This window comes from Dyadobacter crusticola DSM 16708 (assembly GCF_000701505.1).
In the GTDB taxonomy this organism is placed as follows: Bacteria; Bacteroidota; Bacteroidia; order Cytophagales; family Spirosomataceae; genus Dyadobacter; species Dyadobacter crusticola.
Window position 1 is genome coordinate 311,659 of the sequence record NZ_JNJB01000007.1, and the last position, 57,671, is coordinate 369,329.

General features: G+C 46.7%; 48 protein-coding genes (2 of these 48 only partly in view). 30 read left to right on the top strand and 18 right to left on the bottom strand.

Annotated elements, in window-relative coordinates; all coding sequences use genetic code 11:
* Positions 1–910: the start of an FG-GAP-like repeat-containing protein gene (locus tag Q369_RS0111810; protein ID WP_035333341.1), read on the bottom strand. The gene continues 3,110 nt to the left of window position 1, outside the view; 910 of the gene's 4,020 nt are visible here — the first part of the coding sequence; its start codon is at positions 908–910; its stop codon lies beyond the left edge, outside the window.
* A gap of 170 nt (positions 911–1,080) precedes the next feature.
* Here Q369_RS0111810 and Q369_RS0111815 point away from each other — a divergent pair, with 170 nt between their 5' ends.
* Positions 1,081–1,344: a hypothetical protein gene (locus Q369_RS0111815; protein WP_031528016.1), complete on the top strand. Its 264-nt coding sequence runs from the start codon at positions 1,081–1,083 to the stop codon at positions 1,342–1,344.
* Here the strand turns inward: Q369_RS0111815 and Q369_RS0111820 are convergent.
* From Q369_RS0111820 to Q369_RS0111830, 3 genes are read right to left on the bottom strand one after another with little or no spacing between them, the layout of a single operon-like run.
* The gene (locus Q369_RS0111820; protein ID WP_031528017.1) at positions 1,341–1,616 is read right to left on the bottom strand and encodes a hypothetical protein; all 276 of its coding nucleotides are present in this window, start codon (positions 1,614–1,616) and stop codon (positions 1,341–1,343) included. The genes Q369_RS0111815 and Q369_RS0111820 overlap by 4 nt on opposite strands.
* 52 nt (positions 1,617–1,668) lie before the next feature.
* Complete coding sequence (locus Q369_RS0111825; RefSeq protein ID WP_031528018.1) at positions 1,669–2,190, bottom strand: YceI family protein; 522 nt, start codon at positions 2,188–2,190, stop codon at positions 1,669–1,671.
* Between the two features lie 2 nt (positions 2,191–2,192).
* A complete protein-coding gene (locus Q369_RS0111830) occupies positions 2,193–3,200 on the bottom strand; it encodes a helix-turn-helix transcriptional regulator (RefSeq protein WP_031528019.1) in 1,008 nt (335 codons plus the stop codon).
* Positions 3,201–3,390: 190 nt separating this feature from the next.
* Between Q369_RS0111830 and Q369_RS0111835 the strand changes: the two genes are divergently transcribed.
* Complete coding sequence (locus tag Q369_RS0111835; RefSeq protein ID WP_031528020.1) at positions 3,391–4,266, top strand: c-type cytochrome; 876 nt, start codon at positions 3,391–3,393, stop codon at positions 4,264–4,266.
* 40 nt (positions 4,267–4,306) lie between these two features.
* On the opposite strand, the gene Q369_RS0111840 is transcribed toward Q369_RS0111835, so the two are convergent.
* Positions 4,307–5,146 (bottom strand): sulfurtransferase, encoded by an 840-nt coding sequence (locus Q369_RS0111840; protein WP_031528021.1) that lies wholly within the window; start codon positions 5,144–5,146, stop codon positions 4,307–4,309.
* Between the two features lie 143 nt (positions 5,147–5,289).
* Here Q369_RS0111840 and Q369_RS0111845 point away from each other — a divergent pair, with 143 nt between their 5' ends.
* Entirely contained in the window at positions 5,290–6,090 is an 801-nt protein-coding gene (locus tag Q369_RS0111845; protein ID WP_031528022.1) for a GNAT family N-acetyltransferase, read from the top strand.
* Here the strand turns inward: Q369_RS0111845 and Q369_RS0111850 are convergent, their stop codons facing one another.
* Complete coding sequence (locus Q369_RS0111850) at positions 6,091–6,834, bottom strand: thioredoxin family protein (protein ID WP_084165725.1); 744 nt, start codon at positions 6,832–6,834, stop codon at positions 6,091–6,093. It abuts the gene before it with no gap.
* A gap of 140 nt (positions 6,835–6,974) precedes the next feature.
* Here Q369_RS0111850 and Q369_RS0111855 point away from each other — a divergent pair, with 140 nt between their 5' ends.
* Entirely contained in the window at positions 6,975–8,231 is a 1,257-nt protein-coding gene (locus tag Q369_RS0111855; RefSeq protein WP_031528024.1) for a putative DNA modification/repair radical SAM protein, read from the top strand.
* Positions 8,231–9,001: a TIGR03915 family putative DNA repair protein gene (locus Q369_RS0111860; protein ID WP_031528025.1), complete on the top strand. Its 771-nt coding sequence runs from the start codon at positions 8,231–8,233 to the stop codon at positions 8,999–9,001. The genes Q369_RS0111855 and Q369_RS0111860 overlap by 1 nt, the downstream gene beginning before the upstream one ends.
* On the opposite strand, the gene Q369_RS0111865 is transcribed toward Q369_RS0111860, so the two are convergent.
* The gene (locus tag Q369_RS0111865) at positions 9,002–10,822 is read right to left on the bottom strand and encodes a M61 family metallopeptidase (protein ID WP_031528026.1); all 1,821 of its coding nucleotides are present in this window, start codon (positions 10,820–10,822) and stop codon (positions 9,002–9,004) included. It abuts the gene before it with no gap.
* Between the two features lie 139 nt (positions 10,823–10,961).
* Here Q369_RS0111865 and Q369_RS0111870 point away from each other — a divergent pair, with 139 nt between their 5' ends.
* Positions 10,962–11,651, top strand: a complete 690-nt coding sequence (locus tag Q369_RS0111870; RefSeq protein WP_374754350.1) for a 3-keto-disaccharide hydrolase — start codon at positions 10,962–10,964, stop codon at positions 11,649–11,651.
* Positions 11,651–12,163, top strand: a complete 513-nt coding sequence (gene lspA / locus Q369_RS0111875; RefSeq protein ID WP_031528028.1) for a signal peptidase II — start codon at positions 11,651–11,653, stop codon at positions 12,161–12,163. The genes Q369_RS0111870 and lspA overlap by 1 nt, the downstream gene beginning before the upstream one ends.
* 194 nt (positions 12,164–12,357) lie before the next feature.
* Here lspA and Q369_RS0111880 read toward each other — a convergent pair whose 3' ends face one another.
* Together Q369_RS0111880 and Q369_RS0111885 are read right to left on the bottom strand one after the other, a co-directional pair.
* Positions 12,358–14,625: an aconitate hydratase gene (locus Q369_RS0111880; protein WP_031528029.1), complete on the bottom strand. Its 2,268-nt coding sequence runs from the start codon at positions 14,623–14,625 to the stop codon at positions 12,358–12,360.
* A 55-nt stretch (positions 14,626–14,680) separates the two neighbouring features.
* Positions 14,681–17,452: a bifunctional aconitate hydratase 2/2-methylisocitrate dehydratase gene (locus Q369_RS0111885; RefSeq protein WP_031528030.1), complete on the bottom strand. Its 2,772-nt coding sequence runs from the start codon at positions 17,450–17,452 to the stop codon at positions 14,681–14,683.
* Between the two features lie 328 nt (positions 17,453–17,780).
* Here Q369_RS0111885 and topA point away from each other — a divergent pair, with 328 nt between their 5' ends.
* The 4 genes from topA to Q369_RS0111905 all read left to right on the top strand — a co-directional run bounded on the left by topA (position 17,781) and on the right by Q369_RS0111905 (position 23,066).
* On the top strand, positions 17,781–20,225 hold the full coding sequence (topA, locus tag Q369_RS0111890; protein ID WP_031528031.1) for a type I DNA topoisomerase: 2,445 nt from the start codon (positions 17,781–17,783) through the stop codon (positions 20,223–20,225).
* Between the two features lie 75 nt (positions 20,226–20,300).
* On the top strand, positions 20,301–20,993 hold the full coding sequence (locus tag Q369_RS0111895; protein ID WP_031528032.1) for an SIR2 family NAD-dependent protein deacylase: 693 nt from the start codon (positions 20,301–20,303) through the stop codon (positions 20,991–20,993).
* Positions 20,994–20,996: 3 nt separating this feature from the next.
* Entirely contained in the window at positions 20,997–21,878 is an 882-nt protein-coding gene (locus Q369_RS0111900) for a bifunctional 5,10-methylenetetrahydrofolate dehydrogenase/5,10-methenyltetrahydrofolate cyclohydrolase (RefSeq protein ID WP_031528033.1), read from the top strand.
* A gap of 132 nt (positions 21,879–22,010) precedes the next feature.
* Entirely contained in the window at positions 22,011–23,066 is a 1,056-nt protein-coding gene (locus Q369_RS0111905) for a helix-turn-helix transcriptional regulator (RefSeq protein ID WP_031528034.1), read from the top strand.
* A 7-nt stretch (positions 23,067–23,073) separates the two neighbouring features.
* On the opposite strand, the gene Q369_RS0111910 is transcribed toward Q369_RS0111905, so the two are convergent.
* The gene (locus Q369_RS0111910; protein ID WP_031528035.1) at positions 23,074–23,853 is read right to left on the bottom strand and encodes a hypothetical protein; all 780 of its coding nucleotides are present in this window, start codon (positions 23,851–23,853) and stop codon (positions 23,074–23,076) included.
* Entirely contained in the window at positions 23,854–24,906 is a 1,053-nt protein-coding gene (locus tag Q369_RS0111915; RefSeq protein WP_031528036.1) for an AMP-binding protein, read from the bottom strand.
* Positions 24,907–25,024: 118 nt separating this feature from the next.
* Here Q369_RS0111915 and menB point away from each other — a divergent pair, with 118 nt between their 5' ends.
* The 18 genes from menB to Q369_RS0112005 all read left to right on the top strand — a co-directional run bounded on the left by menB (position 25,025) and on the right by Q369_RS0112005 (position 43,673).
* Positions 25,025–25,849: a 1,4-dihydroxy-2-naphthoyl-CoA synthase gene (gene menB, locus Q369_RS0111920; protein ID WP_031528037.1), complete on the top strand. Its 825-nt coding sequence runs from the start codon at positions 25,025–25,027 to the stop codon at positions 25,847–25,849.
* Between the two features lie 42 nt (positions 25,850–25,891).
* Positions 25,892–26,305 (top strand): EVE domain-containing protein, encoded by a 414-nt coding sequence (locus Q369_RS0111925; protein ID WP_031528038.1) that lies wholly within the window; start codon positions 25,892–25,894, stop codon positions 26,303–26,305.
* The gene (locus tag Q369_RS0111930; RefSeq protein ID WP_229206815.1) at positions 26,292–27,866 is read left to right on the top strand and encodes a hypothetical protein; all 1,575 of its coding nucleotides are present in this window, start codon (positions 26,292–26,294) and stop codon (positions 27,864–27,866) included. Before Q369_RS0111925 ends, Q369_RS0111930 begins: the two co-directional genes overlap by 14 nt.
* A 320-nt stretch (positions 27,867–28,186) precedes the next feature.
* Positions 28,187–29,074, top strand: coding sequence for a class I SAM-dependent methyltransferase (locus Q369_RS0111935; RefSeq protein WP_031528040.1), 888 nt, complete (start codon positions 28,187–28,189; stop codon positions 29,072–29,074).
* Positions 29,075–29,148: 74 nt separating this feature from the next.
* Positions 29,149–30,348: a tetratricopeptide repeat protein gene (locus tag Q369_RS0111940; RefSeq protein ID WP_031528041.1), complete on the top strand. Its 1,200-nt coding sequence runs from the start codon at positions 29,149–29,151 to the stop codon at positions 30,346–30,348.
* A gap of 60 nt (positions 30,349–30,408) precedes the next feature.
* Entirely contained in the window at positions 30,409–32,352 is a 1,944-nt protein-coding gene (thrS, locus tag Q369_RS0111945; RefSeq protein ID WP_031528042.1) for a threonine--tRNA ligase, read from the top strand.
* Positions 32,353–32,464: 112 nt separating this feature from the next.
* Entirely contained in the window at positions 32,465–33,022 is a 558-nt protein-coding gene (gene infC / locus Q369_RS0111950; RefSeq protein ID WP_051664034.1) for a translation initiation factor IF-3, read from the top strand.
* A 135-nt stretch (positions 33,023–33,157) separates the two neighbouring features.
* On the top strand, positions 33,158–33,355 hold the full coding sequence (rpmI, locus tag Q369_RS0111955) for a 50S ribosomal protein L35 (RefSeq protein ID WP_031528044.1): 198 nt from the start codon (positions 33,158–33,160) through the stop codon (positions 33,353–33,355).
* 105 nt (positions 33,356–33,460) lie between these two features.
* Entirely contained in the window at positions 33,461–33,805 is a 345-nt protein-coding gene (gene rplT, locus Q369_RS0111960; RefSeq protein ID WP_035333345.1) for a 50S ribosomal protein L20, read from the top strand.
* Between the two features lie 154 nt (positions 33,806–33,959).
* On the top strand, positions 33,960–36,500 hold the full coding sequence (locus Q369_RS0111965) for a phosphocholine-specific phospholipase C (protein ID WP_031528046.1): 2,541 nt from the start codon (positions 33,960–33,962) through the stop codon (positions 36,498–36,500).
* A gap of 163 nt (positions 36,501–36,663) precedes the next feature.
* Positions 36,664–38,580 carry a molecular chaperone DnaK gene (gene dnaK / locus Q369_RS0111970; protein ID WP_031528047.1) on the top strand — a complete coding sequence of 639 codons (1,917 nt, stop codon included), beginning with the start codon at positions 36,664–36,666 and terminating at the stop codon, positions 38,578–38,580.
* Positions 38,581–38,766: 186 nt separating this feature from the next.
* Positions 38,767–38,982 carry a hypothetical protein gene (locus Q369_RS0111975; RefSeq protein ID WP_031528048.1) on the top strand — a complete coding sequence of 72 codons (216 nt, stop codon included), beginning with the start codon at positions 38,767–38,769 and terminating at the stop codon, positions 38,980–38,982.
* Positions 38,979–39,803 (top strand): glucose 1-dehydrogenase, encoded by an 825-nt coding sequence (locus Q369_RS0111980; RefSeq protein ID WP_031528049.1) that lies wholly within the window; start codon positions 38,979–38,981, stop codon positions 39,801–39,803. The genes Q369_RS0111975 and Q369_RS0111980 overlap by 4 nt, the downstream gene beginning before the upstream one ends.
* A 309-nt stretch (positions 39,804–40,112) precedes the next feature.
* Entirely contained in the window at positions 40,113–40,769 is a 657-nt protein-coding gene (locus tag Q369_RS0111985; protein ID WP_169739250.1) for a Spi family protease inhibitor, read from the top strand.
* A complete protein-coding gene (locus tag Q369_RS29470) occupies positions 40,766–41,434 on the top strand; it encodes a C10 family peptidase (RefSeq protein ID WP_229206816.1) in 669 nt (222 codons plus the stop codon). The genes Q369_RS0111985 and Q369_RS29470 overlap by 4 nt, the downstream gene beginning before the upstream one ends.
* Before the next feature lie 12 nt (positions 41,435–41,446).
* Positions 41,447–41,971 (top strand): hypothetical protein, encoded by a 525-nt coding sequence (locus Q369_RS0111995; protein ID WP_031528052.1) that lies wholly within the window; start codon positions 41,447–41,449, stop codon positions 41,969–41,971.
* Positions 41,972–42,664: 693 nt separating this feature from the next.
* The gene (locus tag Q369_RS27665; protein WP_157488160.1) at positions 42,665–43,123 is read left to right on the top strand and encodes a hypothetical protein; all 459 of its coding nucleotides are present in this window, start codon (positions 42,665–42,667) and stop codon (positions 43,121–43,123) included.
* Positions 43,124–43,304: 181 nt separating this feature from the next.
* On the top strand, positions 43,305–43,673 hold the full coding sequence (locus Q369_RS0112005) for a VanZ family protein (protein ID WP_051664035.1): 369 nt from the start codon (positions 43,305–43,307) through the stop codon (positions 43,671–43,673).
* Here the strand turns inward: Q369_RS0112005 and pgi are convergent.
* The 3 genes from pgi to Q369_RS0112020 all read right to left on the bottom strand — a co-directional run bounded on the left by pgi (position 43,652) and on the right by Q369_RS0112020 (position 47,481).
* Positions 43,652–45,301, bottom strand: a complete 1,650-nt coding sequence (gene pgi / locus Q369_RS0112010) for a glucose-6-phosphate isomerase (RefSeq protein ID WP_031528055.1) — start codon at positions 45,299–45,301, stop codon at positions 43,652–43,654. The two genes, Q369_RS0112005 and pgi, sit on opposite strands and share 22 nt — an antisense overlap.
* A gap of 82 nt (positions 45,302–45,383) precedes the next feature.
* On the bottom strand, positions 45,384–46,223 hold the full coding sequence (locus tag Q369_RS0112015) for a sugar phosphate isomerase/epimerase family protein (protein WP_031528056.1): 840 nt from the start codon (positions 46,221–46,223) through the stop codon (positions 45,384–45,386).
* 64 nt (positions 46,224–46,287) lie between these two features.
* Positions 46,288–47,481 (bottom strand): DUF5009 domain-containing protein, encoded by a 1,194-nt coding sequence (locus Q369_RS0112020; protein WP_031528057.1) that lies wholly within the window; start codon positions 47,479–47,481, stop codon positions 46,288–46,290.
* Between the two features lie 220 nt (positions 47,482–47,701).
* On the opposite strand from Q369_RS0112020, the gene Q369_RS0112025 reads away from it, so the two are divergent.
* Positions 47,702–49,516, top strand: coding sequence for a glycosyltransferase family protein (locus tag Q369_RS0112025; protein ID WP_035333387.1), 1,815 nt, complete (start codon positions 47,702–47,704; stop codon positions 49,514–49,516).
* Positions 49,517–49,528: 12 nt separating this feature from the next.
* On the opposite strand, the gene Q369_RS0112030 is transcribed toward Q369_RS0112025, so the two are convergent.
* The 4 genes in view from Q369_RS0112030 to Q369_RS0112045 are tightly spaced (at most 38 nt apart) and all read right to left on the bottom strand, a layout consistent with a single transcriptional unit that may run on beyond the window.
* Positions 49,529–50,710, bottom strand: coding sequence for a PP2C family protein-serine/threonine phosphatase (locus tag Q369_RS0112030; RefSeq protein ID WP_031528059.1), 1,182 nt, complete (start codon positions 50,708–50,710; stop codon positions 49,529–49,531).
* A gap of 32 nt (positions 50,711–50,742) precedes the next feature.
* Positions 50,743–51,573 carry a sensor histidine kinase gene (locus Q369_RS0112035; protein ID WP_031528060.1) on the bottom strand — a complete coding sequence of 277 codons (831 nt, stop codon included), beginning with the start codon at positions 51,571–51,573 and terminating at the stop codon, positions 50,743–50,745.
* A gap of 38 nt (positions 51,574–51,611) precedes the next feature.
* Positions 51,612–55,331, bottom strand: a complete 3,720-nt coding sequence (locus Q369_RS0112040) for a sensor histidine kinase (protein ID WP_031528061.1) — start codon at positions 55,329–55,331, stop codon at positions 51,612–51,614.
* Positions 55,332–55,358: 27 nt separating this feature from the next.
* Positions 55,359–57,671: the 3' portion of a HEAT repeat domain-containing protein gene (locus tag Q369_RS0112045; protein ID WP_031528062.1), read on the bottom strand. The gene runs 531 nt beyond the window's last position; only the last 2,313 of its 2,844 coding nucleotides appear in the window; its start codon lies off the right edge, out of view; the stop codon is at positions 55,359–55,361.

Consider the following 57,671-nt stretch of genomic DNA (forward strand, 5'->3'; position numbering starts at 1 on the left):
ACGCAGCACCTTCGTCCACCTGGCCATTATCATACTTGGAGGCGGCCACGATCACGTCACTGTACCCGTCGCCATTTACATCACCTGCGCTGGCAACAGAACCGCCCAGCCACGCGTGTGCCTGGTTTACCTCCGGGACAAGGATAGCATTGGCCGGGTTACCATTGGCTATGATCGGGTCGATCGTCACGGGGAATGTGGCGCCTTTTACATCCACCGAAATCGTGATAAGCTCATTCTCACCGGACATTCCGGCCGCGAGCATATTCCCATCTGCATCCCAGCATTTAAGGTCTTTGTAGGTTAAAATACTCCATGATGCGCCTTTCGGCGATAACTCCAGCTCGTTGTTTCCAAGGTCTCTCAAGGCTGCACCTTCTACGGCAAGCTTCACTTCCAGCTGCTCACTTCCTTCCGCCGGTTTGCCGATGATAAAGTTTTGCCTGATACCCGCCTCGCTGTTTACATACTGCTCAACAACAGCGTCATACCTGATTTCAGCCCTATTTTCTTCAAGCACAAACCTCGGACTTTGTTCTTCTGTTCTTATCAATTTATGATCAACAAATATTCCCTTGTTGATCATCCTGAACCTGAAATTATGGTCAACAGAATCTTTCCTGTTGCAAACTGTCAGCATGCCTGGCTCATAATAAGCGCGAAGGTTATGCTGCCGGTTCGGACTTTGATAAACATCTTTTTTGGCATCATAGCTGATGTGGTACTCGCGCCTGGAAAGGCTTTCCTGGATGCTGCCCAATGCGGCAGCGGGTATATCCGGGGACTTTGGTTTTTCGAAGGAGATTGTCTTTTCGGAGGATTGCAGACTTTTCACCATCGGGAGAGACAACCCTGCAAATAGCGATACTCCTGCCATTACAAGCAGGTAAATTTTGTAGCTGTGTTTCATGGTACGGACGGTTTTTTAAGATCAGAAAACCACATTAGGTTGATCAAATCTTATCACCGTTACAACAACAGCCAAAAGCGATTACCAAAAGGCAAGTACACAATGAGCAGAAGGTGCTTCTACCCATTGGTCTGGTTTTTTCCACCAGAATTTAAAACAAAAGCAAAAAAATGAACGAACCGCTTAACAGAAGAGACCTGGAAGAAAAAATCTTGTCCAAAAGACAGCAAATCGAATTCGAGGCAAATAATCTGAGATATGAAAGGGATATTTCTTCTGATAACCGGGAGAACCCGGATGTTATGGAGGAGTCTAAAAATTTTGACGACCCGGCAGAAAATGCCGTGGAATCCGCTGATTTGAAGGCATTAAGATCTGCCGAGAGCGATTTGACCGAGCTGTTGAAACAGCTGAAGGAGCTAGATGAAAATTAGAGAGACTGTACCCGGTTTTCCAACTCGCGCTTTGTGTGCATCAACGTAGAAACTACCTCGTTCCAGTTGCCGTGGTTTACCGCAAATGGATCATAGTTGACTGGCAGCCGACCGATTACGTTGAAAGATTCGCCTGATTTTAAGCGAATTCTGGAATTTAATCCCACCAGGTTAAATGCGTCAAGCACTTCGTGCGCAGTGGCGTAAGAGTATGATTTTGTTGTGCTGAAAACCAGCGATCCATCTTTGTAATGACACTCAATATTTTTCATGGCTTGTAAGTTATGCTTTAAACTGCTGAGGAAAATATCGTACCAATCTAAGTCACCGTGGTATTACAGGTACAGAAACTTCCACAATTGTTGAGTCTGATTCTTTTCCATTTACCTTTCCTATCCCGAAATCTCCCCGGTTTACCTTGAAAGTCCCGTAGAAGCCAGGCTGCTCAGACTTGAAAATGAATGGGATAGCAATACGTTTGACGATTCCGCGGACTGTCAGGTCGCCTTCAACTACATATCCGCTGTCGGTTGCAAAAACTTTTTCGGAAGCGAACCTGATCGTAGGAAACTGCTCCGCGTCAAACCACTTTTCGCTTTTTGCGTGCTTATTTTTCAACTCAATTCCTGTGTCTATGGAGTTTACATCCACAGTCACGTCAAACTTCGCACTTTCGGGACTTGCCGGATCGAAACTAATGTGGCCGGAAAGTTGATTGAACTTACCGCGCGCGTATTTTCCATCAAACCTGATCGTATATCCCTCCGCGATTTGCCAGTCTTTGAAGATCAGAAAAGTGAATGAGCAAAACGCCAGCAGTATCAGCAGCACACTTATGTTTTTCATTTTTAATAATAGATTGCATTTGACACTTTTTTCAGCTGTAAGCCTGAAGGGCTTACTCCTTTGTATTTTTTGAATGCTGTAGAGAAATGGTGTGCGTGCTCGTATCCCAGCTTCGCCGCAACTTCCTCCACACTATATCCCGAATCCAGCAATAACCTCTCAGCGTACTCCATTCTCAGCTTACGCAAATACCCGAATACCGTATCGCCGAACATCTCTTTAAAGCCCTTTTTCAGCTTAAATTCATTCAGCAAACAAATCCGGCTCAGCTGAGAAAGCGACAACTCACTTAGAAAGTGGCTGTCCAGGTATTGTTTCAGTGTTTGCAATTTGTCAATCTCATCCATGCGCAAACCGTTGCTCTGACTGGCCGGCCCACGAAATTGCCCGATCTGCATTGCAAGTACTTCTAATAATTTGGATTGGATCAACAGCCCGCGCATGGGAGTGCGAACATGGGAATCGCAAACATCACTGATCAGATCCATCATGCGTGGGGTAATATCGCGCGTCCCTTCCACTGCTGCAAACGCTCTGGTATGCCTCAGATTATCCTGGATTTTTTCACTCCAATAATCATCACAGCCGATGGAATGAATGAAGAAGTCCTTTTCGATACTCAGGTGGAACATTCTCAGCGAAGATTTGGGCGCTATCCTGTTTGTCAACCCGCCTTCCGGGGCGTAAACCAGATTATGCTTGCCCGGACGCATATTGAGCTCCCTTTTGATTCCTGAAAAACGCGTATCCAGATTGCCTGACAGGTGAAAATTGATGTTGATGGTGTCAGAAGATGCCTTATCAGCTAACTCTACCAGCTCTTCGCTTGACCACCGAATGTCCATCAAATGCATATGCGGGAACAAGTCGCTCCTGAATTGCAATGCGCCTACGCGGGGGTAGTAGCAATTGATAAAGTGATTTGAATCACCAGCTGCAGAGGTACGCTCTACCGACTGTGGCTTTGGAAAGTTGTTCAGTTCGAAGATATCGTAGGAATTGATTACCATATCGGTGAGATTTACAATGCTGCATTTCATGACTATTTGCCTGCAAATCTATTTTTTTACGTGAAGAGGTATTTCAAAAGTTACTAAACGGATCGAGTAAAAATCCGTTTTGCGTAGTTCTGAATCCGCTTTGCGTAGCCCTCTCAACCACTTAGCAATGGATCTTTGCCGAAAACTAATTAGCAAAGCCATGACTTTAAGAATTCTGAAATGGGTTGGGATTTCAATGGGTGTAATCCTGTTCCTACTAGCCAGCGTGTATACCTATATCGCGGTAAGTATGAATAACCGGATTGAGCAGACTTACCACTTCAAAGATGAACCGCTCCGCATTCCGACTGATAGCGTGGCCCTCGCACGTGGCCGGCATTTGGTTGCGATCAAAGGCTGCCAGGATTGTCACGGGGCCGATTTAGGAGGTAAGGTCATGAACGATGATGCTCCTCTCGGACAGCTGGTGGCCAGCAATCTCACGAAAGGGGCGGGCGGTTTGCGACACGATTATAGCGAGGCCGATTGGTTCACTGCGCTGCGGCACGGTGTAGGCCAAGACGGGAAGCCGCTCATTTTCATGCCTTCACACGAAACAACGTTGCTTTCGGAGGAAGATATGTCTGCGCTGATTGCCTATTGTGATCAGGTACCTCCTGTGAACAGATCTTTACCGGAGAATGCACTGGGCCCGGTTGCGCTGGTGATGAGCTTTATGGGGAAAATGCCGCTGTTGTCGGTTGAGAAGATCGATCATCAGAAGCCGATGGTCGTGCGAGTGGACTCTGTCGAGGGCATTGCATTGGGTAAGTACCTGGCTGTTTCCTGCTCAGGCTGCCACCGGCCTGATATGAAAGGCGGGGAACCGTTGGCGCCTGGGTTTCCGCCGGTCCCCGACATTACCAGTGCCGGAAATGTCGGCAGATGGTCTGATAAGCAGTTTATTACGACGCTCACAACAGGCAAAACGCCGGAAGGGCATGTTTTGAAAAACGAAGATATGCCCTGGAAAATGACTGCACAGTATACACAGACTGAGCTGGCGTCACTTTATAAGTACCTCCGCTCCATTTAAAAGAAAACGCCGGACAAAGATTGATTTGTCCGGCGTTTTGTCAATTATTACCAAATGCAATTGGCTTATCATTTCGCGACCATTCGCTCCACGAACCTACGTAGAGCGCGGCACCTTCTAATCCTGCTTCTGCCAGGGCCAATAAGGTGTGGCACGCAGTTACGCCTGAACCACAATGTACTACCACCTGCTCTGGGCGACGGTTACCGAGCGCTTCTGCGTATTTAGCAGCGAGTTCTTCTACCGGTTTGAACTCTCCGTTTTCGTTCAGATTGCTCGTATACGGAATGTTAACTGCGCCGGGAATGTGCCCTGCAACCAGGTCAATGGGCTCACTCTCACCAATATACCTGTAATGTTCCCGTACATCGATCACCATGAAAGACGGATCCGTCGAAATCTCCGATATATAATCTATATCTACCGTTGGTAGCTGCCATTCTTCCAATGGGTAACTTGTCGCTTCCGGCTGTGCCGGCACTTCGCTGGTCATAGGCAGCCCTGCCGTTTTCAGTGCATTCAGACCGCCGCTTACTACATAAACTTCCTTGTGCCCTGCGGCTTTGAGCATCCACCAAAGGCGCGCAGCGGCATTTGCGCCATTCTTATCATCATAAATAACCACAGTATGCTCATGCGAAATGCCCAGTCTGCCAAGCAAAGCGGCAAATTGGCCGGGCTCCGGCAGCGGGTGCCTCCCTCCTCGCGCAGCATCTTCGCTTTTTTCCGACAAGTCCGTTTCCAGATTGATAAGCAATGCATTTACAAGATGTTCGGCCTGGTACCTTTCGGGAGCATCGGCTCCTCCCCTGGCATCGATCAGGGTCACTGCCTCTTTCGATAGCATCGATTTTAAATCGTCAGCTTTTATGATGTTCATAACAGATTCTTTTAAGCTCAGTAAATAAAGTGGATTTTATTCAAAAAAGTCTAAAAGCGCCGTTAAAGAAAAACTGAGCTTGTTTTTTGCATTCGAAACAGATTTTTAAAGATGTTTGCCAAATCAAGCGACTAATTTGCAAAATGACAATTTCTGATTTCTTGCTGGCAGACCTCCCTCAGCTGCCGGATTTGCAGCCACCTGACTGGGGCGATCTTGGTCCACGGTTCCATTATTTTGTTGACTCTCCACATTGTTCCCCATTGAAAATCACGGAAAACAATGAAATTGTGGCGATTGGTACAACCATGCGTCACTTCGATTCGGTTTGGCTTGCGTGCATTATCGTTCACCCGAACCACCGGAATAAAGGGTTAGGGAAGCTGATCACGCAAACGCTGATCAAATTGGTAGACCAAAAACGTTTCACCACCATTTACCTCGACGCCACGGAGTACGGATATCCGGTTTACACAAAACTGGGATTTACGCTGGAAACCTGTTACGGGCACTTTGTACGTGAAGGCGACTCTCCCATTGAAAATATATCCGAAAATATAATTCCATTCACCAGCGAGTTCAGCCACCAGCTATTCCACGTCGACCGTGAGGTAAGTAAAGAAGACAGATCGGGTATTATCAGTGACTTCCTGCATTCAGCAATGGTGTACGTTGACAACGGCCGCGTACTTGGCTACTATATTCCCGGTTGGGGCGACAGCCCGATTATTGCATTGGATAACGAAGCAGGCATTGAACTGATGAAAATGCGTTTTCAAACAGAGGAAAAATCAATGCTGCCGGAAGACAATCTATTGGGGATAAAGACACTGGAACAACATAATTATACGCAATACCGGTTTTCAAGAAGAATGTACCTGGGCAAAGCGCGTGAATGGAAAGCAGATAAGATCTTTAACCGGATCAGCGGGCAGCTGGGCTGATTATCTCAGAACCAGATCGCTGATCTTTGAGAATTCAGTGTGCGGCGCCATGGCACGGATAATGCCTTTTTTATCAACAAGGATGAAATATGGCGTCTCACTGATCTTGTAGCGGTGATTAAATCCAAAAGAGTCAGGTACCGGAACGAAGCCGCAGTTTCGTTTCGGGATCGCCTGAATACATTCTTCCTCAGTATTCAGCGTGGTACCTAGTGATACAATGTCAATTCCTTTCTTTTTATTCTCGTCAACGAAATCAGAGATCACTTTCGTTGCTGCCAGGGAGTAAAGCGGCTTTTCATATTTGACCCAAAAACCGAGCAGAATATACTTTCCCCGCAGCTTTTCGGAATTATACTCTTTACCATCCAAGCCCCTCATAATGAATGGGGAAATGGGCTCTCCTACCTCGGGCATCAGGTCAGGATTGTTCATCACCGAACCATCTTCCTGCACATAAATCTGGCTTTTCTTGATCAGCTCGAAAGAAGAAGGTTTTCCATATTTATCAAAGATCGGGAGTGTTTTATACATTCCCGGATTTCTTTTCAGCTTCTCATCGTACTCTGCGTAGGAGATGCGCTTACCCGTCGCGTGGTCGATAATCACCGTCTCGCGGTTCATCACGAATTGCTGGCTTACCTTACCGTTGTAACGCGTGACTTTGGGTTCCTGCGCGTGGCTTAAACCTCCAACTAATAAAGAAAAAAAGAGTGTAAATGTAAAAGGAGCTTTGCCGAACATGAAGAACGTTCTTGTATTACTTGATTTAATCAGTATCAAAACTTTGATATTATCAGAAACAATTCCGATATTTATACTGTTCTTATAACTGCCGAACCCACCTCAATATTTTAGATTAGAATAAATTATTGACTGAATTTATGTACGAGAGGATCCGAGAGAAGCTGGGAATTTTGGCAGATGCTGCAAAATATGATGTATCCTGTTCATCGAGTGGTAGTAACAGGAAGAATGAAAACAAAGGCCTGGGCGATGCAGAGGGAAGTGGGATTTGTCACACTTACACTGAAGACGGCCGCTGTGTTTCTTTGCTCAAAATACTGTTGACAAACCATTGCATTTTCGATTGTGCTTTCTGTGTTTCCCGGCGGAGCAATGATATAAAACGCGCTGCATTCACTGTCGAGGAAGTCGTTGAGCTTACAATTAACTTCTACCGCAGAAATTACATTGAGGGACTTTTCCTGAGTTCGGGCATTTTTAAAAATGCGGAATATACAATGGAAAGGCTGGTCCGCATTGTCAAAAAGTTGAGGACAGAGGAGCGGTTTAATGGATATATTCACTTGAAAACGATTCCCGGAGCGAGCGAAGAGTTGTTGAGGGAAGCAGGAATGTATGCAGACCGGATGAGCATTAATCTAGAAATGCCTACTGAAACCGGGCTGAAAATCCTGGCACCTGAGAAATCGCATGAAGAAGTGAAGAAGCCGCTAGGTTACATTCAGAAAAGTATAGCACAATTCTCAGACGAAAAAGCGCTGATTAAGAGTGTACCGAAGTTTGTGCCCGCCGGGCAGAGCACGCAGATTGTGATTGGCGCTACGCCGGATACAGACAAGGAGATTATGCACACTGCCAATGCATTTTACAAGAATTTTTCGCTGAAACGGGTTTACTATTCCGGCTACATTCCGATCAGCAATGACAGTCGATTGCCCGTTATCGGCTCACAACCTCCATTAATTCGTGAAAACAGGCTTTATCAGGCGGACTGGCTGATGCGATCTTATGGTTTCAATGTGCAGGAGATCGTAAATGATGCCCACCCAAACCTGGACGTTGACATTGATCCCAAGCTCAGCTGGGCATTGCGGCATTTGGAACAGTTTCCGGTCGATGTAAATACGGCTGATTACCAAATGATTCTGCGCGTGCCGGGTATTGGGGTTACATCTGCATTGAAGATCGTACAAGCCAGGAAGTTTGGCCGGCTTTACCGTGACCACTTGAAAAAAATAGGAATATCCTTTAACAAGGCGAAGCATTTTATAAGGTTTGCCGATAGTCCAATGCAGCTGAACGACTACGAAGCAGGACATATTAAAGGGATTATTTTATCCGAAAGTCATAGTAAGTACCAGAAAACGGCGCATAACCAGCTTTCCCTTTTTTAATGGATACTTTCGTTTTTGACGGTACGCTGGAAGGTTTGCTGACTGCCGTTTTTGATTGTTACCAGAAAAAAGCGGGGAATGTAAAGTTGGTGAGTGAACAAAGTTTCCATCCAGACGTTTTTCAGCAGCATTTTACGGTAATTAGCGAGGAGGATAAGGCAAGACGGGTGTGGGCGGGTTTGCGTAACAAGCTCGGTAAAGAGTGGCTGCTCAATTTTTACAGAACCTTTCTTTCTGAACAGCCCGACGCATTTCAGCATCTGCTGATTTTCGCCCGGTATATCATTGACAATCCGCAGGGTGCAGAGGAAAATTACGGGCATCCGTCGGTGCTGGCAGTCTCGCAATGGGCGCGGAAAGTACATCGTGAGAAACACCGGATGGAGGCTTTTATCCGCTTTCAGAAAACCTCGGACGAAATCTTCTACTCGCACATTGAGCCTGACTTTAATGTACTCCCGCTTTTAATTACCCATTTCAAAAACAGGTATGCGGATCAGAAATGGATTATTTACGATCTGAAAAGAAAATACGGTCTTTTCTATGATCTTGAAAAAGTGGAAGAAATTGTGTTTGACTTCAAAGAAGAAATGTCGCCGAGCTTGAATGCATTGCCGGCACAGCTGCTAAATGAGAAAGAGGAGCTTTATACAATTCTCTGGAAGGATTATTTCAAGAATGTAAACATTCCGGCACGCAAGAATATGAAGCTCCACATTCGTCACGTGCCGAAAAGATACTGGAAGTATTTGTCTGAAAAACAGCCGTAACTACCGGTTCTTGCTGGTTAGCCAGGCGCTTCTGAATTGCTGCATTTCGGGAGTAACCGGCTTGCCAACTGTTTCATTGAGAACCACAAGCAATCTCGGGTTTTCAGCCAGCGTAATTTCTGTCAGCTTTGTTTCTTCGCGATGTTTGTATTCTATGTTGAGCTTGTCGCCAGGCTTATGTGCTTTAAGGATATTGTTCAGTTCATTTTGGGAGCCAATCGTCTTTCCTTCTATTTTAACAATTTGATCGTCAATATCCAAACCTGCGGCGTAGATAGGCGATCCGATCAAGGTGTTATTGGTAATCGTGAGTTCAGTACCTTCTTTATAACGCACATCGCCGATCCACGCGAGTCCTTCCGACTGCTTTTTCAACGTCAAACCCGCCTTCGCCAGTAGCGGCGCATAGTCAAATGATTCGTGTCCATTGACATACCTCCGGAAAAAGTCTGCGGCAAACCGCTGATCTTTTGAATACGCGGCAAGCACAGCTTCAAGATCCGAGACTGTGTAAGGTATCTCCGGTTTCCCGTGCTTGGTCCATACCATTTTCATAAAATCGTCCAGGTTCAATCCTTTGTACCGCAGCTCCAGATCAAGCGCCAGTGCGACGGACGCGCCGTAAGGATAATAGGAAGTGTAAAAGTTCGGATAATTGGTTTTGTCAACTGCTACACCTGCATCCACAAAAACGGCCATGCAGCTTGCTTCTACGGGAGAAATCCGCTTTGCACCTGCCGTATTTTCCTTGGTATTTACCAGAAAAGTAAGTGTCTGGCAATAATCAATCAATGGATCGAAACCGGCGCGGGCAAGGATCAGATCGCCGTAGTATTGCGTAAATCCCTCTGCAAACCAGAGCTCGAAGCTCATATTAATCTTCTCGAAATTGAATGGTTCCAGCGTCTTTGGCCGGATTCGCTCTACATTCCAGGTATGGAAAAACTCGTGGGAAAACACGCCTAGCAGGTTATCCGATCCGTTGAAAGCCACCGGAATGCTGATCATCGTACTGTTCCGGTGCTCCATTCCGTCACCTCTCACATAGGGATTGATGCTGGCCAGAAAAGTGTATTCCGGTGAATCGAAGACGGGGAATTCACCGAAAATGGTCTTTGCCTCTTGCGTTATCTTCTTCACCTTATCGGCAAAACTACTTGCCAGTGAGTCACTTGCATTGGCTTCGAGCGCCAGTCTGAACTTGGATTGTTTGCCTCCTGCATTGTCTAGCGTCCATTCTTTCCAGATCAGCTTGCCAATCTTTGTAGGTGAATCCATGAAATACTGCAGACCCAGTGCCGTAAATGTATTGGCCTCTTTACCTTTTAATAACTGGGTTGCGATGGTCCATTTGGAAGTCTCAGGCAAATTGAACCTGACCTCAATAGGTGCATTTTGCAGCTCTTTGACCCACATGAATGTAGCCGGCATATTCAGGTGCACGCTTGACGGATCCAGTCCGGCGTAAGTTCCGTCCGCATGATTGGCGTACAAGGTATATTCCACCCTGGCAAAGCCGCTGATTCCTGAAACCTTGTAAACATCGCCTTCCATACGCTGAACTGGCAATGCTTTGCCGGACTTATCAGTTGCTTTCACATCGTATACATTCTTCCCATACTCGTGGGTGGCATACCGGCCCGGCGACGACCTGCTCATTCTGAAAGTCAGCTCTTTCTGGGCTACATCCGAAACGCTGAGCTTGATATTGGCTTCGTGGTGAACCAGATTTGGGAATGAGACATCATAAGAAAGTTTTTGCGAAAAAGCATTCCACGCGATGACCTGCAAGGCCAGAAGAGAAAGTAATTTTTTATTCATAGATCAGAAAGTTGCTTTAACAAAGACCTTCAATTTATACCATAACTTCCATATTTTGCAATCTCCTGAATGCATTCAGATTTTAATTAGTTATTTTTTCCATCTCAATTCTAATTAAACCTAAAAACATCCTGAAATGATGAAAATTCTGCTGGCGCCGGCTCTTGCCTTATCCTTTTTGATTTCACAAAACAGTTATAGCCAGTCCAAAGCATTGTTTAACGGAAAAGATCTGAAAGGATGGCACGTGGACGTTCCGGAGATGGATAAAAACCCAAATGTAAAATCGCCTTTTCTGATCAGGAATGGAAACCTGGTAAGCCTGGGAACGCCGGGCGGACATTTGATTACAGACGATCAGTATGAAAATTTTCGTTTCACCTATCAATACCGCTTTGTAGGCAAGCCTGGTAACTGCGGCGCGCTGGTATTTGTATCAAAGCCGCGCGATTTGTACGATATGTTCCCGAAATCCATTGAAATCCAGATGATGCATGAAAATGCAGGAGATTTTTGGTGCATTCAGGAAGATATTACCGTTCCCGACATGGAGAAGCGCCGTGGTCCAAAAGAGAAGTGGGGCGTGAATGGTGATAAACTCCGCCGCATTCCCAACCTGACCGACGGAACCGAAAAGCCACTGGGAGAATGGAATACAATGCGGATTGAATGTGTCAAAAATTCAATAAAGGTGTGGCTCAATGGGGTAATGGTGAATTATGGATTCAATGCCACAGCACAAAAAGGCCAGATCGCGCTGCAATCCGAAGGTGCGGAGGTTGAATTCAAGGACGTGAAGGTCACGCCCATTAAAACATTGTCAAAATAATGTCGAGATTCAATACGAACAGGGTTTTTAGAAATACGATCATCTTAGTGATTCTGATCGCCAACATCGGCTGCGACCAGATTTCTAAGCAAGTGATCCGCAAGAATGTGGGTTTTTACGAAACGCGGCGCGTAATCAAAGACTATTTTGTAATCACCTATGTAGAAAATTCGGGCGCATTCCTGAGTATCGGGAGCAACTTGCCGGCTGCTATCAAGCTGGTCGTGCTTTCGATAATTCCATTGATTGCATTACTGTTCGGCGTCTTTTACATTTTGACAAAGAGAAACCTGACCCTGCTGAGTGGGCTGGCACTAAGCTTTGCGATCGGAGGCGGCATCGGCAATATCTACGACCGGATGATTCACGGTTCGGTAACAGATTTCATGCATATTAACCTGGGCTTCGTACAAACTGGGATATTCAACATGGCGGACGTTTCCATTATGACAGGGATGTTTATCTTTTTATATCAATCGTATAGCAGGCAGAAAGAGAGGATGTGGGGCTAGTTTTTTTACTTCGGCTGTCGGCTGTCGGCTCTGGGGATTAGCTGTTAGCTGTTAGCTGTTAGCTTTCGAAGTACATATGCATCACGCAGAATCACAAAAAGCCGATTGCCGAAAGCCGACGGCCGAAGTAAAAAAAGCGAAAAAGTCGCGCAGGATACCTGCGCGACTTTTTCGCTTTTTTGGAACAATCTCCCTTATGCCCCTACCGACTTACGAATGATATTCAATGCAGAACCTGCTTTAAACCATTCGATCTGTTGCTCGTTGTAAGTGTGGTTCACCGGGAATTCGTCCGCGGTACCATCATTATGATGCAATACGATTGTCAGTGGCTGACCTTCTGCGAACGTTTCCAATCCCAGGATGTCAATGGTATCGTCTTCCTGGATCTTGTCGTAATCCGTATTGTTCGCGAAAGTTAACGCGAGCATACCTTGTTTTTTAAGGTTAGTTTCGTGGATACGGGCAAATGATTTTGTCAAAATCGCGCGTACGCCAAGGAAACGCGGCTCCATTGCAGCGTGCTCCCGGGATGAACCTTCTCCATAGTTCTCATCACCAACAACAATCGTTCCGATTCCGTGCGCTTTATAGTCACGCTGAACTGCGGGTACTTCGCTGTATTGGTTATTCAGCTGATTTTTAACCGTGTTGGTTTTCTCATTAAAATAGTTAACCGCACCGATCAGCATGTTATTTGAGATATTGTCGAGGTGACCGCGGTATTTCAACCAGGGGCCCGCCATTGAAATATGGTCAGTTGTACACTTACCTTTCGCTTTAATCAGCAATTTCAATCCTTTCAGATCTGTCCCTTCCCATTCAGGGAACGGAGCGAGTAACTGCAAACGGTCAGACGTTGGACTTACCAGCACTTGTACCTGGCTTGGGTCCTCTGCGGGTGCTTGATAACCAGCATCTTCAACTGCATATCCTCTTAATGGAAGTTCCAGTCCGCTCGGTTCGTCAAGCATTACTTCTTCTCCATCTGTATTTACCAGTTTATCGGTACGAGGGTCAAATGTAAGACGACCTGCGATCGACATGGCAGTTACGATTTCAGGCGATGCTACGAAAGAGTGTGTATTGGGGTTCCCATCGGCACGCTTCGAGAAGTTCCTGTTGAAAGAGGTGATGATCGAGTTTTTCTCCCCTTTTTCAGCACCGTGGCGCGCCCATTGTCCAATACAAGGTCCGCAGGCGTTTGCAAGAACCACACCGCCGATCTGCGCGAATGTATCCAGGTAACCATCGCGATCCACCGTATAGCGAACCAGCTCAGAACCTGGTGTAATGGTATATTCGGAACTTACTTTCAGCTTCTTGTCGACAGCCTGTTGCGCAAGTGAAGCTGCGCGGCTCACATCTTCGTAAGAAGAGTTGGTGCAGGATCCGATCAGTCCAACTGAAAGAACCTCAGGCCAGCCATTTTCCTTCACCGCAGTTGCGAATTTAGAAAGCGGCCACGCCAAATCAGGCGTAAATGGTCCATTGATATGCGGTTCCAGCGTAGAAAGGTCAAGCTCTATCAGCTGATCGTAGTAAGCAGCGGGATTTGCATAAACATCATCATCAGAACGCAAATGCTGTTGAACTGCATCCGCAGCATCAGCAACATCCGCTCTCTCGGTAGCTCTCAGGTAAGCAGCACTTCTTCTGTCATAAGCGAAAATTGAAGTAGTAGCGCCAATTTCAGCACCCATATTACAGATTGTCGCTTTACCAGTCGCAGAAATGCTTTCTGCGCCTTCTCCGAAATATTCCACCACGTATCCGGTACCACCTTTTACCGTCAGCTGGCCCGCAACCCAAAGGATTACGTCTTTCGCTGCTGTCCAGCCGCTCAGTTTTCCGGTCAGCTTAACTCCGATCAATCGTGGCATTTTCAATTCCCATGCAAGTCCCGACATCACGTCAGAAGCATCAGCACCGCCGACACCGATCGCGATCATTCCCAATCCACCTGCATTAGGTGTGTGGGAGTCTGTACCGATCATCATACCGCCCGGGAATGCATAGTTTTCAAGCACAACCTGGTGGATAATACCCGCGCCAGCGCGCCAGAAACCTAATCCGTATTTATTGGAAACAGATGAAAGGAAATCGTATACCTCTTTATTCTTGTCAACTGCATTCTTCAAATCCTGTGTAGCGCCTACTTCCGCCTGGATCAGGTGATCGCAATGCACGGTAGAAGGGACCGCAACCTGGGGCCTCCCGGCCTGCATAAATTGTAAAAGGGCCATTTGGGCAGTTGCGTCCTGCATTGCTACGCGATCGGGAGCAAAATCTACATAAGATTTTCCCCGCTCGTAACTCTGAGAAGGCGTTCCCTCCCACAAATGAGAGTACAAAATCTTCTCTGCCAAGGTTAAAGGCCGCCCTACAACTTTACGGGCAGCTTCTACTCTTTCTTCCATGCGGGCGTAGACGCCCTTAATCATATCTAAGTCAAATGCCATATCTCTTATATTATTGCTTATACATGCACAGTTCTCAACAATTGTACCACAAATGTTATCTGCTCAACTGCTTCACCGGAGGCGCGAATTTGGTGAGGTCAATACCCACTACTGCGGCCTTATATTCATCCATGTTCGGGATCCGGCCCAGGATCGCAGATAGCACAACTACCGGAGTGGATGCAAGCAGGGACTCTCCTTTCTTACGCTCCGAATCTTCAACAACCCTTCCCTGGAACAGACGCGTCGACGTTGCCATCACGGTGTCGCCTTTCGCAGCTTTTTCCTGGTTACCCATGCAAAGGTTGCAGCCCGGACGTTCCAGGTACATCATATTCTCATATTCGGTACGCGCGGCTACTTTCGGCGCATTGTCGTCAAATTCGAAGCCGGAGTATTTCTGCAATACATCCCAGTCTCCTTCTTTTTTCAATTCCTCAATAATATTATAGGTAGGTGCTGCCACCACAAGCGGTGCATGGAACTCAACCTTCCCTTTTTGCTCCTCCAAGTTTTTAAGCATTTGAGAAACAATTTTCAAATCGCCTTTATGGACCATGCAGGAACCGACAAATCCGAGATCAACTTTTTTGTTTTCTCCATAGAAAGAGATCGGACGGATCGTGTCGTGGGTGTATCTTTTCGATACATCCTTATTATTGACATCGGGATCTGCAATCATTGGTTCAACGATCGCGTCGAGGTCGATCTCCACTTCTGCGTAATATTTTGCATTCGCGTCCGGTACCAGCGCTGGTTTCTCACCTGACTTGATCTCCGCAATGCGCTTATCCGCTTTGTTGATCAATCCCTGCAAAACCTGCTTATGGTTCTCCATTCCTTTATCGATCATGATCTGGATCCGGTTTTTCGCGATTTCCAGTGATTCGATCAAAGTATCATCCTCCGAGATACAGATAGAAGCTTTCGCTTTCATTTCCGCAGTCCAGTCTGTAAAAGTAAATGCCTGATCAGCCGGCAATGTACCCAGGTGCACTTCGATTATCCGGCCCTGGAACACGTTTTCACCGCCAAACTTTTGAAGCATCTGGGCTTGTGTGGCATGAACAACATCACGGAAATCCATGTGGTCCTTCATTTCACCCTTGAATGTAACTTTAACAGATTCGGGGATTGGCATTGATACTTCGCCGGTAGCCAATGCAATCGCAACAGTTCCTGAGTCAGCGCCGAATGCAACACCTTTTGACATCCTTGTGTGGGAGTCCCCACCGATGATGATCGCCCATTCGTCGACGGTAATGTCGTTCAATACTTTATGGATCACGTCAGTCATCGAGTGATATTCGCCTTTCGGGTCGCGTGCAGTAATCAGGCCGAAATCATTCATAAACTTCATCAGCTTGGGAATATTAGCCTGCGCTTTCTTATCCCATACCGAAGCAGTGTGACAGCCTGACTGGTAGGCACCATCCACAATCGGGGAAATCGTTGTCGCCGCCATTGATTCAAGCTCCTGCGCCGTCATCAAGCCCGTAGTATCCTGCGATCCCACGATATTAACTTCCACACGAACGTCTGATCCCGCGTGTAAAACCTTACCCGGAGTAGTACCGACCGCATTTCTGTTGAATATCTTTTCAACAGCTGTCAAACCTTGTCCTTCATTCGAGATCTCCTTTGATGGAGCGAATACCGGAGTCGGTTCAATTCCCAATATCTTAGCTGCTACCGTCTGGATCTTTTTACCAAAAACAATGGCGTATGATCCTCCGGCGCGTATGAATTCCTTTTTCTGCGGCGTAAGTGCTTTGGAAATGTCGATTAATTCCTGATCGCCGTTGTACAGCTTTTTTGTTTTTGTATTAATGGTCAAAACAGTGCCGGTTGCAACTGAGTAGACCTCTTCAAGAATGGGATCGCCATTCTCATTGCGAACTACGTTGCCATTCTCGTCCACCTTTTTGACCCAGTTTTTCAGATCAATACCGATACCGCCGGTAACGTCTACCGTGGTAAGGAAAATCGGGGAGATACCATTTGTACCACCTACGATCGGCGCGATGTTTACAAAAGGAACATACGGACTCGCCTGCTTACCAGTCCAAAGCGCGACGTTGTTTACACCCGACATCCTGGACGAACCCACGCCCATTGTACCTTTTTCGGCGATCAGCATCACGCTTTTATCAGGATGTTCGGCCTGCAAAGCTTTGATCTCACGCTGAGCCTGCGGCGTAATCATGCATTGGCCGTGCAGCTCGCGGTCTGACCGGGAATGCGCCTGGTTTCCGGGAGAGAGCAAATCGGTTGAAATGTCACCCTCACCAGCTATAAATGTTACTATCTTGATCTCTTCGGGTACCTCCGGCAGTTTTGTAAAAAACTCAGCCCGCGCGTAGCTTTCTAGGATTTCTCTTGCAATCTCATTGCCATTTTTAAAGGCTTCTTTCAAACGGTCTGTATCTGCATCGTAGAGGTAAACCTGCGTTTTAAGAACCTCAGCGGCTTGTTTCGCGATAAACAGATCATTACCCAATGCAAGATCCAGTAACACGCCAATGGAAGGCCCGCCTTTCATGTGCGAGAGCAGCTCAAATGCAAAAGCAGGTGATATCTCTGCTACGATCGATTCTCCGAGAATGATCTCTTTCAGGAACCTGGCTTTCGCACCAGCTGCACTTGTCGTTCCCGGTAATGTATTGTAGATAAAAAATTTAAGTGAATCGGCGCGGTACTCGTTTTCTGAATCCTTGATTTGGGCAATGATCTCTCCCAATAATTCTGCGCCATCAATCGGCTTCGGATGAAGCCCCAGGGTTTTTCTTTCTTCAATCTCTTTAATGTAATCCTGATAGATATTCATGATGAAATCTTTTCAATGTTAAAGGCAGTACATATTCTCAATAAAACGGGCGAAAGTACGAATTTACCCAATATACGCAGGGCCATCTGGCGATTTTCGCCACTATTTAGCATTATTATATACTACCGGTATATATGAATAACCCAGCTCCATTTCTTTTTGTTCTTACTACCGCTCTAATTCATTCGTTATTTAAATCATGTGACAGGATTGCCCCGCTCCTACCCTTATATTTTGCCCCTCCTTTTCCGGCAACTTTGATTTTTTGTTTGATTGTACCCTATATTTGGACGTTCAAAGTGCTACCAGATTCCTTAAATCCAAAACTATGTCGAAAAATCTGGTGATCGTAGAGTCACCGGCGAAGGCCAAAACCATTGAAAGTTATTTAGGGCAGGATTTCACGGTCAAGTCCAGTTTCGGACACGTCCGCGACCTTCCCGAACATGATATGGGCGTGGATGTTGAGCATGAATTTCAACCATCTTACGAGATTTCGTCGGACAAAGTCAAAGTCATTTCCGAGTTGAAAAAACTGGCAAAAGGCGCAGAAGTGTGGCTGGCGACGGATGATGACCGCGAAGGAGAAGCTATTTCATGGCATTTAAAAGAAGCACTCGGCCTGCCTGATGACACTAAACGTATCGTGTTCAGGGAGATCACCAAGTCTGCACTACAAAATGCTATCGCAAAACCACGTGTGATTGACGCCGACCTGGTTGATGCACAACAGGCAAGAAGGATACTCGACCGGCTGGTTGGATATGAGCTTTCACCGGTACTTTGGAAGAAAATAAGAATAGGGAAATCTAACCTTTCAGCGGGCCGCGTACAGTCTGTCGCGGTGCGGATTATTGTTGAAAGAGAACGTGAAATAGATGCATTTAGAACAAAGAACAGCTACAAGGTAACTGCACATTTTGACCTGGGTAATGGCAAAGTGCTGAATGCAGAACTCCCCAAAAGCTTTTCCACAGAAGACGAAGCTGTCAAATTCCTGGAAAGGTGCATTGGCGCAGAGTTCTCGATCAAAAACCTTGAAGTAAAACCAGCTAAAAAAACACCTGCTCCCCCATTCACTACTTCTACACTACAACAGGAAGCTTCAAGAAAGCTTAGCTTTTCAGTAGCACAGACGATGACAGTCGCACAGCGCCTGTACGAAGCTGGTAAGATCTCCTACATGCGTACCGACTCCACCAACTTGTCGGAAGAAGCTTTGGAAAAAGCGCGTCAGCAGATCACGAAGGAATACGGACAGGAGTACTATAATAAAAGGATATTCAAGACCAAATCAGAATCAGCACAGGAAGCGCACGAAGCAATCCGGCCGACCGACTTTTCAACCTTGTCGGCAAGCAGCGACCGCAATGAGCAGCGACTTTATGAGCTGATCTGGAAACGCGCAATCGCATCGCAGATGTCGGACGCGCAACTGGAACGTACTACTGCGACGATCGGCATTTCAAGTACCTCCGAAGAGCTGGTGGCGCAGGGTGAGGTGATCAAATTCGAAGGTTTCCTGAAAGTATATATGGAATCCAGCGATGAGGAAGGTGATGAGGAACAAAAGGGAATGCTGCCTCCGTTGAACATCGGACAAAAACTGAATCTGGCCGATATGAAGGCGACTGAGCGTTTTACGCGCAACCCGCCGAGATACACCGAAGCGAGCCTTGTTAAAAAACTGGAAGAAATGGGCATTGGTCGCCCGTCCACCTACGCACCTACTATCTCGACTATTTTGAAGAGAGAGTACATTGTAAAAGAAGACAGACCGGGTACTGAGAGAGAGTTCAAGGAATTTACACTTGCCAATAATGAGATCAAAAGCAAGGTAAATAAGGAGATATACGGTTCAGAAAAAGCCAAGCTTTTCCCGACCAGCACGGGAATGGTCGTAAACGATTTCCTGGTTAGTCATTTCCAGGACATTATCGACTATTCTTTCACTGCAAACGTGGAAAAGGATTTTGACCATATCGCCGAGGGGCAGCTCGCCTGGCGGCAGATGATCAAGAACTTTTACACGCCATTTCAGAAAAAAGTAGCAGAAGCACGGGAAGAAGCTATCGATAAAAGCCTGACTTCGCGTGACCTGGGTGAAGATCCTGCGACAGGTAAGAAGGTATCTGTACGCATCGGTAAATACGGTCCTTACGTGCAGATCGGTGATGTAGAAGACGAGGAAAAGCCAAAGTTCGCAAGTCTGCAAAAGGGACAGCTGATGGAAACCATTACGCTGGACGAAGCCTTCGAACTGTTCAAACTGCCTCGTACTGTTGGATTGTATGAGGACAAAGAGCTGGTTGTTAACATCGGGAAATTTGGTCCTTACGTGAAGCATGATGGTAAATACTATTCATTGCTGAAAACAGACGATCCGATGGCGGTGACGGAAGACAGATTGGTTGAGATCATCGTTCAGAAACGCTTGCAGGATAGCAGCCGCACGATCAAGGAATTCACGGAAGACCCGGACTGCAAAGTACTCAATGGAAAATACGGCCCGTATATCGCATTTGGCAAAAAGAATGTGAAGATCCCGAAAGGAACAGACCCGGCCGCATTGACCTATGAAGAGATTGTGAAGCTGGCGGCCGAAACACCTGACAAGCCAGCCGGAAGAGGATTTAAAAAGGCAGCACCGAAAACGGCAGCAGAGAAAAAGCCCGCAGCTGAAAAGAAGCCGGCAGCAGAAAAGAAGCCGGCAGCAAAGAAAACGGCTGAGAAAAAGCCTGCGGCGAAGAAGGCAGCCAAGAAGGCTTCGTAAAAGCATTTGAGCTGACATTCGTGTCCATTCGTGCATTCGTGGCAAAACAAAACACACATTAAAACCGCCAAAAGAATGAAAAAGCTAGTAGTACTCTCCGGAGCTGGTATCAGTGCAGAAAGCGGCATCAGCACATTCCGCGACAATGGTGGTTTGTGGGACAATTACCGCATTGAAGATGTAGCGACCCCCGAAGCCTGGGCAAGAAACCAGGAACTGGTGCTGGATTTTTATAACCAGCGCAGAAAACAAGCGTACGAAGTAAAGCCGAATGCGGCGCATTATGCCTTGGTCGAGCTGGAAAAGCATTTCGATGTAAGCATTATCACGCAGAATGTAGACAACCTGCATGAAGTGGCAGGCTCTTCGAATGTGATTCATTTACATGGAGAACTGTTCAAGTCGCGCAGCACGAAGGATCCGGAGTTGGTTTATCAAATGGACTCCTGGGAACTAAAAACGGGCGATTTATGCGAGCTGGGAAGTCAGCTCCGTCCGCACATCGTGTGGTTTGGCGAAGAGGTACCGATGATGGAAAAAGCCATCAACGTGGCAGAAACGGCAGACATTTTCCTGGTGATCGGAACTTCGCTGGCTGTATACCCTGCCGCGGGACTTGTACATTATGTGGCACCAGGCAAACCGATTTACATCATCGATCCCGCACAGCCCGATATCCGACTGAAACCTAACATGGTTTTCATCCAGGAAAAGGCTTCGACGGGAATGGAAGTTTTGACGAAACAATATTTATTATCAGATCAATAGCGAATGCAATTACTTGACGGAAAAGCTATTTCCTCCCAAATTAAAGCTGAAATCAAAGTAGAGGTAGAAAAGTGGGTTGCTGGTGGCGGCAAAAAGCCCCATTTGGCTGCTATACTTGTTGGTACCGACGGTGCCAGCGAAACTTACGTGGCGTCTAAAATCAGAAGCTGTGAGGAAATCGGCTTCTCTTCTACCCTTCTGCGCTTCGAACCTACTATTTCAGAAGCGGAGCTGTTGGAAGCAGTAGCGTCGCTTAACAACGATCCCGATGTGGATGGTTTCATCGTACAACTTCCATTGCCTGCCCATATATCAGAGAATACGGTAATGGAAGCAGTTAACCCGGCGAAAGATGTGGATGGATTTCATCCGGTCAATGTCGGTAAAATGTGCAAGGGACTTCCTGCATACATTTCCGCAACACCATTCGGTATCCTTGAAATGATTATCCGCGCCGGCATTGAAACGAGCGGAAAGCATTGCGTAGTAGTTGGGCGCAGCCAGATCGTGGGTTTACCGATGAGCATACTGATGCAGCGCAACAGCTACCCTGGCAACTGTACTGTGACAATCACACACAGCAAAACGCAAAATCTGAAAGAGATCTGTCAAAGCGCAGATATATTGATTGCCGCGCTTGGAAGAGCCGATTTCATCAAAGCAGACTACGTGAAAGAAGGCGCGGTAGTAATTGACGTAGGCATTACCCGGGTTGTTGATCCAGCCAAGAAGAGCGGATACTCGATCAAAGGCGATGTGGACTTCAACGATGTGGCGCCGAAAGCCAGCTACATTACGCCGGTGCCGGGCGGTGTGGGATTAATGACGATCTGCGGTTTGCTGACAAATACATTCAAAGCTGCGAAAAAGGAGATTTATCCCTGATTGGTATAAAGCAAAGTTTTTTGAACCGGATAATGCAGCGTGCAAGACGCATTCATTATCCGGTTTTTTGTTGTGCTTTTTGTTTTTTGCTAAAAGATTTGTCAATTAGTAGCAGATTTCAAAGCATCGATTATGAGCATTGTAAGCAACAACATCAAATATCTACGCAGACTTAACGGACTGACGCAGGAACAATTTGCGCGCAAAATTGCCATTAAAAGATCATTGCTGGGCGCTTATGAGGAAGCCCGCGCTAATCCGAACCTGACGAATCTGAAAAATATTGCCGCTTCTTTCGGAATCACAGTAGACAATTTGCTAAAAAATGATCTGAGAAAACTCAGGGAAACACCTGATATGTCACTGCCGCTGGCTCAGCCAAAACCTATGACGGTTTCGCATTCAGGCAATGTAACCCCGCCGGTTCAGCAGCGGGCTGCATCCTATGCAGAGCCACAGCCGCTGGCAAAAGTGATTGAACAATTTCAGCAGCCCGAACAACCTTTGCGGATGGTGTCGCGGCAGGTTAATCTTAAACCGATTAGCGGGGAAGCGCCTCCGCAGCAACCTGCTCGTAATATGCATTTTCAGCAACCTGAACCGCAACCCACATTCAACAGTGCGCCTGCTAATCAGTTACCTGTTTTTAATAATCAATTCAATACAGGTCAGTTTAATGCCCAACCGGAAGAGCGGCCGAATGTATATCAGAATGTACAGTGGGTTGCATTGAACATGCAGCAGCATTACCTGGCCAACTTCCAGAACCCTGCGTACCTGACCAACCTGCCTTCTTTTCAGTTGCCTAATTTGCCAACCGGCTATTATCGTGCATTTGAAGCAGGCGCGGATTATACTTACCCCGGCGCGTTGCTCATCGGTACATTCGTGCGGAATTGGTATGATATCCACGACGGAATGCAGTACGTTTTTGTGCTAAAAAGCGCAGGAATTATCTGTCGTACCGCGTTTAATCACGTAAAAACATCGGGCTTCCTGCTGCTGACTTCCGACAATGGAGCTGCTCCGGAACTTGAAATTCCATTGCAGGATGTACTTGAAGTTTGGGAAATAAAGGCGTTTGTCAGTCTGCAAATACCGGCGCCACAGCCTTCGCTGGAACGCATTTCCCAGCTTGTAGACGAGCTCCAATTGGAACTCAGTCAGTACCGACAGCAGGATATTTAGCAATACACTAAACTTTGCTCCCCAGCGTGCTAAACAGCGCTTCTATTTTTTCCAGATCCTTGCTTTTCGAAGTAGTTTCCAAAACTGCTACGCCCATTTGATACCACAAACCATCACCGGCGGTCAGGTACTTGCCTCTCTTTGAAGGCTTTGACTCAGATGCATTATCAGCAACAAATTCTGCTCGGTAAACAGTATCCATGATTTTTTGCAGCTGGTCCCATTCCAGTTGACGGGCAGTTCCGCCGTCTTTACTAACTGTAAATGTTTTATTAGCAAAAGAAGCTTTCAGGTCAATGCGGCTTTTTTGATCACCGTCTATTTCGAGATATGTAAGCTCGAAAGGTTTTTCGCGACCGCTAGCTTCAAAGATTGCCTGCATCATTTCTTGTAAAAAGTACGACCAGCGTTCCTTGTCAACCGGATAAATCGTAACACGCTTTTCATTTTCTTCCAACTCAATTTCGACGAAATCCTCGTACTCATTTTCCTCCCGCTTGCGGATCGTTTTGGAGCTGGTAAAGATCTCCTCAAACTCTTTCAACCAGATTACCGGAACATTCCCTCTCCATTTATAATCATCCTCGGTAGTAAAACCTTCGTCATAAATTTCGTCTTCGGAAATTTCGTCGCGGTCGGTGTACCGGAGCTCGAAGTCGACATCCAGCTTCGTTTCTGAAACCAGATTCAGTTTCAAAGCATAGTAGTGCGAAAAAGGCGCGGGTACTACCGGAGCAGTTTCGAACCTGATAATGTAAAGTCCTGGTATTTGAAGATTCTTATCCATTTAAGATACTGAGACAGTTGAAAAAGTCCGGCGCTTATCAATCTTGCCGGTTGGTGTTTTTATAAATTGTTTTACAAAGTAAGTATGTTTCGGAGTTTCATAAGCCGAAACCTGCCTCCTTATTTCTTCCATAACTGAGTTTTCATGTACCGATTGTAATTCGCCTTCAATTACGAGCACCAGTTTTTGTCCCAGCTTCTGATCCGGCTCCCACCAGGTAAAATGTATGTTAGGGATGTTCAAACGGGCAAATACGTTAGCAACCGCCGCGTCGACTTTATCAAGCACGATCTTTACCCCGCCGGAATTGATCACATTATCTGCCCGCCCGATCCATTGGAATGTATTATTTTCAATTTCAACAAGATCATTGGTCTGAACTACTTCGCCATTTGTTACATCACCAGTCACGAAAAGGCATCCTCTTTCGTCGGCACCGAACTGGACACCGGGCAAAAACGTGTATCTGATTTCTTCTTCCGGACAGTTCAGGCGGCGCAATGCGATGTGGGATACTGTCTCTGTCAATCCGTAGCTTTGATAAACAGGCGCCTGCAACGTGGCAATCTGCTGCTGCAAACCTGCATTGACAGGCGCGCCGCCCAATAGGATTTTACCCAAAGTACTTACCTTATCCCGCGTGGCCGGATGTTCCAAAATACTCGCTAACTGCATAGGTACCAATGCAGTGAAGTCAAACTGAGCCGCTTCGTCCGTCAGCAGGAGCGGATTTGAAGCCGGCTCAATAACCGTGATCTGCCAGTCCAGTTCCATTCCCCGCACCAGCATCATCAAGCCGGCAATATACCCGATATTCAGGCACACCAGCGCCCTGGTACCGCGAGTCAGGTTCAATGCTCTTCCGGTCGCCATTGCACTGGTTACCATTTGTTTTCTGGTCAAAACAATAGGCTTGGGCGTGCCGGTGGAGCCGGAGGTATGCAGGGTAAACTCGCTTTCTCCCGATTTCCATTTGCGCATAAAATCGTGCGCTTTGCCCAAATAAACATCCTGCGGCCGCGGCTTTTCCCAAAAATCTGCTGGTAGGAACATCTTATTTGTTTGCTTTTTGAAGGATACCCAAACAATCAGTATTTTCGCACTTTCTGGTGCAAGAATATCCTTCTTTTCGATTCTTCTTGCCTTCTTTTATCAAAAATTCATTTCAGATATGTCCAGTCAAATTCAATGGGAAACCATTAAAGAATACGAGGAGATCCTTTTTACAATTCACGAAGGAATCGCAAAAATAAGCATTAACCGTCCGCACAAACACAATGCATTCACGCCGCTCACCGTCACCGAGATGATTGACGCCATGCATATCTGCCGCGAGGATCCACGGATTGACGTGATTATCCTTACCGGCGAAGGTGGAAAAGCATTCTGCTCCGGCGGTGACCAGTCTGTGCGCGGGCATGGCGGCTACATTGGCGACGACCACGTTCCCCGTCTTAATGTACTCGACCTGCAAAAAATGATCCGCTCCATTCCAAAAGCGGTGATCGCGATGGTAGCTGGCTGGGCGATCGGCGGCGGCCACGTACTGCACGTGATTTGTGACATTTCCATTGCGGCAGAAAACGCGAGGTTCGGACAAACCGGTCCGAAAGTTGGCAGCTTCGACGGCGGTTTCGGTGCTTCTTACCTGGCGCGCGTGGTAGGTCAGAAAAAAGCGCGTGAGATCTGGTTCCTGTGCGACCAGTACGATGCAAAGGAAGCGCTTGATATGGGTCTGGTAAACAAGGTGGTTCCGCTCGAAGAACTTGAAGCAACTACTGTGGAATGGTGTAAAAAAATCCAGGAGAAAAGCCCGCTGGCGATCAGAATGCTGAAAAGCGCATTCAATGCAGAGCTGGACGGACAGGCCGGAATCCAGGAATTGGCGGGTAATGCAACTTTACTTTATTACCTCAGCGAGGAGGCGAAGGAAGGTCAGAAATCGTTTCTTGAAAAGAGAAAGCCCGATTTCAGCAAATACCCGAAATTCCCCTGATTTTACCCAACATCTTATTTGCTAAGAACCTAACAGACGAACATGAACTACTGGCTCGTAAAATCAGAACCCAGCGCTTATTCCTGGGACCAACTTGTGAAGGAAAAAGAAGGAATGTGGGACGGCGTACGCAATTATGCTGCGCGAAATAATCTGATGGCGATGAAAAAAGGTGATCAGGTGCTCTTTTACCACAGTAATGAAGGCAAGGAAGTAGTTGGTTTAGCGGAAGTATCCAAAGAACATTATCCCGATCCGACTGCAAAGGAAGGGAGCTGGGTCGTCGTGAATGTAGTGCCGGTGGAGAAATTCCCTAAAACAGTGACACTGGCGCAGATCAAGGCTGATGAACGTTTGAAAGAAATGGCGTTGGTTAAATTGTCGCGATTGTCTGTCGTACCTGTTCGGCCCGAAGAATTTGACGTTATTGTTGGACTGGCCCATGATTCCAAATAGAAACTGCGGATTGAAAGCGACGGTTTTCCTGTTCCTTCTTGTTTTTACGTACGCTCAGGCGGCTGCACAAAGTGTGAAGCGCATTGAGCTTCCGCTGTCGGGCAACACCGCGTACCAAACAGTTCCGCTGGGCGAGCAGGGTGTACTCCTGATTTCAAAACCAGACCGGGGCACATTCAATGTGCAGAAGTTCGATACAAATCTAGACAGGGTTTGGTCCATCGACGGGCCTATCGAGTCTAATCTTGACTATGTAACCTCTTCTTACGACGGACAGGCGGTATTCCTGCTATTCAGTAAATACCGGAGCTCGCTGTACCAGATTGTCAAAGTGAATGTAGGTCCCGGTTTTGTGGAGACTTTCACGATCAACACGCTTGACCGCTTTGAGATTACGGATTTCAAGACTTTGGGTTACGCGGTGTTCATGGCTGGGATGGTACGCAACGAGCCGGTGCTGATCTATACCCAGCTCACCACAGCGCAGACGAAGGTCTTGCCATCGGCGATCAAAGGTTCTAATGCGATCCAAACCGTAGAGGTTGATACAGCGCATCATTTGGTAAACGTCTGTTTTGCAGTAAAAAAAGGAAGGCAAACTAAGATTGTCGCCCGCTCCTATGAAGAAACAGGTGAATTGTACACACAGGTTTCGGTCGACCCGGAGGATGATTTTTCCTTGCTCAGCGGCCGTTTGCAGGTATTGAACGATTCTGTGCGGATCATAATCGGGACTTATGGTTACCGGAATATGCAAAGCAGTACGACAGCAGCTTCGCAGGGATTGTATATCAGTAAAATCGTGGGCGAGGAGACTGCTTTTACCAAGTACCACAGCTTTACGGATTTTAAAAACTTCTTTAATTTCATGAACGAGCGCCAGCAGGAAAAAATGGAAAGGCGCATCAGGAAAAAGAAAGAAAGCGGCGACGACCTGAAACTCAATTATCGGCTTCTGGTGCACGATATCGTTCCAAAAGACAACCACTACCTGCTTGTCGCGGAGGCATTTTACCCTGAATACCGGTATAATAATAACAACATGATGGGCGGCTTCGGGTATGGTGGTTTCGGCTATCCTTTTGGAATGGGACTCTACAATCCCTATCTATGGAACCCGATGTACGGCGGTCGGGGCTATAATCAGCAGATTTTCGACGGGTTCACCTACACGCATGCGATTGTGACAGATATTGACCAGAACGGAAATCTTGTCTGGGACAACAGTATCAATTTTGATCATGTAAAAAGCATGGATTTGCGGGAAAAGATTCGGGTACAAACTTTTTCAAATGGCAATTCCAGACTTGTATACAGTCACAATGGAGCAATCCGGAGTAAGATCATCAAGGGCGACCAGGTAATCGACAGCGATCACATCATCCCGAACGAAACGAATGTGGAAGGTGACAAAGTAAGGAAAACCAGCACCGATGACATCGACTACTGGTACAACAACTTTTATCTCGCCTGGGGCGAACAGCGAATCATCAATGCCGCCGGCGATCCGCAGACAAGGGGCAGGAGGAATGTGTTTTACCTGAATAAAATTGCATATTGACCCTCCCTATCGCCGCCTTGCCGTTGGCTGAAGCCTACGGAAATAGATATGTCGCACCGTTTTCCATTTGCTTTAGCCAACGGAAATAGATATGCGGCCCCACATTCCCGTTGGCTAAAGCCTACGGAAATCGATATGTCGGCCCCGTTCCCGTTGGCTGAACCCCCACGGAAATAGATACGTCGGCTGAGGCCGACATAAATTTGCCAAGGCAAAAAAAATTAATTCCCGTCGGCTTTAGCCAACGGACAAACACAATTCAAGTAACAGTACATGTATTGCGTTTGTACTTGTATTTGTAATTTTAATCCAACATCACCGTGATCCTACTTTCACCAGACCAACATACTGACTACCAATTAATCGATACTGGTGGCTTTGAAAAGCTTGAACGATTTGGGCCTTATATATTGACCCGCCCGGAGCCCCAGGCGATTTGGGACAAATCCTTGCCCGAGAGCGAATGGGAGGAGCGATCCAATGCGGTTTTCAAGAAAGACAAGAATTCGCAGGAAAAGGGCCAATGGGTAACAAAAGGCGATATGCCGGAAAAGTGGGTTTTTCAGTACCGTACCAATTCGATGCACTTGCGCAGTAAGCTTGCATTATCTTCTTTTAAGCACGTGGGCGCATTTCCGGAGCAGGCTACCAACTGGGATTATATCTCCAAGAAGCTCAAACAAATTCCCGAAGAGAAGCCAAATGTGCTTAACCTTTTTGCATATACGGGCATTGCTTCACTTGCCGCGAAAGCTGCGGGCGCAGATGTAACGCACGTCGATTCTGTGAAACAGGTGATCAGCTGGTCGCGTGAAAATATGCAGCTGAGCGGGCTTGACAACATTCGCTGGGTAGTGGAAGACGCAATGAAATTCGTGCAGCGGGAAGTGCGCCGCGGCAACCAATACAATGGGATCATTCTTGATCCGCCTGCTTACGGTCGTGGCCCAGATGGGGAGAAATGGTTGCTGGAAGAAAGCCTGAACGAGTTATTGCGACTTTCTGCATTGCTACTGAAGAAGGAAAACTTCTTTTTTATTATCAACCTCTACTCCCTGGGATTCTCTGCATTGATTGTAGAAAACCTGATCAAAGCACATTTCGGTACAGATATCAGGCACGAGTTCGGCGAGCTGTTTATTCCTGATTCTTTTGGCAAAAAATTGCCGCTAGGTGTATTTTCCCGATTTTCTGACCACAATGATTAAAATACAGGAAGAATTTCCAATTTTGTATAATACCTGGGGCACGTCGAATTCTGGTGGTGCATGGGCTTAATTATATGAGATTACCTTATTTTAACTGTCTGATATTCTTCTTTTCGGTCGCTTTTACCGGGTTGCTGCAATCCTGCCAGAGCGACGCGAGAAATGCTTCGCGGATTCCGCCAGTAGTCAAAAAGTCCCGCGCGCAATGGCAGAACGACGCGCTACTATCGCTAACCGAACTGATCAACCGCGGGATAGATTCAGATGTAAACTATTTCAAGAGAGCCCGGATCTATTTTGAACGGGAGCAGTATACCGAGGCGCTGGACGATATCAACGAGTCTATCTACGAACAAGATAATGTAAGTGACTATTTTCTGTTGCGGGGAAAAATCAACCGGGAACTAGGTAAGATTGACAATGCACTGGAAGACGCGCAGCGCGCCGAGGCCTTACAGCAGAGCAGTCCTGAACTCTATGTTTTACTCGCAGACATTTTGCAGGCGAAAAACCGGTTTGGCGAATCAGTAAGTTACTTGAACCAAGCATTGAAAATGGCGCCTTACGATGGTTCCGCCTACTACGTGAAGGGCATGTTGCAGGCGCGGCAGGGCGACTCGCTGGCTAGTTTGCAGAGCCTTGATTACGCGATCAATGTAAATCCCAGACTGCTGCGAGCCTACCAGCAGAACATTCTGATTTTACGCAGACTTAAAAATCTCGATAAAGCTTTAGTAATCAGCAGCAAAGCGATCAGCCGCTTTCCGTCAGACCCTACCCTCTTTTTTGAACAAGGACAGATCTTCATGGCTATGGCTAGACCTGATACTGCATTGATCAGCTTCCAAAAAGCGGTAAATCTCAATCCAGACTACGAAGATGCACTCTGGCACATAGCCAATACCAGCATTCAGCTGCGGCACTACGGCAAAGCATTACCTGCATTGAATAAGCTTTTGAAAAAGAAACCACAGTCAAAAGAGATCAACAACTTAATTGGATTGTGTTACGAAAAAAGCTTCGACTACGACCGGGCGCGGGAATACTATACCACTGCACTGGCATTGAGTCCCGGGGATCAGGATGCGCGTTACGGGCTTTACAGGATTAGGCTGCGGGAAAATGAAGGAACTTATGAATCGTATTATCCTCAGGAGAATGCAGGATCGGGGTACAAGCTGCTTGATACTGCCCGCGTAAAGATCAATGTACTCCAACCGCGCGGCACTACAAATATCCGCGTCGACTCAACACGAAAAGCTAAAATTGAATAGCTTTGCACTTTACAGTTTGCTGAAAAACCTTTGAATTAAATCCACAGAATAGATTTTTGAATGAAAGACGAGTCTCAAGTAAAAATTACCCTGCCAGACGGTAGTGAAAGATTTTATCCGAAAGGAGTTACTGCCCTTGAAATCGCACTCAGCATCAGCGAAGGACTTGCGCGCAATGTAATTGCAGCGAAAGTTAACAATGAAGTGTGGGATCCCACGCGCCAGATTACGGAAGATTCGCTGGTGAAATTGTTGACGTGGAATGACGAGGACGGCAAATCTACATTCTGGCATTCGTCTGCGCACTTACTTGCGGAGGCTTTGGAGGCGTTGTATCCGGGCATTAAGTTCGGCACCGGACCTTCCATTGAAAAGGGTTTTTACTACGATGTGGACCTTGGCGAACAGTCCATTTCTCAGGAGGATTTTCCAAAAATCGAGGCTAAGATGCTGGAACTGGCGCGCCAGAAAAACGAGTATGTGCGCAAGCCGATCAGCAAAGCAGATGCGCTGGAATATTTTACGCAAAAAGGAGACGAATACAAGTTGGAGCTGATCGACGGTCTCGAAGATGGTTCCATTACATTATACGAGCAAGGCGGCTTTACCGACTTGTGCCGCGGACCGCATATCCCGAACACCGGCTTTATCAAAGCAGTTAAGCTAACCAACATTGCAGGCGCTTACTGGCGTAACAAGCAGGATAACAAGATGCTTACCCGCATTTACGGGATTACTTTTCCAAAGCAAAAAGAGCTGGAAGAGTATGTAACATTAATGGAAGAAGCCAAGAAACGCGATCACCGCCGGCTGGGCAAAGAACTTGAACTGTTTGCCTTCTCTGAGAAAGTTGGTCAGGGCTTGCCATTGTGGCTCCCAAAAGGTGCGATGCTGCGCGAGCGGCTGCAATCTTTCCTGAGTAAAGCACAGTCGCGGGCAGGTTATCTGCCGGTAATTACCCCCAACATCGGCAGCAAGGAACTATATGTTACCTCGGGCCACTGGGATAAATATGGCAAGGATTCATTCCAGCCGATCAAAACACCAAACTTAGGTGAAGAGTATCTGCTAAAACCGATGAACTGTCCGCATCACTGCGAGATATACAAAACCTCTCCCCGCTCTTATAAAGATCTGCCCTTGCGGTTCTCGGAGTTTGGAACGGTGTATCGTTACGAGCAAAGCGGCGAGCTTCACGGGCTGACCCGTGTGCGGGGCTTTACACAGGATGACGCGCATATTTTCTGCCGGCCTGATCAGGTGAAAGAAGAATTTATACGTGTGATCGACCTGGTACTATATGTATTCAAATCGCTTGGTTTCGAGGATTACAGCGCGCAGGTTTCATTGCGCGATCCAAACGACAAGGTAAAATACATTGGAAAAGACGAAGACTGGGAGCGCGCTGAGAATGCGATCGTTGAAGCTGCGCAGGAACGTGGGTTAAGTACAGTAACCGAGCTAGGAGAGGCTGCATTCTATGGTCCGAAGCTGGATTTCATGGTACGCGATGCTCTGGGCAGAAAGTGGCAGCTGGGTACCATCCAGGTTGATTATCAAATGCCAAAACGTTTCGGACTGGAATATACCGGCTCTGACAACCAAAAGCACCAGCCTGTGATGATCCACCGGGCTCCATTCGGTTCAATGGAAAGATTCATTGCAATCCTGATTGAAAACACGGCGGGACAGTTTCCACTTTGGTTATCTCCTGATCAGATCGCTATTTTACCTATCTCGGAAAAGTTTGCAGATTACGCCGAAGAGGTATTTTTCAGGCTGCAAGACAATGATATCAGGGGATTTGTGGATCACAGGGACGAGAAGATCGGCAGAAAAATCAGGGATGCGGAAGTTACAAAAGTCCCATTCATGCTGATAGTTGGCGAAAAAGAAGCGGCAGAAGGCAAGATTTCAGTACGCCGGAAAGGAGAAGGTGACCTGGGCAGCATGACAATAGACGAATTTGCAAGCTATTTCAAGAAAGAAGCAGCATTGATTTGATGTTTTTCGGATTTTTTAGTATAATTCATTCAGGAAGGCACTATTTTTGTTAGCGCACTGTTACCAATTTCGATTTTTACACAAGAATACAAAAAACACCAAACCAAGTTATATGGCATTAAGACCCCCTAGTGGACGGTTAAGAGTTCCCGAAGAACCTTATAAAATAAACGAACGAATTACAGCAAAAGAAGTACGTCTGGTTGGAGAGAACATCGAACCAGGTATAGTGGATATCAATACAGCCCGAGCTATGGCAAAGGCGCAAAGCCTTGACTTAGTTGAAATTGCACCAACCGCAGTGCCGCCTGTTTGCAAGATTGTCGACTATTCCAAGTTTAAATACGAGCAAAAGAAAAAGCAAAAAGAGATCAAAGCGAAAGCTCAGAAGGTTGTCATCAAAGAGATCCGTTTCGGCCCTAATACAGATGATCACGATTTTGAGTTTAAGTTAAAACATGCTCAAAACTTTTTGAAAGAAGGTTCTAAGGTGAAAGCTTACGTACACTTTGTGGGACGTACGATTGTGTTTAAAGAGAGAGGGGTTAATCTTCTGAATAAATTTTCAGAGGCACTTACAGAATATGGCAAGCTTGAAATGGAACCCAAACTGGAAGGAAAAAGAATGACTATTATTCTCGCTCCTGCCCCTGCAAAAAGTAGCAAGTAATTGACCTAAAGGTTATATATAGATATGGTAAATCGTGTCCCTGGCGCTAAGTCGCGGACACGATTTTATTTTATGAACATTTTGCCTAATTTTGCGCGCTGTTTTATATTTTATCAATTAACATTTCTTTGAATCATGCCTAAAATGAAAACCAACTCCGGTGCTAAAAAGCGTTTTGCGCTTACTGGTACTGGTAAAATCAAACGTAAGCACGCTTTCCACAGCCACATCCTGACCAAAAAATCAAAGAAGCGCAAGCGCGGTTTGGTTAAGACCGGTCTGATCGATGTGTCTAACGAAAAGCAGGTAATGGCAATGCTTGGAAAACAATAGTTCCGAAGCCATTAAAATTGAAGTAACATTCAGGTTTCTTTGTTCAACCCGGTAAAAGGCTTTTTAAGACTCAGCAGAGCGCCGATTATCAAAAACAGTTAAAATATGCCACGTTCAGTAAATCACGTTGCGTCACGTGCAAGACGTAAAAAAGTAATGAAGCTTGCGAAAGGTTATTTCGGCCGTCGCAAGAATGTATGGACAGTAGCTAAGAATGCGGTAGAACGCGGTTTGGCTTACGCATACAAAGGTCGTAAGCAGAAAAAGCGCAATTTCCGCGCATTGTGGATCCAGCGTATCAACGCAGGAGCACGCGAGCACGGATTGTCTTACTCTGCTTTTATCGGCAAACTGAGTGCATCAGGCATAGAGCTAAACAGAAAAGTTCTCGCTGACTTGGCGATGAATCATCCGGAAGCTTTCAAAGCGATCGTTGATCAGGTAAAATAAAACAGCAATCCCGCCTCCCCGGCGGGATTTTTTTTGCCCTCCCCAGCCAATCCCGGCATCTTCACAATTAATTAATCCTCCATATAGCGAAAGCTTGGTACTTTAGTAGTCCTGTCCGGTATTACAGGAAAGTACTAATCACCTACCCTATCTAATGGAATCAAGAAGAGAATTTCTCAAAAAAGCGACGATGCTCACCGGTGCTGCCGGTATGTTCAGCGTGCTGCCAGCCTCAATCCAGAAAGCGCTCGCGATAGATCCACAAAAAGGAAGCACTTACCTAGACGCCGAGCACGTGGTGATTCTGATGCAGGAAAACCGCTCGTTTGACCATTCCTACGGTACCCTTCGCGGCGTAAGGGGCTTCAACGATCCGCGCGCGATCCGCTTGCCAAATAAAAACCTCGTGTGGATGCAAAACAATGCATTTGGCGAAACGCACGTCCCTTTCCGGTTGAATATGCGTGAGACCAATGCAACCTGGATGGGCTCGCTGCCGCATTCGTGGACCAACCAGGTGGATGCCAGGAATAATGGCAAATACGATCAATGGCTGATCGCCAAGCAGCCGGGGCATAAGGATTACGCTAAAATGCCGCTTACGCTGGGTTATTATAACCGGGAGGATATTCCATTTTACTACGCGCTCGCAGATGCATTCACAGTGTGTGACCAGAATTTCTGCTCCTCACTGACCGGTACTACCCCCAACCGCCTTTACCTATGGACAGGAACAGTACGCGAAAATCCAGACCCGAAGCATTACGCAAACGTTAGAAATGAGAATGTAAGTGATGATGCAGAAGCCAGCTGGACAACTTTCCCCGAAAGACTGGAAGACCACGGCGTTTCATGGAAAATATACCAGAATGAGCTGAGTATTTCAACCGGCTTGACCGGAGAGGAAGATTCGTGGCTTGCCAACTTCACCGACAACCCGATCGAATGGTTTACCCAATACAATATCCGTTTTCATTCAGGATACCAGAAGTACCTGAAATCGCAGCTCGAAACTTTACCAGGGGAAATTGAAGAAGCAAAGACGAAGCTGAAAAAAGCTGCACCGGGTAAGGAAACAGAAACGATCGAAAAAGCCATTGCAGCCAAACAGTCGAGCCTGAAACTCGTAAAAGAGGAACTGATCAAATGGAGTCCGGAAAATTTTGAAAAGCTTTCGCAGCGCAGCAAGAACATTCACCAGAAGGCATTCACGACCAATAAAAACAACCCGGACTACCGCAGTATTACCACTGTGAAGTACATGGACGGCGATATAGAGCGTGAGGCGAAAGCACCGCTGGGCGACACTTTGCATCAGTTCAGGAGCGACGTGAAATCCGGACAGCTCCCTGCGGTCTCCTGGCTTGTGGCACCCGAAAATTTTTCAGATCACCCTACTTCTCCCTGGTATGGTGCATGGTACGTTTCCGAAGTAATGGATATTCTGACGGCTAATCCCGAGGTTTGGAAAAAAACGATCTTTATCCTTTGCTATGACGAAAATGACGGATACTTTGACCATGTGCCGCCGTTTTCCGTTCCAAATCCCTATAAAGAAGATACCGGAGCAGTTTCTGCGGGGATTGACTGCAAAACCGAGTACGTGACCTTGGAGCAGGATATGACGAAAAAGCCAGCAAAGGAAAGCCGCGAGAGCCCAATTGGACTAGGATACCGCGTGCCGCTGGTGATCGCTTCCCCTTGGAGCAGAGGTGGTAATGTATGTTCGGAGGTTTTTGACCACACATCCATTCTGCAGTTTTTGGAAAATTTCGTGTCTAACAAAACAGGCAAGTCAATCAGAGAAACGAACATCAGTGAATGGAGACGGACAATTTGCGGCGATCTGACTTCTACATTTTTGCCCTATAACGGTGAGCAGATCAAGCTACCGGCTTTCCTGGAACGCGATGAATTCATGGAAGGAATTTTTAATGCGAAGTTCAAGAAGCTACCAAATGCGTATAAAGCTTTGAGCCAGGAAGAAATCGACAGGATCAATAAGGATCCGCTATCGTCTTCTGTTTTACCAAATCAGGAAAAAGGAACGCGTCCTGCCTGCCCTGTTCCTTACGAGCTGTACGTAAACGGCGCCACCAACTCTGACAAAAGTGCATTTGAAATAAAGCTGGAAGCCAGAAATGACATGTTCAAAGACAGATCTGCCGGCGCTCCATTCATTGTTTATGCCCCGGGCAAATACAAAAATGAAGATTTCAAGGTATGGAATTATGCCGTTAAAGCAGGCGATTCACTAAAAGGCTCATGGAAAATCAGTGATTTCGATGGCGGCAAATACCATTTGTTGGTGCATGGACCAAATGGATTTTTCAGAGAATTCATGGGTACCAAAGATTCAGGTTCTGTTAAAGTGGGCGCGCATTACCGGTTGGACAAGAACAAAAAAACAAATGCGGCTCTCGTGTTCAGCTTTGCCAGCCTCAATGAAGACCGAAACGCAGTTGTCACAATCAAAGATAACTCCTACGGATCTGGTAGTAAGACAGTTGATCTACAACAGGTATCTCCAGGCGCAGAGCTGCTTGTCCCAATCAATGTAAGCCAAAATTCAAACTGGTACGACTTCTCCATTACTATTTCCAGCGATCCGGAATTTCTCCAGCGTTACGCCGGACACATTGAAACCGGCCACCTCAGCGAAAGCGACCCGTTTATGGGACAGGCGCTCAGCTAGCTATTCCTTACGTCAGGCTGGAATCCCAGCCTGACACTTTGTCACATACAAATTCCCTTCTGTATTCTGGTACGGGGTTTTTACAGAACCTCAGAGCGACCGTAATGCTGGTCACCAAGCTCAACAGAACGAATCAAATTATACTTAACTTTAATATAGAACAATGGGAAAAATTATTGGCATAGACTTAGGAACAACGAACTCCTGCGTGGCTGTCATGGAGGGTAACGAGCCAGTCGTAATTGCAAACAGCGAAGGTGCCCGTACAACTCCGTCTGTCGTTGCATTCATGGATAATGGTGAACGCAAAATCGGAGCACCGGCCAAACGTCAGGCGATCACTAATCCCAAGCATACTATCAGCTCCATAAAGAGATTTATGGGCAAAAAATACGATGATACAATCGGTGAAATGAAAACCGTTGCGTACAGCGTAGAAAAAGGACCTAACAACACGCCACGTATCCCAATCGGGGACAGATTATATACACCACAGGAAGTTTCTGCTTTCATTTTGCAGAAAATGAGACAAACTGCAGAAGATTATCTTGGCCAGGAAATAACTGAGGCGGTTATTACAGTTCCTGCATACTTTAATGATGCAGAACGTCAGGCTACCAAAGAAGCTGGTCAGATTGCAGGTTTGGATGTAAAACGCATCATTAACGAGCCTACCGCGGCTGCGCTTGCATACGGTCTTGACAAGCAGCACCAGGACATGAAAATTGCAGTTTTCGACTTAGGTGGTGGTACTTTCGATGTATCTATCCTGGAATTGGGCGACGGTGTTTTTGAAGTTAAATCTACCGACGGTGATACCCACCTTGGTGGTGATGACTTCGACCAGGTAATTATCAACTGGCTTGCTGACGAATTCCAGAAAGACGAAAACGTCGATTTGAGAAGAGATCCAATGGCGCTTCAACGTTTGAAAGAAGCTGCTGAAAAAGCGAAAGTTGAATTGTCAAGCTCGACACAGACTGAAATCAACTTACCCTATATCTTCCCTGTTGACGGCATTCCAAAACACTTGGTTCGCACATTGACCCGGGCGAAGTTTGAGCAGCTGGCGGATACATTGTTCCAAAGAATGATGGAGCCTTGCAAAAGAGCGATGAAAAACGCGGGCTATTCTAACAGCGATATCAATGAAGTGATCCTGGTAGGTGGTTCAACCCGTATCCCTCGCGTGCAGGAAGAAGTTGAGAAATTCTTTGGCAGAAAACCTTCCAAAAACGTTAACCCTGACGAAGCAGTTGCAGTTGGTGCAGCGATCCAAGGTGGTGTTTTGACGGGTGAAGTGAAAGATGTATTGCTTCTTGACGTGATTCCATTGTCTCTGGGTATCGAAACGCTGGGTGGTGTTTTCACAAAATTGATTGACGCAAACACAACAATCCCGAGCAAGAAAACTGAAACATTCTCGACTGCTGCTGACAACCAGCCTTCTGTTGAGATCCACGTACTGCAAGGTGAGCGCCCTATGGCCAACCAAAACCGTACACTGGGACGTTTCCACTTGTCGGATATTCCGCCAGCGCAACGCGGTACCCCACAGATCGAAGTAACTTTTGATGTGGATGCAAACGGTATCCTGCACGTTTCGGCGAAAGACAAAGGAACCGGAAAAGAGCAGAAAATCCGTATCGAAGCTTCAAGCGGTTTAACCGACGCTGAAATCAACAGAATGCGTGAGGAAGCGAAAGCCAACGAAGCGGCCGACAAAGCGGAACGTGAAAGAATTGAAAAAGTAAATGCAGCTGACAGCCTGATCTTCTCAACTGAAAAACAATTGAAAGAATTTGGCGATAAGCTTTCGGAAGGAAATAAATCCAGCATTGAAGGTGCATTGGCTGAACTGAAATCAGCACACCAGAACCAGGATCTTTCAGGAATTGATTCTGCAATGGAAAAACTGAATGCTGCATGGCAGGCTGCTTCTCAGGAAATGTACGCTCAAGGCGGCGAAGGCCAGCCTGGTGGCGCCCAGCCGGGAGCAAATCCTGGTAACCCGGGAGCAGCTGACAACGGCAATGCGACTGACGATGTGACGGACGTCAATTTTGAAGAAGTCAAATAAGACTAACGCTTTAAAATCCCCGTCTGAAAAGATGGGGATTTTTTTTACACCCAATATTCAAAAATGGGGCGCGCAAATCTCACAATGAAACAGTATTCATTATGAGCTTACTGGCACCAAATTTTATCACATTGATACACACGAATTCATCAAATAGAAACCTGTTACTAAAATTCAAGCTAACATATGGACGCAAGGATCGCATTACCTGAACTGATGTACTTATCCCCAACTACCCGCGAAAAGGCGGTAGTGATTGCCCAGGAACTTCTCAGGTCACACAACATTTCACCACGCGACGCTGTAGCAAAAGCCATTTTGATAGCTAAGAACTGGGCTGTCAAAAAGGTTAACCGCAGTGTTTGGAAAAAATTAAAATCCATCGAAAAAGAAATCATATGATTAGCAGCGAACTGAAATTCAAAGATCAGGTTGCTATTGTAACCGGTGCAAGTTCTGGAATAGGTAGAGCCTGTGCAGTACATTTGGCAAGTTTAGGTGCAAAGGTTGTAGTGAATTACAGCTCCAATGCAGCAGAAGGCCAGAAAACGGTAGATGAAATCAAAGATAGAGGCGGACAGGCGATTCTTGTAAAGGCTGACGTCAGTCGTGAAGATGATGTTTTGGCGATGTTCAAAGAGACCATCTCTACGTACGGCAGACTGGATATTCTGGTCAGCAATGCAGGATTACAGAAAGACGCTCCGTTTCTTGAAATGACATTGCAGGAATGGCAGAAAGTAATAGATGTAAACCTTACCGGCATGTTCTTGTGCTGCCGAGCTGCTGCAAGACAGTTTCTTGCACAGGAAAAAGCAGCGGGTGAAACAAACCACAGTGAACTTTCCATTGGTAAGATCGTGATGATGAGTTCTGTCCACGACATTATTCCCTGGGCAGGGCATGTGAATTACGCTGCTTCTAAAGGTGGTATCATGATGTTCATGAAATCCATCGCACAGGAACTTGCGCCACATAAAATCCGGGTTAACTCGGTGAGTCCAGGGGCTATTAAGACGCCTATTAATAAGGAAGTTTGGTCTGATCCTGGCAAATACGACGAGCTCATGAACCTTATTCCATATAAGAGAATAGGTACTCCTTTGGACGTAGCGAAAGCGGTCGCCTGGCTGGCCTCTGATGAATCTGATTATGTTAACGGCGAGACTTTATACATCGACGGCGGCATGACACTCTATCCGGAGTTTTCGGATAATGGTTGATTGTACGGTAACGATACTTCATCAAAGTATAAAAAACGTCCGGCCTAAACCGGACGTTTTTTGTGTTTATGGAAGCAACTTCCCTAAGACTTTCAACACATATAAAACATTCCTACACTCAGAAGCGCTACTTGCTCATCCAAAACCACCGGTTGCACATTGAAAAGGCAAATAAGTTGCATTACACATTTAACCTATTGAATTATTCGAATATTATTCCGCATTTTGTTTCACGTCACGATGCTGTACAAATCAGTACGTTGGGAGGGCGGAATCTAACGTGCTATGATGACGAAAATCAAGATTTTAGTGCCCTCGCTTCTAACATTAGCTGCATTCACTTTTCTCCTCAATGCATGCTCACAAAATGATTTATCAGAACTAACTTCAAAAAAAGGAACCAATGACAAGAACAAGTTTTTCGTCGACCAGAATGAGGCGTTCAGCCTGCTCTCCGGTGAGGAAGCTACGAAAAATCAAAAGAATGCACGGACAAAAAACGACAAAAGGTTGTATGTAAAAGCGCTAAGGCAGTTTAATGACAATGCAGGCAAGACAATGTTCTACATCGTAGAGTACAAAGGAGACAAAGGGTTCACGCTGCTTTCTGCTGACAAAAGGATGAAACCGATTCTGGCCTTTTCGGAGAAAGGAAGCTTTAACAAAAGGGCAGATAACCCAGGGATCCAGCTCTGGTTTGATATCATCAGAGAAAATTTTGAAGGTGTCCAAAACCAGAAGGAAGCGCACATTGACATTGTTAATTTGTGGGAACAGCTCAAACAAAACTCAAACGGCAACCGAACCACAGGGGCGCCCGTTAACACCCCGGAAGCCAGCTGCGAGTGGTTTGTGACACACCCCCTTCCGGCGAATTCGACGATCGAGCATTTGACGCATACACTTCCCAATGGCGGCAAGGTACTGGCTATAATGCCTTTTGTCCGTCTGGAATTAATACAATGAATTGTTGTGGGCAGTATAATTGCGGGAAGGCGCCAACTGGCTGTGGGCCCATCGCGGTGGCGCAGGTTTTAAGATACCATCGAAAGCAAATCACTTCCAGTGGGCATACTTACTCGGCATCGATGTTTAATGCTATGCCAATAACTGCGCCAAACAACTGCATTCCTGTGAATCCAAATCATATTGATTTAGCACATCTTTTACGCGACACCGGTAAGGATTTGGACGCAGTATACAACACTGTGGTTCCAGCATTAGGTATTCCACTATCAGGATCCGGATGCCAAAACTGGAACATGCCCGGACACATTGATAATTTCTTCTCAAACCGGGGATATACTTCCTTTGATAAAGAATTCTTTACCAACATTGGGGTAGTAAGCTCCGAACTTCGCGCGCTCAGACCGGTTATCGTATTCGGATCGAACTGTGCTGCTTGCGCGGCGAAACAGCACATTTGGGTCATGGACGGGATTAGGGACTTGTATGCCATTTTCAATGATCAAAATGGATTTTGCTATGAAAATCACTCGGTATACTATCAAATGAACTGGGGTTGGGGAAATGATCCTGAAAATAATATCTGGTTTGCTTATAACGGGATTGTTGGTGGCGGCACTTTGTATAACAGTTCAAATATGAGAGCTTACATTGTTAAACCATAATCCGGTATTATTATGAAAGTCATAGCACTGATACTAATCATTGGACTGATCATAGGATGTTTCCCTAAACGATTTTCACCTGAGCCTACCGGCGACGTTGTCCAAGGCGACAAGCCTGGATATTGGATGTTAGTTGGTTATCAAAAAAAAGGTAAGAAGGAAGATATAAACAAGATCCCGGGTAAACTTCTACTTGAAGTACGATATATCCTTTCAGTAAAAGACAGCTTGGAAGAGCCTCAATATCAGAAGGGTGCCCCATATTACTTCTTTTCATACTTTAATTCCGCATTACACAGGACAGACTCAGTACATGCTGTGCTATATGGTAGCAGGTACGACAGAAAGCATAAGAGAAGCCAATACTGGTATCACATTAACAAAGAGTCAGGTTTCGCTGCTTTTTTGGATGTGGAACTGGGGAAGGAAACAATAACCCATCGGGTCGAGTTCAGCAATGTCATGCAAAGCGCAACCTACAAACCCGAGCTGGATTCATTGCGCTATTACTACGAGCCGACAGCCAAGTTCAGGTGATCAATTTCGGAGATATTTCCAAGCTCTACTACTCGCTGAAACTAGATTTAACTATACTTTATCAATCACAAAAAAACGTCCGGCTTCAACCGGACGCTTTTTTTTAGGTTGTGAACGTACAATACTGCAACTACATCCAGAAGAATGCCAAACCATCCAAAACGTTCCTACACCCACAAGCGCTACTTGCTCACTTACAACCACCGGTTGCACATTGATAAGCTCCAAATATTGCATTATAAGCACAGCTTATTGAATTGTAGCATTAATTCACCTCACCTTTGTATCACATTACGAAGTCTTACAATAAGTAATGCGGGAGGATGGATTCATCACATACTAAGGACATGGAACATGCACTACTTAGGGCCGCGTTGCCCCTTCTCGCCTGTTTGTCAATGCTACTTTTCTCTCAATGCCAGAAAGAAGAGCCATTGAACGCTGGGATCAACATGCCTGACCTGCTTCGACAATTATCACATCTGGGTTTGTGAAGGATATCAATGGAATGAATACAGCGAATTCGACTGTGCGACCAAGCAATGCAAGGAATGGTCGTTCACCTACTTGCGAATGAATTGGGGCTGGGACGGAGAATGGAACGACTACTATGCGTTTGGCCAATACAATCCCAAAGGCGAGGATTACAATGGGAATATGCATATAATAACAGGAATCAGACCTTAATCCGTTATGAGCAAATCGACACGAATATCTGTGCTTGTTACTTTAACTCTCTTGTCAATTGGTGCTTGTGAACCTGATGAAGGCTGGACCCCTGGTGGACCTTTTGAGGTGCGCTTATTCGGCGACTGGAAATTAGAGAAGGTTGTCACTCCTACCCGCGTTCTCTCAGGTACTCAAATAGGATACACGGAAACTATGAACATTACCAACAAAGGCGGCTATGACATCGAAGAAGTTTTCAGAGATGACACGCTCTTCAATACATATTACTGGAGAAGAAATCCAGCCCCTGTCGCAAAAACGAAACAACAGACCGTTTTAGTAACATATCGTTATGACCTGAAACGCTTTTACAAAATTTACAGCACAGTCGGGCAGCCGGCGACTCTGGAAGCAACCGATTACTTGCCGGAACTGGGAGGCGCAAGAGATAGTGTGAAATTTTTTTATAAAGCGATTTGGTGACACAGCTATGTAAACCTCAAAAGCTCGGCGGAGCAGCGGATACAGTCAAATTTTATTATAAGGAAGTTTTGTAGGTGCGTTTCCGGGATCGGTGACAATTTTACCAGGTAAAGAAGTAATATGGCTGGATTAAAAGGGAATTGAGCCTAAATTTGGGCATCTAATAATGCTGCCTTTAAGTATGAAGCTCTTTTCCACCCTCTTTAAACGTCCCTGGCTTGCCTGGTTCTGGACATTACTGATTCTTGTTGCCTGTACCTGGCCCGGTAAAGACCTGCCCTCCGCTCCTACCGTGGGCTTTGATAAAATTGTACACGCAGGATTGTTCATTGTATGGATAACCTTGTGGCTGCTGGTGTATCCGGAGAAAGGCCGCTTGCTGGTGTTACTGGGAATGTCGTACGGTTTGGGACTCGAATTTTACCAGCAGCTCCTGCCATTCGACCGCACTTTTGACTGGTGGGATGCCGTAGCAGATGCTGCTGGTGTATCAATGGGATATGTTCTCGTGACTTTCGTCTTTAATCGTTACCGCCAGCGTTTGTATTGATTGATCAGGCTGTTGGTAGAACTGTCGTGATTGTTGACCGGCCAGTCATTTTGAAGTTCGGGATAAATTTTGTTGGCAAGCTGCTTCCCAAGCTCCACGCCCCATTGATCAAAACTGTAAATGTTCCAGATAATCCCCTGAACAAAGATCTTGTGCTCGTACATGGCGATCAGACTGCCCAACACTTTCGGGGTGATCTTTTTCACCAGAATTGAATTCGTCGGCCGGTTGCCTGAGAATACTTTAAAAGGGGCGATCGCATCAATTTCCTCAGCTGATTTGCCGGAAGCTTTCAACTCAGCACGTACTTCTTCATCTGTCTTTCCATTCATCAAAGCTTCTGTCTGAGCGAAAAAGTTGGACAAAAGCATTTTATGGTGATCACCTAGCGGATTGTGGCTGATAGCTGGCGCAATGAAATCGCAGGGAATCAGCTTGGTGCCCTGGTGGATCAGCTGGTAAAATGCGTGCTGTCCATTTGTGCCGGGCTCTCCCCAGATTACCGGGCCTGTCTGGTAAGCTACTGGATTTCCGTCGCGACCGGTACTTTTACCGTTACTCTCCATATCGCCCTGCTGAAAGTACGCTGCAAAACGGTACATGTACTGATCATAAGGCAGAATTGCCTGTGTTTGCGCGTCAAAAAAGTCATTGTACCAAATACCGATGAGCGCTAGCAGTACCGGAATGTTTCGTTCAAACTTGGTAGTTCTGAAATGCTTGTCCATTTCGTGAGCGCCTGTAAGCAGCTGCTCAAAATTCTGGAAGCCCACATAGCAGGCAATGGACAGACCGATCGCAGACCATAGTGAATACCTGCCTCCAACCCAATCCCAGAAACCAAACATGTTTTCCGGATCAATGCCGAATTTCTCAACTTCCGTCCGGTTCGTTGATATCGCCACGAAATGCTTTTTAACAAAGTCCTCGTCTTTCGCTTTCTCCAAAAACCAACTGCGCGCGCTGTGCGCATTCGCCATTGTCTCCTGGGTAGTGAAAGTTTTAGAAGCGATCATGAACAATGTCGTTTCCGGATTCAGCGACTTCACCGTTTCGGCAATGTGCGTTCCGTCAACATTTGACACGAAATGTACATTCAATCCGGGTTTGCTGTAAGCTTTCAAAGCTTCTGTTACCATAACAGGTCCCAGATCGCTGCCACCGATACCAATGTTGACCAGATCGGTTATTTCTTTTCCCGAATAGCCTTTCCAGGAACCAGATCGGATTTTACCCGAAAACTCCTTCATCTTGTCAAGTACCTCATTCACATCGGGCATTACATCTTTTCCGTCCACCAGCACAGGCTCGTTAGAACGGTTTCGAAGCGCTATATGCAGCACCGCGCGACCTTCTGTTGCATTGATCTTTTCACCAGTAAACATCTGCTCAATTGCCTCAGCCAAACCTGCTTCCTCAGCCAGCTGGATCAGGTAAGAACGCGTGCGGGTGGAAATACGGTTTTTAGAGTAATCAACCAGAATATCTCCAAAGCGAACCGAGAATTTTTTTGCACGCTCCGGCTCCTCTTCAAAGAGCGATTTCAGGTGCTTCTGGGAGATAGTCTTGTGGTGCGTTTTGAGCTTTTTGTAAGCAGGCAGTTTATCAAAGGGTACGTTACGGAGCATCGCTTGTCAGATTAGGTAAGATTCAAATCATTTCTGAGCTGCAAAAATAGGATTTTGTGACACTTTAAACCATTTTAAAGCATTATACTGCATCACAAACCCCTTTGAAGTACCCGACAGACTCCGCGATCCCTGCAAGCGGATCTTTCATATCTTTCTCATATTCAAGCGCGCAAACACCAGAGTATTTCACCTTGCGCAACATCTTAACAAATGCAGGAATATCAATTACACCGCGGCCCAGCTCGACTGCTTTTCCTTCTTTTGTAGCTGCTGTCACGTTTTTGAGGTGCAGGTCGAAAATGCGTTTTGAGTATTTGTTCAAATCGGCGACGGAATCCTGGTTATCCCGGCGGTTGTGACCCATATCAAAGCAAATTCCAACACGCGGGTCCAGATCCTTGATCAGGTTGTTGATCGAAGTCGCATTCGGGTACAGCTTGTCTTCCGGACCGTGATTGTGAATTGCGTATTTGATATCATACTCTTTCACTTTTTGCTCTAAATATTTCAGGTCCTCGTGGTTCGGGATTCCGATGATCAGCTTTACACCTACTCTTTTTGCATAATCAAATGCATTGTCGATATCCTTGGGTGTTTTGGTGTAAATGGGTCCCACTGCGTAACCAGTCACGCCCGATTCTTTCAGCTTTTCGTGAAATGCGGTGATCTGTTCCGCTGTGCTGTTATAAGGCAGATGAAAATCTTTGATACATAAATAGTGCACATCGGTCCGCTTCATCATGGATAGCGCCTCGTCAAGCTTGAAATTAACAAAGCTGAAACCAGCGATGCCGAGCTTGAATGTATCTTCCTTCTTGTCCGGGACACTGGCCGCTTTGCTTTCGCGGGTAACAGAAAGCAAGCTTCCGGCAACAAGGCCGGCAATTCCTTTTTGTACAAATCTTCTTCGTGAATTCATTTATGTAAAATTTTGATTGGCTCTACATCTATAAAGACGAGGTAGCGCCGTTTTACCACCCACTTTAAATTTTCAATCTGATACCGATCCGGTTGATCAGTCCCGTAATGATGATAACGAGCAGTGCAAAGCACAACGATTTAACAAGACCGACGATTCCTGTTCTCAGGAACAAAGGCAGACTAAAACTGAGCAGCGCAAGTACCGCATACCAGATGTAGGGGATTAGGTAGCAGGTTAATGTAGCAGTTCCGGCTGGTTTTAAAACATTCGCCCAATTCCTTACCTTTTTTAGATCTACAAGCCAGAACATGAATGCAAAAGCAAGAAAGCTGACCCCGCTGCATATCCCAACCCAGGCCGGTGTGGCGCGAATCTTGGAAATTCCCCAGAATGGCCGTGTACCAAATCCATACACCATCGCCACAATTCCGAGTGCGATCAGGATCCAAATGTAGGTTTGCCCCAGCCCCCCGCGCGACCCCAGGCTCCGGTAGATGACAGAAGCAGTGACGCCTGCCATAACAAATGCCGGCATAGAACCACTGCCGACAATCCAGACGTACTTCCGTACAGGATCAAGGAAATCGAGCATTCCGGCAAATTCGGCCAGGTTGAACAAAACCAGGAACAGCCAACCAGCGACGATCAGCGGCAGATTGTCTTTCATTAAAAAATAAAGTACTGCACAGATCAGGTACGACCAGCCGATCAGTCCCAGTATTCCGTACCAGTGTGTTCCCATCCAAACAGGGTTTTCAGGGTCGCCGCCTTTGTATACTACTGCAAGAGCAGCAAGAATAATGTAACCGAGCATTTTGTAGCTTGTGGTACGTACATCGTTTTTACCATATACATTCCAGATCAGGAAGAATGCGATTACCATCGCGATACTCCACACGTGTTTGCTGACCGGCATTGCACTGCTTAAAGCATTTTCGAGGTTAACAAGGTAAATACCCATTAAAAGCAGCGCGAAAGTGCGCTCGGCGATGTGGAACAGAATGATCCAGTTACTGTCGCCCTTTTTCTTCCGGTTGGAAATTGCAAATGGAATGGAGAGACCCACGATAAAGAGGAAACAGGGAAACACAACGTCGGAAAGCCCCATCGCGTCCTCACTTCCCTTACTGTGTTCCATCCATTGCGGCACGCCTTTCAACGTCCAGAAATCGTTTACAAAAATCATCAGGAACATCGTCAGCGCTCTGAAAATGTCAATGGAGTCCACGCGTGGGGTGGCAGAACTTGTGGTCATCGTATATAAGGCAGGGGTTAGGATCCGAATATATCACCTATTTGCACAAATCATCGCATTTTAATACCGATAATCGCCTCAGAGGCACTTTTTTCGGCTTGGAACCCTGATTTTTCCGGTTAGCACACTCGGTCTGGCATTGACTTTGCAGAGTAATTATTTTTATTCGAATTATCCTGCGCTGGCAGGCGATTCCTCAACGAAAAACTCTCTTTTAACTTTGAGACCGGAACCATTTCTGATTGAAATTTCATGGGAAGTCTGCAACCAGGCAGGCGGCGTTTTCACCTATATCAAATCCAAAGTCCCTACGATGCTGGATACTTATGGGGACCGGTACCTCTTGATTGGCCCGTATTTTCCTGAAAAAGCCGATACCAACTTTCGGCCATTGCTGGAAATTGAAGAACCTGCACTGGCAGAAGCAGTGTCTTTTGTACGCTCGCTCGGTTTTGAAGTACATTATGGTTACTGGTTGCTCGATGAAGCCCGGCCAAAAGTGCTGCTAATCAATCCGGAAGTGCGCAGGAATGTTCTCAATGAGGTAAAAGGGAGGTTTTGGGAAAGGTTCGAAATATCTTCTCTCGAATCAGACGATTTGCGCGATCTGGTACTTGGTTTCGGCGAAGTAACCAGGCTATTATTGAAGCAGCTGGTAGGCAAACTGAATGCGGATCAGGATATAATCGCCCATTTCCATGAATGGATGTCGGCTACTTGCCTGCCCGATCTGGAATACGAAAAGGTCAGGATAGCCACGGTTTTCACTGCACATGCAACATTGCTGGGCAGGTACCTGGCTTCGAATGAAGACCCGTACTTTCACCACATGCCGTACTACGATTGGCAGCAAAAATCGAGGGAGTATGGTATCCTGCCGCGGGTCGCGCTGGAACGCCGTACCGCACAAGCCGCCCACGTGCTGGTCACGAATAGCGAGGTAACCGCCTGGGAATGCGAGTTGTTTTTGTCAAGGAAGCCAGAGTACATTATCAGGAACGGCATTCACAGAAAACCGGAAGGAGGGCACGAGGTATTTGAGCTGCACCTTCAGAACCGGCAGAAGATTGACGCAACTGTTAAAGCGCTGCTTACACCAAGCTATCCTTTCCGAACAGATAATACGCTCTACTTCTTCACTTCTGGTCGCTACGAATTTTACAACAAAGGTTTTGACATCACCTTGCGCGCGATTGCCCGGCTGAACGAAATGCTCGCCAGCCGGAACCCGGATGTTTCAGTCGTATTCTTTATTATTACAAAACAGCCATTTTTAAACATCAAACCAGAGGTTCTCGAATCGCGTCAACGTTTTCAAAATTTGCAAAAGATCTGCAGGAAGATCAGCCAGCAGCTTGGACCCGACCTTTATTCAAGTGTGATCAGCAAGCATAATCCGGCATTGCCAAACCTGAATGAGCTGATAGACGAAGAACTGCACCTCACCTGGCGGCAGGCAAAGGCACAGTTCCGGCGCGAGGATTTACCGCCTGTGGTCACACACCAGCTAAACCATCCTGACGAGATTTCAAACTTCCTGTCGGCTCACCAGCTGGATAACCGGGAGGAAAACAAAGTAAAAGTATTCTACCATCCCGATTTCATTGAAGGGGCAACATCACTATTTTCAATGGATTATCCTGAGTTCGTGAGAGGCTGTCACCTGGGCATTTTTCCTTCCCTCTATGAACCGTGGGGATATACGGCCATGGAAACAGCACTGCAAGGTACCCCATTGATCACCAGCGACCTGTCCGGCTTTGGCAGGTACATTCAGACAGTTATTCCACCTGAAAGCGAAGATGGCATCAAGATGCTATACCGCCGCTACCATTCCGATGAGGAAGCGGTTGAAACGCTGGCTTATATGCTTTTGGATTTTGTCGAAACCTTCGAGCAGGAACATTATGTACCGAGGGTAACCCTGCCGAAGTCTGTGGTGGATACTGTTTGCTGGACCGAGCTGATGCGCTACTACCGCGATGTATACCGGCTGGCGCTCATGCGTCACCAGCCGGCAGGTGATTTGTATTAACGTTAAATGCAACTAGTTGCCCAGGTACCTGAGTGACAGCATCGTGATATCGTCGAACTGATTGGCAGCTCCGATAAATTCGACAAGGCTGTCTAATGTAGCTTCATTCATTTCACGAGCAGAGGTTTTGGTGGAACCGTCACCTGTGGTGAAGAAATCCTGCAGGTAATGCAGCCCGTAACGCGCACCTGCGAGATTATTGGCATCAGTTACCCCGTCTGTGTAAAGTACAAACTTGTCGCCTTTGTTCAATGTGAGTGTATGCGATTCGTACTCAAACGACGGATCAAAGCAAAGCGCCATTCCACCCAGTTTAGGAACAAGCTCGGTAGTACCGTCGGCGCGGATAATGATCGGCGGCTCGTGGCCTGCATCTACATACTCGACTTCGCCCGTTTTCACATTCATAATGCACACGAATGCGGTTACGAACATAAAAGTGGAATTATCTTCACTCAAAAACTGGTTGACGATCTTTACCTTTTCACAAATACTATCATCGTTTCTATTTGAAAACTGGCTCTTGAAAATCGCCTTGCAGATCGCCATGAACAACGCCGCAGGAACTCCCTTGTCCGAAACATCGCCGATCATGAAAAACAGGTGCTCGGAGTCCATCATGAAATAATCATACAAATCGCCGCCTACTGCCTTCGCCGGGTGAATGAATGCATGCAAGTCTACGCCCGCTTTGCCGATATTGGGAGGTACCGTTTTGGGCAGCATCGACAATTGAATTTCACGCGCCACACTAAGGTCATTCTGGATCGCAATGAGCTGTTCACGGCCTCTTTCCAGATTAGCCAGCATTTCTATGTGCTCGACGGTTTTGGAAATGGTGATTTCAAGATCTTCAAAATTCACCGGCTTGGTTACAAAATCAAAAGCACCACGGTTCATTGCCGTGCGGATATTGTCCATATCCCCGTAAGCCGATACCATAATCGCCTTCAAAAGCGGGTTTTGTTTCTCATTAATTTTGGAAAGAAAAGTCAACCCGTCCATTCCCGGCATATTGATATCCGACAGGATCAGCGTAATGTCCTCCGTTTCTTCCAGTTTTTGCAGTGCCTCAATCCCATTGTTTGCAAATACAAATTCATATTTTTTGTCTCTGATCTGCTTTCTGAACAGTTGAAGAATGAGCATTTCCATGTCTTGCTCGTCGTCCACACTTAATATCCTGATTGCCATTTTTAATGATTGTTTTGGTAAAAAATTCCCGACTAGGCAGGAATGAGTATTTTGAATTCTGTTTTTTCTCCCGGAACTGAGGTCACACTGATTGTTCCCTTGTGCGTATCTACAACGCTGGCGTAAGTAAGCGATAATCCAAGTCCCGTCCCTTTCCCCTGCGGCTTTGTAGTGAAAAAAGGCTGAAAGAGTTTAGCTACGATCTCCTCAGGAATACCTATCCCATTGTCACACAGCAGTATCTCGATTTTATCCCCAATTCGTCGCGTAGAAATAGAGATGAGCGGATCAAACCCTTCGATCTGCTGCTTTCGCTTTTCATTGATCGCGTAGCAGGCATTATTGACCAGGTTCACGATCACGCGCCCAAACTCCCCGCGCGAAATGCTGATGCTGCCCACGGCAGGGTCAAGCGCGTAATTTAATGTGACATTAAACTCCCTGTCTTCGGCCCGGACACTCTGGTAAGCCAGCTTGCTGTACTCTTCGAGCAGCTGGTTCAGGTCGGTTGGCTCAAAAACAGCTCCTTCCGAGCGTGCCTGCGCGAGCATACCCTGGATGATCCGCTCAATGCGCTTGCCGTTTTCATTGATCTTCACCAGGTTTTTAGACAACGTTTCCAGCAAATCCTTTTCATCCGCAACATCATCCTCACTCAGCTCGCTCAGCGGCTTGCTTACCAGCACACGCATTTCGTCGACAAGCCCATTGGACAGGCGCGAGAAATTATTGACGAAGCTTACCGGGTTTTTGATTTCATGTAAAATACCTGCGCTCAGCTGCCCTATTTCGGCAAGCCGGTTGAGTTCGATTATCTTCTGCTGATAAATCTCGATGTCCTTATCAGTAATTGCGGGCTCCATATTAGTGTCTGTTTGTAGTATGGGTAACTGTCTAAGCCTTATTTGACGGTGGGAAGAGAAATTTCAATCTCAGTAAAATCCCCTTCCTTTGAAGTTACCGACATCCTGCCCTTGTGAAATTCTATGATATCCTTGCTCATGTAAAGCCCGAGCCCGGTGCCTTTTGAAGTCGGTTTGGTGGTGAAAAATGGATTAAATAGCTGTTCTGTCTCTTTCACAGGAATCCCTTTTCCATTGTCCCTGACAAAGACCGAAACCGCTCCTTCCTCACGCCGGCTCGAAATGCGGATCTCAGGCTCAAATACCTTATCGAATTTCGTTTTCTCCATAACCGCATAGCAGGCATTGCTGATCAGATTGGTGAGTACCTGCGCAAATTCGTAAGGCAGCAAGCTAACCCGGACAGGCTCTGCTTCCAGCGCAAAAACCAGCTTGATCTTCGCCTCCTTATATTCTGCAAGTACCTCCTGAAGAGCAGCTTTCGACTTTGATTCCAGAAAAGGATTAAGCTCTACTTCAATGAATTCGGTTGATTTTCCTTTGAGCAGCTTCTGCATATCCTTCACAATGCGCGTGGTACTGTTCCCGTGCTCGTAGATCTTTTCCAGGTTTTTCTGCAGCATCTCAAAACCGCTGTCCAAATCGTCCTTCTCGTCTTCCGACAACACATCCTGGTGTTTATCAGTCACTTCTGTGATTTCCTTCAACAGCTTACCCGACGATTGTGAAAAGTTGTTGATGTAGTTCAATGGGTTCAGTATCCGGTCCACAATTCCCTTCGTCAGACTACCCACAGAAGCCAGACGCTCCTGCCGGATCAGCTCTTCCTGTGTGGATTTCAGGTTTGAAAGTGTGTTTTCGAGATCTTCAAGAATGTTTGTTTTGATATAAGCACCGATTAAATGCTCTTTCAGGTTTTTCACCATATTGTAATCGCGTTCGCCGAATGCATTCTCCCGGTCCATGTTTTCGAGGGTAATGTAACTTTTCACATCCCCATCCACCCGGATCAAAATACTGATCAATGATTTTGGCGAGAATCTTTCACTCACCGATCTGTTGGTATTCTGATGTCTGAAATTGTTTTTCAGGAAAATGTCTTCATAAACCTCTTCTGCGCCGACAATGTAGCGCTGTTCTGCGTCGGCTGCGGATAATTGCACGTTTTCTACGTCCGCACTTTCAATCACTCCCGCGAGTGCGATAAACTGGTAGCAGTCAGTCCCTTTATTGTATATCAATGCAGAAGCACCGTCTACATTCTGGAACTCACAGAGCCTGTCGAGTACCAGCTGAAACAATCTTCCTGTATTTACCTCTCCATTGATCGACTTCACAAATTCATCAATCCTTTCCAGCTGATCATTTGTCGCGGACAATTCTTCGGATTGATGTTCAAGTTCTTCTTTCTGGCTTACTACCTCTTCCGTACGTTCGCGTATCAGGTTTTCAAGTTCCTGCTTCTCGCGCAGGATCGCCCGAAGGCGCCAGCGCACGGCGTAGTAGATCATCACCGCAAACACCAGTGCGTAAAGGGCGATCATGTACCATTGTCTGAACCAGGGAGTGCGGATGAGCAATGGAAATGTCGCCTCGCCCGAAATATTGCCATAAATATCCCGCGCACGCACCTTGAAAACATAGCTTCCCGAAGGCAGCCCGCTGTACTCCTTCCGGGCGATAGTCCCCCACTCCGACCAGCCTTTGTCATAGTTTTCGAGCAGGTACTGGTATGCTACCTCCTGGTTGCTGTGAAAGCTGGGCAATGCAAATTCAAAAATTAAGCTGTTCTGCCTGTGATCCAGACTGATACGGTCCCGACTCGCGTCGCGGTAAACAGGCAGGCCGCCGTCGCGCGTACTTACCTTTCTCAGCAAAACGGGGTAAATGAGCCGACGCTGTTCTCCTTGCCGCATATCGAGCCGGTATAATCCCTGGTCGCCGCCAAGCCACGCAACGCCGTCCTGATCTGGAAAAATAACCTGAAAAGGGATCGCTGCAATGGGGAGAAAAGGCTTTTCAATCAGCTCAAATGCATTGCTTTGTCCTTTTTTCCTGAAAAAATTGACCGACTTCTTATCTCCACGCGTTGTCCAGATATTTCCTTCACTATCACCTTGTACACGATCAAACCAGACTTTTTCAGAAAGCCAGTCCGCGCGCGTAAACCGGTCTGCATTGGAATGGTATTCAAAAAGTCCATCCTTATTGGTGACGATCAACCGATTTCCAAATACGGCCAGCTTGTTGTACAATGGGCTGCTGATCCCCTGCGGGGCAGCGAACTTACGTGCAGCGCCTGTCGTGTAGTCAAATTTGAGAATCCCGTTGGAAAGTGTTTCAAGCCAGAATGTACCGGTTGGGAATTCAGTAATGCCGGTGATCTGTTCGGTAATTGACTTGATTCGCTCCTTTTGCCAGCCGCTACCTGTTTTTTTAAACACCGCCAGTCCGTCCTGCAAGCCCACAAAGAGCTTATTACCGTCTGCGGAGGCAGTCACGGCCAGCGAGAAATCGTTTGACAGGGTGCTCAACCCTCCGGTTTTACTCAACTGAAACAAACCCTTATTGGAAGCGACGTACAAAAAGCCGCCTGCCTCGCTGAACCCAAGGCAACTTCCCGGAAATGCAGTTAAATGCGCAACCTGGTTGTTTTCAATGGAATGCAGCCCCGTTAAAGTGCCGACAATGATTTTGTTGCCAAATCGCGTTACCGCAGTTACCGAGCCTTTCAGACCTGAGGTACCATCGAAAACGGAAATGGGCGAAGGCAGATCCAAGCGGGCGATCCCGTTGTTCAATGCGAGCCAGAGGTTGTGTTCACGATCGCTGAACATAGCTGACACCTGGCTATCCTCCATATCTCCGTAAGCAAATATCGGGTACGCGATGTTCCCGTCGGGATTAACGATCAGCATTCCATTAGCCGCCATACTGATCGCGATCTTGCCATTTTGCATTCGTACTGCACTGGTCGCTTTGTTACTGATCAATACCGGATTTGCATTCCCTTCTATATTCTCTACGTGGTTGCCTTTCAGCAAGTACGCTCCCTGACTGGTGGTGAGCAGCATAGCCGAATTGTCAGCTAGTGGCACAACCGCAACCAGGTCCAGCAGAGCCGGGACATTTTGCGCCGTGGTTACAGCAGAAAATTTGCCGTCGTTCAACAACATAAAACCCTTATTTCTGGCATAAATCACAGCACCCTGTCCGAACGGGAATGCGGATTGAATGGACAGACCGTGCTTGTAACTTTTTACATTCCGGCCATCCCAGAAGAAGTTTATCTGGTCGGAAACAAACCAGGCTCCATTCTTTTCGGGTAGTATCTGGATGACCTGGCCAGGCTTTTCTTTGAGTTTCGCAGATAAGCTCACGAAGCGATGTACGCCGAGGCTGTCGTAAGCCAGATATCCAAATTCCCCATTGCCGCCCACGAGCACGCGGCCCTTGCGGTCGGTGGTGAGGGCAGATACCCGCGTTACATTCTCAGTTTGAATGGTAGTCCAGGAAACGCCGTCAAATTCCAGCACGCCTGCGAAATTGGCAAAGTACATCATCCCGGTGCTATCCTGCGTAATGCCGAAGTTCTGGTCGTGCGCGTGGTATTCGGAAGACTGGTAAAAGCCCGACATTGGCCGGCCCACTTCGCGCATTCCTGAGCCGCCGCTTTGCGCGATAACCGGCAAGGCACCCAGGCAAACCAGCCACAATGCAAGCCATAAATTCTTCATCTGATCAAACCTTCGGTCCATGTACTTTTTATGCTAAATCGGTCGCTGCTACGGTGCTACCGGTTGCGGAGCGACGAGATGCCTGATGTTTAAATCTCTTAACAGATAGTCTTCGGCAATGTAGAACTCTGTTTCTTCCAGCACATTGGGAATCATTGCTACGCCCATAGCTTTGAGCTCGTCCACACTTCTGATCTCTCCTGCGCTGATCACCCCTGCCTTTGAAAAGAGCAGCTTCCCGTAAGTAACCAATACCGATAACTCTGGCCTGCTGGTATGCTTCCGCAGGTCGATCACCTCGCCTTCGTCTTCCTTGAAATACGCCGAATTCAGGAGGATCTTTTGCAGCTCTCCATTGAGCAGCTTTTGCAGGCCGGGTGTCTCCCGCAGCCGGCGCAGCTTGCAGATTAGCAGGTCTTCTTCCGTTGCCAGCCATTCAAGCGGCTTCATGATCTGCAAATGGAACTGGTCATTCTCCCGTGCCATTATTTGCAGTACCGAGCGGAACCTCGGCGGGTTGACGATCCTGAGCACATAAAAAGCAGTTTCAGAAATTACTTTGGAATGCGAAACGGCGTTAGAAACCAGTATATCCGTCACATTCCCGGCCGGGAAATGTTTCAGTTCTTTGATCGCCACCGCCTTTGTCCACCTCGAAATGCGCGTATAATCCTTGTTGATTACATCTTTCAGCCGCTCTTCAACTGTAAGCTGCGCCTGCGGGAAAAGCTCATTATACCTGCGGAACATTTCTTCGCGAGAGTCGCTGTCGAGGTACGGAAGAACCTTGTTCTTCACATTCTCCGGTAACATCAGGTCTGAGATCTCGGTGAGATAATCACGGGCATCGGTGGCCTGCTCGCCTTTCAGTAAAGTTATCGCGTGAAATCTCGATCCGAACACCACTTCCAGCACGGTGAATGCTTTGAAAATAATGCGCTGCTTTTCCCTTTCCAGGTTCTGCATCATTTGCGACGATGCATCGTAATCCTCATCCAGGTCCATCTGAGTAGCCAGCAGCCAGGTAAATGTTTTCAAATGCTCATCGAGCTCGTTCAGCAGGTACGTTCTTTCGGTCGTATTGCATACATAATGCAAGTTGCGGAGTGCGTCGAGTACTTTATCTTTTACAAATCGGTTTGGACTTTCGAGGTTTCTTCGTAAAAACTTCAAAGCCTCTGCATTGCCGAGCTCTTCCACAAGCCTGATCAGGTGCAGCTGGCGGTAACGGTTTTCGTTGTTGCTCAGGAAGGTTTTTTCAATGTATTTTAAAAGCGGCGTACCCGATTTGGCAAGCGCCTGAAATGCTACTGAGTAGTACCTGTCTATCTCCATTTGCTCCATCAGATAAGGCCACAGCTCAGGTCTACGTAATTCACCGGCCGTGTAGATAGCTGCCTTGCGCACTGCGGGGCTCGGATCCTGCAAGAGCGGGATGAGGTATTTGTATGACAAAAACCGGTTAGATCCGCCGAATCCCACAGCCGCTTCTATCCGCTCGTTTTCGTCTTTGGAAAAAACCTGTTTCACCAACAGATCAAATGGTTTCTCCACCTCCTGAAAGTCTGGCTTATACTCTGTTGTCCGCTGGGCGCGCGATGGAAATACAAACGCTTTGTCGCGCACCGCTTTCTTGTAGGAATTTTGACCCGCAAATGAAGTACCAACCCAGCCAATTGCCACCACCAGGAAGAAAATGGAGAGCTGCAATACATTCAAATTGGCAAAGTTGACGAGTATCAGCAACAGTACCCCCGCTGCAAGTCCGCCGATTGCCTTGGCGCGCCCTTCTATCCTGCCCTGAATATTGAGCCTGAACCTGGCCGGAATAGGCTGGTAGAGCGACTGGTAAGCTGGTTCGCTGATTGCCTTGCGAATGGCACTCATGAAAAATCTTGACAATGCCACGCAGGCGAAGAATATCCCGGCAGTATCGTAGCCAAGACCATAAATCACCGAAACTGCAAAACTAAAAACAAGGCTGGCGGGCAAAATCAGGATACCCAGCTTTAAACCGAATTTGCTGATCAGTCGGTTGTACAGGAAGGTTTTTATAAAAAATTCAAGAATGGAAGAGATACCGAAAAACACCCCGAGAAAGCTGGCAAGTGATCCTTTGTCGGTGAAAATCACGCGCGACTCGGTGAAGAAAATGTACTCGACGTAAAACAGCGCAAAAACAGGGAGCAATGCGAGGAGGAAAATATTGCGGTAATAAGAAGGGTCTACCGCTTCTTCACCCGCCTTTTCAGCAGTATCACCGGCCGCCGGCTTGGCAGCTGCATTGGTTACGTATTTCTGATGGATTTTCCGGAGTAAAAAGCTGCAAACAATCAGGAACCCGACTGCGATAAAAAGCAG

Coding starts and splice junctions, on each gene's coding strand:
- Q369_RS0111825 (WP_031528018.1), bottom strand. CDS start 2,190: ATGAAAAACATAAGTGTGCTGCTGATACTGCTGGCGTTTTGCTCATTC.
- Q369_RS0111860 (WP_031528025.1), top strand. CDS start 8,231: ATGGATACTTTCGTTTTTGACGGTACGCTGGAAGGTTTGCTGACTGCC.
- Q369_RS0111815 (WP_031528016.1), top strand. CDS start 1,081: ATGAACGAACCGCTTAACAGAAGAGACCTGGAAGAAAAAATCTTGTCC.
- Q369_RS0111995 (WP_031528052.1), top strand. CDS start 41,447: ATGAAAGTCATAGCACTGATACTAATCATTGGACTGATCATAGGATGT.
- Q369_RS0111900 (WP_031528033.1), top strand. CDS start 20,997: ATGCAATTACTTGACGGAAAAGCTATTTCCTCCCAAATTAAAGCTGAA.
- Q369_RS0112035 (WP_031528060.1), bottom strand. CDS start 51,573: ATGGAGCCCGCAATTACTGATAAGGACATCGAGATTTATCAGCAGAAG.
- rplT (WP_035333345.1), top strand. CDS start 33,461: ATGCCACGTTCAGTAAATCACGTTGCGTCACGTGCAAGACGTAAAAAA.
- Q369_RS0111885 (WP_031528030.1), bottom strand. CDS start 17,452: ATGAATATCTATCAGGATTACATTAAAGAGATTGAAGAAAGAAAAACC.
- Q369_RS0111840 (WP_031528021.1), bottom strand. CDS start 5,146: ATGAACATCATAAAAGCTGACGATTTAAAATCGATGCTATCGAAAGAG.
- Q369_RS0111910 (WP_031528035.1), bottom strand. CDS start 23,853: ATGGATAAGAATCTTCAAATACCAGGACTTTACATTATCAGGTTCGAA.
- Q369_RS0111905 (WP_031528034.1), top strand. CDS start 22,011: ATGAGCATTGTAAGCAACAACATCAAATATCTACGCAGACTTAACGGA.
- Q369_RS0111940 (WP_031528041.1), top strand. CDS start 29,149: ATGAGATTACCTTATTTTAACTGTCTGATATTCTTCTTTTCGGTCGCT.
- Q369_RS29470 (WP_229206816.1), top strand. CDS start 40,766: ATGAATTGTTGTGGGCAGTATAATTGCGGGAAGGCGCCAACTGGCTGT.
- Q369_RS0111870 (WP_374754350.1), top strand. CDS start 10,962: ATGAAAATTCTGCTGGCGCCGGCTCTTGCCTTATCCTTTTTGATTTCA.
- Q369_RS0112040 (WP_031528061.1), bottom strand. CDS start 55,331: ATGGACCGAAGGTTTGATCAGATGAAGAATTTATGGCTTGCATTGTGG.
- Q369_RS0111880 (WP_031528029.1), bottom strand. CDS start 14,625: ATGGCATTTGACTTAGATATGATTAAGGGCGTCTACGCCCGCATGGAA.
- Q369_RS0111850 (WP_084165725.1), bottom strand. CDS start 6,834: ATGTTCGGCAAAGCTCCTTTTACATTTACACTCTTTTTTTCTTTATTA.
- Q369_RS0111975 (WP_031528048.1), top strand. CDS start 38,767: ATGGACGCAAGGATCGCATTACCTGAACTGATGTACTTATCCCCAACT.
- Q369_RS0111895 (WP_031528032.1), top strand. CDS start 20,301: ATGAAAAAGCTAGTAGTACTCTCCGGAGCTGGTATCAGTGCAGAAAGC.
- Q369_RS0111830 (WP_031528019.1), bottom strand. CDS start 3,200: ATGGTAATCAATTCCTACGATATCTTCGAACTGAACAACTTTCCAAAG.
- Q369_RS0112005 (WP_051664035.1), top strand. CDS start 43,305: ATGAAGCTCTTTTCCACCCTCTTTAAACGTCCCTGGCTTGCCTGGTTC.
- menB (WP_031528037.1), top strand. CDS start 25,025: ATGTCCAGTCAAATTCAATGGGAAACCATTAAAGAATACGAGGAGATC.
- rpmI (WP_031528044.1), top strand. CDS start 33,158: ATGCCTAAAATGAAAACCAACTCCGGTGCTAAAAAGCGTTTTGCGCTT.
- dnaK (WP_031528047.1), top strand. CDS start 36,664: ATGGGAAAAATTATTGGCATAGACTTAGGAACAACGAACTCCTGCGTG.
- Q369_RS0111865 (WP_031528026.1), bottom strand. CDS start 10,822: ATGAATAAAAAATTACTTTCTCTTCTGGCCTTGCAGGTCATCGCGTGG.
- infC (WP_051664034.1), top strand. CDS start 32,465: ATGGCATTAAGACCCCCTAGTGGACGGTTAAGAGTTCCCGAAGAACCT.
- thrS (WP_031528042.1), top strand. CDS start 30,409: ATGAAAGACGAGTCTCAAGTAAAAATTACCCTGCCAGACGGTAGTGAA.
- Q369_RS0111835 (WP_031528020.1), top strand. CDS start 3,391: ATGACTTTAAGAATTCTGAAATGGGTTGGGATTTCAATGGGTGTAATC.
- Q369_RS0111915 (WP_031528036.1), bottom strand. CDS start 24,906: ATGTTCCTACCAGCAGATTTTTGGGAAAAGCCGCGGCCGCAGGATGTT.
- Q369_RS0111980 (WP_031528049.1), top strand. CDS start 38,979: ATGATTAGCAGCGAACTGAAATTCAAAGATCAGGTTGCTATTGTAACC.
- Q369_RS0111855 (WP_031528024.1), top strand. CDS start 6,975: ATGTACGAGAGGATCCGAGAGAAGCTGGGAATTTTGGCAGATGCTGCA.
- lspA (WP_031528028.1), top strand. CDS start 11,651: ATGTCGAGATTCAATACGAACAGGGTTTTTAGAAATACGATCATCTTA.
- Q369_RS0112030 (WP_031528059.1), bottom strand. CDS start 50,710: ATGGCAATCAGGATATTAAGTGTGGACGACGAGCAAGACATGGAAATG.
- Q369_RS27665 (WP_157488160.1), top strand. CDS start 42,665: ATGAGCAAATCGACACGAATATCTGTGCTTGTTACTTTAACTCTCTTG.
- Q369_RS0111925 (WP_031528038.1), top strand. CDS start 25,892: ATGAACTACTGGCTCGTAAAATCAGAACCCAGCGCTTATTCCTGGGAC.
- pgi (WP_031528055.1), bottom strand. CDS start 45,301: ATGCTCCGTAACGTACCCTTTGATAAACTGCCTGCTTACAAAAAGCTC.
- Q369_RS0111820 (WP_031528017.1), bottom strand. CDS start 1,616: ATGAAAAATATTGAGTGTCATTACAAAGATGGATCGCTGGTTTTCAGC.
- Q369_RS0111965 (WP_031528046.1), top strand. CDS start 33,960: ATGGAATCAAGAAGAGAATTTCTCAAAAAAGCGACGATGCTCACCGGT.
- Q369_RS0112015 (WP_031528056.1), bottom strand. CDS start 46,223: ATGAATTCACGAAGAAGATTTGTACAAAAAGGAATTGCCGGCCTTGTT.
- topA (WP_031528031.1), top strand. CDS start 17,781: ATGTCGAAAAATCTGGTGATCGTAGAGTCACCGGCGAAGGCCAAAACC.
- Q369_RS0111845 (WP_031528022.1), top strand. CDS start 5,290: ATGACAATTTCTGATTTCTTGCTGGCAGACCTCCCTCAGCTGCCGGAT.
- Q369_RS0112020 (WP_031528057.1), bottom strand. CDS start 47,481: ATGACCACAAGTTCTGCCACCCCACGCGTGGACTCCATTGACATTTTC.
- Q369_RS0111930 (WP_229206815.1), top strand. CDS start 26,292: ATGATTCCAAATAGAAACTGCGGATTGAAAGCGACGGTTTTCCTGTTC.